This window comes from Thiopseudomonas acetoxidans (assembly GCF_030362935.1).
GTDB lineage: Bacteria > Pseudomonadota > Gammaproteobacteria > Pseudomonadales > Pseudomonadaceae > Thiopseudomonas > Thiopseudomonas acetoxidans.
The window spans coordinates 113816-170794 of record NZ_JAUCDY010000005.1 but is presented as its reverse complement, the minus strand read 5'-3'; the positions used below and the strand labels follow the sequence as shown (position 1 = coordinate 170794).

At 50.0% G+C, this 56979-nt stretch carries 52 protein-coding genes (2 of these 52 only partly in view); 31 read left to right on the top strand and 21 right to left on the bottom strand.

The annotated features are described in order from the left end of the window. The 8 genes from prfB to QEZ41_RS06085 all read left to right on the top strand — a co-directional run. Positions 1–845, top strand: a protein-coding gene (prfB, locus tag QEZ41_RS06120; protein WP_289410514.1) for a peptide chain release factor 2 (it extends 251 nt beyond the left edge of the window). Within the gene, positions 1–845 belong to an annotated coding region that runs on past the window's edge; the region does not span the whole gene. A 106-nt stretch (positions 846–951) separates the two neighbouring features. Beyond that, the gene (lysS, locus tag QEZ41_RS06115) at positions 952–2454 is read left to right on the top strand and encodes a lysine--tRNA ligase (RefSeq protein WP_289410513.1); all 1503 of its coding nucleotides are present in this window, start codon (positions 952–954) and stop codon (positions 2452–2454) included. Between the two features lie 56 nt (positions 2455–2510). Further along, positions 2511–2810: a PA3694 family proteiin gene (locus QEZ41_RS06110; RefSeq protein ID WP_289410512.1), complete on the top strand. Its 300-nt coding sequence runs from the start codon at positions 2511–2513 to the stop codon at positions 2808–2810. Positions 2811–2837: 27 nt separating this feature from the next. Next, positions 2838–5474: a phosphoenolpyruvate carboxylase gene (gene ppc, locus QEZ41_RS06105; protein ID WP_289410511.1), complete on the top strand. Its 2637-nt coding sequence runs from the start codon at positions 2838–2840 to the stop codon at positions 5472–5474. Positions 5475–5932: 458 nt separating this feature from the next. Further along, entirely contained in the window at positions 5933–6583 is a 651-nt protein-coding gene (gene adk / locus QEZ41_RS06100; protein ID WP_289410510.1) for an adenylate kinase, read from the top strand. An 11-nt stretch (positions 6584–6594) separates the two neighbouring features. Further along, positions 6595–7269, top strand: a complete 675-nt coding sequence (tsaB, locus tag QEZ41_RS06095; protein ID WP_289410509.1) for a tRNA (adenosine(37)-N6)-threonylcarbamoyltransferase complex dimerization subunit type 1 TsaB — start codon at positions 6595–6597, stop codon at positions 7267–7269. A 60-nt stretch (positions 7270–7329) separates the two neighbouring features. Then, entirely contained in the window at positions 7330–7671 is a 342-nt protein-coding gene (locus tag QEZ41_RS06090) for a hypothetical protein (protein ID WP_289410508.1), read from the top strand. Beyond that, positions 7671–8459 (top strand): class I SAM-dependent methyltransferase, encoded by a 789-nt coding sequence (locus tag QEZ41_RS06085; protein WP_289410507.1) that lies wholly within the window; start codon positions 7671–7673, stop codon positions 8457–8459. Before QEZ41_RS06090 ends, QEZ41_RS06085 begins: the two co-directional genes overlap by 1 nt. Here the strand turns inward: QEZ41_RS06085 and QEZ41_RS06080 are convergent. The 5 genes from QEZ41_RS06080 to ahpC form a co-directional block, all read right to left on the bottom strand. Then, positions 8446–8823: a gamma-butyrobetaine hydroxylase family protein gene (locus QEZ41_RS06080; RefSeq protein ID WP_289410506.1), complete on the bottom strand. Its 378-nt coding sequence runs from the start codon at positions 8821–8823 to the stop codon at positions 8446–8448. The two genes, QEZ41_RS06085 and QEZ41_RS06080, sit on opposite strands and share 14 nt — an antisense overlap. A gap of 6 nt (positions 8824–8829) precedes the next feature. Next, entirely contained in the window at positions 8830–10170 is a 1341-nt protein-coding gene (gene hslU / locus QEZ41_RS06075; RefSeq protein ID WP_289410505.1) for an ATP-dependent protease ATPase subunit HslU, read from the bottom strand. A 48-nt stretch (positions 10171–10218) separates the two neighbouring features. Continuing rightward, positions 10219–10749, bottom strand: a complete 531-nt coding sequence (gene hslV / locus QEZ41_RS06070) for an ATP-dependent protease subunit HslV (RefSeq protein ID WP_289410504.1) — start codon at positions 10747–10749, stop codon at positions 10219–10221. Positions 10750–10899: 150 nt separating this feature from the next. Continuing rightward, positions 10900–12456 carry an alkyl hydroperoxide reductase subunit F gene (ahpF, locus tag QEZ41_RS06065; RefSeq protein WP_289410503.1) on the bottom strand — a complete coding sequence of 519 codons (1557 nt, stop codon included), beginning with the start codon at positions 12454–12456 and terminating at the stop codon, positions 10900–10902. 128 nt (positions 12457–12584) lie between these two features. After that, positions 12585–13148: an alkyl hydroperoxide reductase subunit C gene (gene ahpC, locus QEZ41_RS06060; RefSeq protein ID WP_289410502.1), complete on the bottom strand. Its 564-nt coding sequence runs from the start codon at positions 13146–13148 to the stop codon at positions 12585–12587. 317 nt (positions 13149–13465) lie between these two features. Here ahpC and QEZ41_RS06055 point away from each other — a divergent pair, with 317 nt between their 5' ends. The 5 genes from QEZ41_RS06055 (at position 13466) to QEZ41_RS06035 (ending at position 18886) form a co-directional block, all read left to right on the top strand. Continuing rightward, positions 13466–14689, top strand: a complete 1224-nt coding sequence (locus QEZ41_RS06055) for a multifunctional CCA addition/repair protein (protein ID WP_289410501.1) — start codon at positions 13466–13468, stop codon at positions 14687–14689. Between the two features lie 147 nt (positions 14690–14836). After that, positions 14837–15706 (top strand): MBL fold metallo-hydrolase, encoded by an 870-nt coding sequence (locus tag QEZ41_RS06050; RefSeq protein WP_289410500.1) that lies wholly within the window; start codon positions 14837–14839, stop codon positions 15704–15706. A 149-nt stretch (positions 15707–15855) separates the two neighbouring features. Next, on the top strand, positions 15856–17748 hold the full coding sequence (locus QEZ41_RS06045) for an ATP-binding cassette domain-containing protein (protein WP_289410499.1): 1893 nt from the start codon (positions 15856–15858) through the stop codon (positions 17746–17748). Positions 17749–17820: 72 nt separating this feature from the next. Beyond that, positions 17821–18420 carry a mechanosensitive ion channel domain-containing protein gene (locus QEZ41_RS06040; RefSeq protein ID WP_289410498.1) on the top strand — a complete coding sequence of 200 codons (600 nt, stop codon included), beginning with the start codon at positions 17821–17823 and terminating at the stop codon, positions 18418–18420. A 4-nt stretch (positions 18421–18424) separates the two neighbouring features. Next, complete coding sequence (locus QEZ41_RS06035) at positions 18425–18886, top strand: YaiI/YqxD family protein (protein WP_289410497.1); 462 nt, start codon at positions 18425–18427, stop codon at positions 18884–18886. A gap of 25 nt (positions 18887–18911) precedes the next feature. Here QEZ41_RS06035 and hemH read toward each other — a convergent pair whose 3' ends face one another. The 3 genes from hemH to QEZ41_RS06020 all read right to left on the bottom strand — a co-directional run bounded on the left by hemH (position 18912) and on the right by QEZ41_RS06020 (position 21239). Continuing rightward, positions 18912–19925, bottom strand: a complete 1014-nt coding sequence (gene hemH, locus QEZ41_RS06030; protein ID WP_289410496.1) for a ferrochelatase — start codon at positions 19923–19925, stop codon at positions 18912–18914. 70 nt (positions 19926–19995) lie between these two features. Beyond that, the gene (locus QEZ41_RS06025) at positions 19996–20802 is read right to left on the bottom strand and encodes a Crp/Fnr family transcriptional regulator (protein ID WP_289410495.1); all 807 of its coding nucleotides are present in this window, start codon (positions 20800–20802) and stop codon (positions 19996–19998) included. 95 nt (positions 20803–20897) lie between these two features. After that, positions 20898–21239, bottom strand: coding sequence for a pentapeptide repeat-containing protein (locus QEZ41_RS06020; protein WP_289410494.1), 342 nt, complete (start codon positions 21237–21239; stop codon positions 20898–20900). A 256-nt stretch (positions 21240–21495) separates the two neighbouring features. Here QEZ41_RS06020 and cpdA point away from each other — a divergent pair, with 256 nt between their 5' ends. From cpdA to QEZ41_RS05985, 7 genes are all read left to right on the top strand, one after another. Beyond that, on the top strand, positions 21496–22308 hold the full coding sequence (gene cpdA / locus QEZ41_RS06015) for a 3',5'-cyclic-AMP phosphodiesterase (protein WP_434556796.1): 813 nt from the start codon (positions 21496–21498) through the stop codon (positions 22306–22308). Between the two features lie 134 nt (positions 22309–22442). Further along, complete coding sequence (gene parE, locus QEZ41_RS06010) at positions 22443–24338, top strand: DNA topoisomerase IV subunit B (RefSeq protein ID WP_289410493.1); 1896 nt, start codon at positions 22443–22445, stop codon at positions 24336–24338. A 71-nt stretch (positions 24339–24409) separates the two neighbouring features. After that, entirely contained in the window at positions 24410–26665 is a 2256-nt protein-coding gene (parC, locus tag QEZ41_RS06005; protein WP_289410492.1) for a DNA topoisomerase IV subunit A, read from the top strand. A 7-nt stretch (positions 26666–26672) separates the two neighbouring features. Then, positions 26673–27791, top strand: a complete 1119-nt coding sequence (locus QEZ41_RS06000; protein WP_289410491.1) for an ABC transporter permease — start codon at positions 26673–26675, stop codon at positions 27789–27791. Between the two features lie 2 nt (positions 27792–27793). Continuing rightward, positions 27794–28564 carry an ABC transporter ATP-binding protein gene (locus QEZ41_RS05995; RefSeq protein WP_289410490.1) on the top strand — a complete coding sequence of 257 codons (771 nt, stop codon included), beginning with the start codon at positions 27794–27796 and terminating at the stop codon, positions 28562–28564. After that, positions 28561–29517 carry an MlaD family protein gene (locus QEZ41_RS05990; RefSeq protein ID WP_289410489.1) on the top strand — a complete coding sequence of 319 codons (957 nt, stop codon included), beginning with the start codon at positions 28561–28563 and terminating at the stop codon, positions 29515–29517. The genes QEZ41_RS05995 and QEZ41_RS05990 overlap by 4 nt, the downstream gene beginning before the upstream one ends. Positions 29518–29522: 5 nt before the next feature. After that, entirely contained in the window at positions 29523–30224 is a 702-nt protein-coding gene (locus tag QEZ41_RS05985) for a PqiC family protein (RefSeq protein WP_289410488.1), read from the top strand. Positions 30225–30230: 6 nt separating this feature from the next. Here the strand turns inward: QEZ41_RS05985 and QEZ41_RS05980 are convergent, their stop codons facing one another. Then, positions 30231–31565, bottom strand: coding sequence for a histidine kinase (locus QEZ41_RS05980; protein WP_289410487.1), 1335 nt, complete (start codon positions 31563–31565; stop codon positions 30231–30233). Positions 31566–31706: 141 nt separating this feature from the next. On the opposite strand from QEZ41_RS05980, the gene serB reads away from it, so the two are divergent. The 8 genes from serB to QEZ41_RS05940 all read left to right on the top strand — a co-directional run bounded on the left by serB (position 31707) and on the right by QEZ41_RS05940 (position 41722). Further along, on the top strand, positions 31707–32924 hold the full coding sequence (serB, locus tag QEZ41_RS05975; RefSeq protein WP_289410486.1) for a phosphoserine phosphatase SerB: 1218 nt from the start codon (positions 31707–31709) through the stop codon (positions 32922–32924). 132 nt (positions 32925–33056) lie between these two features. Further along, complete coding sequence (gene purE, locus QEZ41_RS05970; protein ID WP_289410485.1) at positions 33057–33548, top strand: 5-(carboxyamino)imidazole ribonucleotide mutase; 492 nt, start codon at positions 33057–33059, stop codon at positions 33546–33548. Positions 33549–33551: 3 nt separating this feature from the next. Further along, complete coding sequence (locus QEZ41_RS05965) at positions 33552–34637, top strand: 5-(carboxyamino)imidazole ribonucleotide synthase (RefSeq protein ID WP_289410484.1); 1086 nt, start codon at positions 33552–33554, stop codon at positions 34635–34637. A 133-nt stretch (positions 34638–34770) separates the two neighbouring features. After that, on the top strand, positions 34771–35973 hold the full coding sequence (locus QEZ41_RS05960) for a cyclic di-GMP phosphodiesterase (protein ID WP_289410483.1): 1203 nt from the start codon (positions 34771–34773) through the stop codon (positions 35971–35973). A gap of 87 nt (positions 35974–36060) precedes the next feature. Continuing rightward, a complete protein-coding gene (gene rpe, locus QEZ41_RS05955; protein WP_289410482.1) occupies positions 36061–36735 on the top strand; it encodes a ribulose-phosphate 3-epimerase in 675 nt (224 codons plus the stop codon). Next, on the top strand, positions 36732–37415 hold the full coding sequence (locus tag QEZ41_RS05950) for a phosphoglycolate phosphatase (protein WP_289410481.1): 684 nt from the start codon (positions 36732–36734) through the stop codon (positions 37413–37415). The genes rpe and QEZ41_RS05950 overlap by 4 nt, the downstream gene beginning before the upstream one ends. A gap of 139 nt (positions 37416–37554) precedes the next feature. Further along, positions 37555–38649, top strand: coding sequence for an efflux RND transporter periplasmic adaptor subunit (locus QEZ41_RS05945; RefSeq protein WP_289410480.1), 1095 nt, complete (start codon positions 37555–37557; stop codon positions 38647–38649). Positions 38650–38653: 4 nt separating this feature from the next. Continuing rightward, the gene (locus tag QEZ41_RS05940; protein ID WP_289410479.1) at positions 38654–41722 is read left to right on the top strand and encodes an efflux RND transporter permease subunit; all 3069 of its coding nucleotides are present in this window, start codon (positions 38654–38656) and stop codon (positions 41720–41722) included. A 12-nt stretch (positions 41723–41734) separates the two neighbouring features. On the opposite strand, the gene yjgA is transcribed toward QEZ41_RS05940, so the two are convergent. Next, positions 41735–42259 carry a ribosome biogenesis factor YjgA gene (gene yjgA, locus QEZ41_RS05935; protein WP_289410478.1) on the bottom strand — a complete coding sequence of 175 codons (525 nt, stop codon included), beginning with the start codon at positions 42257–42259 and terminating at the stop codon, positions 41735–41737. Positions 42260–42420: 161 nt separating this feature from the next. On the opposite strand from yjgA, the gene pmbA reads away from it, so the two are divergent. Then, positions 42421–43767, top strand: a complete 1347-nt coding sequence (pmbA, locus tag QEZ41_RS05930) for a metalloprotease PmbA (protein WP_289410477.1) — start codon at positions 42421–42423, stop codon at positions 43765–43767. A gap of 4 nt (positions 43768–43771) precedes the next feature. On the opposite strand, the gene QEZ41_RS05925 is transcribed toward pmbA, so the two are convergent. The 3 genes from QEZ41_RS05925 to QEZ41_RS05915 are packed head-to-tail and all read right to left on the bottom strand — an operon-like array spanning position 43772 to position 47055. Beyond that, on the bottom strand, positions 43772–44926 hold the full coding sequence (locus QEZ41_RS05925; protein ID WP_289410476.1) for a zinc-ribbon and DUF3426 domain-containing protein: 1155 nt from the start codon (positions 44924–44926) through the stop codon (positions 43772–43774). A gap of 30 nt (positions 44927–44956) precedes the next feature. Continuing rightward, complete coding sequence (gene prmA / locus QEZ41_RS05920) at positions 44957–45853, bottom strand: 50S ribosomal protein L11 methyltransferase (protein WP_289410475.1); 897 nt, start codon at positions 45851–45853, stop codon at positions 44957–44959. 47 nt (positions 45854–45900) lie between these two features. After that, the gene (locus QEZ41_RS05915; RefSeq protein WP_289410474.1) at positions 45901–47055 is read right to left on the bottom strand and encodes a 1-acyl-sn-glycerol-3-phosphate acyltransferase; all 1155 of its coding nucleotides are present in this window, start codon (positions 47053–47055) and stop codon (positions 45901–45903) included. An 83-nt stretch (positions 47056–47138) separates the two neighbouring features. Between QEZ41_RS05915 and QEZ41_RS05910 the strand changes: the two genes are divergently transcribed. Next, positions 47139–47414: a putative signal transducing protein gene (locus QEZ41_RS05910; protein ID WP_289410473.1), complete on the top strand. Its 276-nt coding sequence runs from the start codon at positions 47139–47141 to the stop codon at positions 47412–47414. Positions 47415–47420: 6 nt separating this feature from the next. On the opposite strand, the gene QEZ41_RS05905 is transcribed toward QEZ41_RS05910, so the two are convergent. The 7 genes from QEZ41_RS05905 to QEZ41_RS05875 all read right to left on the bottom strand — a co-directional run bounded on the left by QEZ41_RS05905 (position 47421) and on the right by QEZ41_RS05875 (position 54100). Then, the gene (locus tag QEZ41_RS05905; RefSeq protein ID WP_289410472.1) at positions 47421–47936 is read right to left on the bottom strand and encodes a disulfide bond formation protein B; all 516 of its coding nucleotides are present in this window, start codon (positions 47934–47936) and stop codon (positions 47421–47423) included. A gap of 42 nt (positions 47937–47978) precedes the next feature. Further along, positions 47979–49181 (bottom strand): heme biosynthesis HemY N-terminal domain-containing protein, encoded by a 1203-nt coding sequence (locus QEZ41_RS05900; protein WP_289410471.1) that lies wholly within the window; start codon positions 49179–49181, stop codon positions 47979–47981. Next, positions 49178–50464, bottom strand: coding sequence for a uroporphyrinogen-III C-methyltransferase (locus tag QEZ41_RS05895; RefSeq protein WP_289410470.1), 1287 nt, complete (start codon positions 50462–50464; stop codon positions 49178–49180). Before QEZ41_RS05895 ends, QEZ41_RS05900 begins: the two co-directional genes overlap by 4 nt. 12 nt (positions 50465–50476) lie before the next feature. Continuing rightward, positions 50477–51247 carry a uroporphyrinogen-III synthase gene (locus tag QEZ41_RS05890; protein ID WP_289410469.1) on the bottom strand — a complete coding sequence of 257 codons (771 nt, stop codon included), beginning with the start codon at positions 51245–51247 and terminating at the stop codon, positions 50477–50479. 2 nt (positions 51248–51249) lie between these two features. Further along, positions 51250–52185, bottom strand: a complete 936-nt coding sequence (gene hemC, locus QEZ41_RS05885) for a hydroxymethylbilane synthase (protein ID WP_289410468.1) — start codon at positions 52183–52185, stop codon at positions 51250–51252. Between the two features lie 105 nt (positions 52186–52290). Beyond that, positions 52291–53028, bottom strand: a complete 738-nt coding sequence (locus QEZ41_RS05880) for a LytR/AlgR family response regulator transcription factor (RefSeq protein WP_289410467.1) — start codon at positions 53026–53028, stop codon at positions 52291–52293. Beyond that, positions 53009–54100 (bottom strand): sensor histidine kinase, encoded by a 1092-nt coding sequence (locus tag QEZ41_RS05875; RefSeq protein WP_289410466.1) that lies wholly within the window; start codon positions 54098–54100, stop codon positions 53009–53011. Before QEZ41_RS05875 ends, QEZ41_RS05880 begins: the two co-directional genes overlap by 20 nt. A gap of 261 nt (positions 54101–54361) precedes the next feature. Between QEZ41_RS05875 and QEZ41_RS05870 the strand changes: the two genes are divergently transcribed. Continuing rightward, a complete protein-coding gene (locus tag QEZ41_RS05870; RefSeq protein WP_289410465.1) occupies positions 54362–55807 on the top strand; it encodes a catalase in 1446 nt (481 codons plus the stop codon). Positions 55808–55885: 78 nt separating this feature from the next. Here the strand turns inward: QEZ41_RS05870 and uvrA are convergent, their stop codons facing one another. Then, on the bottom strand, positions 55886–56979 hold the 3' portion of the coding sequence (uvrA, locus tag QEZ41_RS05865) for an excinuclease ABC subunit UvrA (protein WP_289410464.1). It continues 1732 nt past the right edge of the window; only the last 1094 of its 2826 coding nucleotides appear in the window; the start codon falls outside the window, past its right edge; its stop codon occupies positions 55886–55888.

Below are 56979 nucleotides of genomic sequence, written 5' to 3'. Positions count from 1 at the left end.
AAATGGCCGTTGAAGAGAACGATGAAGCAGCCGTAGAGGATGTGCGCCTAGAGGTGGCACGTCTGGAAGACATTCTGAGCAAACTTGAATTTCGCCGTATGTTTAGCGGAGAAATGGATGCCAACAATGCCTATCTGGATATCCAAGCCGGATCGGGCGGTACAGAAGCGCAAGACTGGGCAAATATTCTGTTGCGTATGTATTTGCGCTGGGCGGATCACAACGGTTTCGAGGCCACCATTATGGAGCTATCTGCCGGTGAAGTGGCTGGCATTAAAGGTGCGACCCTGCATATCAAGGGTGAGTACGCCTTTGGTTGGCTGCGTACCGAAACTGGTGTGCATCGACTGGTACGTAAAAGCCCGTTTGACTCAGGTAACCGACGCCATACCTCATTTACCGCGGTGTTTGTCTCCCCAGAAATTGATGACAATATTGAGATTGAGATCAACCCCGCTGATTTGCGTATTGATACGTATCGCTCATCAGGTGCGGGTGGGCAGCACGTTAACACCACAGATTCTGCTGTGCGTATTACTCACGTACCAACCAATACCGTGGTCTCCTGTCAGAACGAGCGTTCACAGCATGCTAACCGTGACCAAGCGATGAAAATGCTGCGCGCCAAGCTGTATGAGTTGGAGTTGCAAAAGCGTAATGCGGCTTCACAGGCCTTAGAGGACAGCAAGTCGGATATAGGCTGGGGGCATCAGATTCGTTCTTACGTACTGGATCAGTCACGCATTAAAGATCTGCGTACCAATGTGGAAAACAGTAACTGCGACGCCGTGCTGGATGGCGATATCAATGAGTTTTTAGAGGCGAGCTTAAAGCAGGGGCTTTAAAAAGAACACCACCTGTAGCAGCTGCCGCGAATACCTGGATTAGCGGCTATACAGAACAGAGTTGCACCCAAGCTTGCCACACCAAACAAATAAAACTGGAAAAATTATGAGCGAACAACCGCAAACCCAAGAAGAACTCCACGAAGAAGAAAACCGCCTGATTGCCCTGCGCAAAGCAAAGCTCGCCGCGCAGCGTGCTAAAGGCAATGCTTTCCCTAATGATTTTCGCCCAGAACACGCCTGCGCTGATATCCAGCGTGACTACGCCGAGGCGAGTAAAGATGAGCTGGAAGAAAAGCAAATCCCGGTCAAAATTGCGGGGCGCATTATGCTCAACCGTGGCCCCTTTATGGTGCTGCAGGACAGCAGTGGTCGTTTACAGGTCTATGTCGATCGTAAAGGCCTGCCAGAAGAGGTTCTTGCGGATATTAAAACCTGGGACTTGGGCGATATCATCGGTGCGCAAGGCACACTGGCGCGCTCAGGTAAAGGCGATCTCTATGTACATATGAGCGCGGTGCAGCTGCTGACCAAAGCCTTGCGTCCATTGCCGGACAAACACCATGGTCTGACAGATACAGAGCAGCGTTATCGTCAGCGCTATGTGGACCTGATTGTGAACGATGAGGTACGCAATACTTTCCGCGTGCGCTCGCAAGTGATTAGCTATATTCGTAACTTTCTAACCGAGCGTGGGTTTTTGGAAGTCGAAACGCCCATGCTGCAAACCATTCCTGGCGGCGCGGCAGCTAAGCCGTTTGAAACGCACCACAACGCTTTGGATTTACCCATGTATTTGCGTATCGCGCCTGAGCTGTACTTGAAACGTTTGGTGGTCGGTGGCTTTGAAAAAGTGTTCGAGATTAACCGTAATTTCCGTAACGAAGGGGTCTCGACGCGTCACAACCCAGAATTTACCATGCTCGAGTTTTACCAGGCCTATGCGGACTACAAAGACAACATGGATCTCACCGAGGAGTTGTTTCGTGGTTTAGCGCAAACCGTGTTAGGCAGCACCGATGTGCCGTATCAGGGCAAAGTATTTCATTTTGGTGAGCCCTTTATTCGTTTGAGCCTGTTTGACTCGATCCTTAAGTACAATCCAGAGATTAGCGCAGAGGATTTGCAAGATATCGACAAGGCGCGCGCGTTGGCGAAAAAGCACGGCGCACCGGTATTGGGCTTTGAGGGCTTAGGTAAGCTGCAAACAATGATTTTTGAAGAAACTGTCGAGCACCTGCTTGAGCAGCCAACTTTTATCACCCAATACCCTTTTGAAGTGTCACCGCTGGCGCGTCGTAACGATGACAATCCTAACGTCACCGACCGTTTTGAGTTGTTTATTGGTGGCCGTGAAATTGCCAATGCGTACTCGGAGCTTAATGACGCTGAAGATCAGGCCGAGCGCTTCTTAGCGCAAATGGCGGATAAAGAAGCTGGCGATGACGAAGCCATGCACTACGATGCTGACTTTGTCCGCGCGCTGGAGTACGGCATGCCGCCGACTGCGGGCGAGGGGATTGGTATCGATCGTTTAGTTATGTTGCTAACGGATTCAGCCTCGATTCGCGATGTGATTTTATTTCCGCATATGCGCCCAGAGCATTAATTACCAGCTAAACAAAGGCGGGCTAGACTCGCCTTTTTGTTGTTTAAGGAGTTGAAATGGAAAAAGTAAACCCACTACATTTAATCGCTACAGCTATAGGCACGCTGCTAGTAACAGTCTTTACTCTCAGTCACTATGGTTATTTACATGTATCCAAACCGGAAGACGCCTTATTGCTGGCTGAGTACACCATGCTAAAAACGATTGAAGGTGAAGACTATCGCTTAACGCTAAAACCAGCCGAGCAAACGGCACACTGTATCGAAGGTTTCTTGGTGTTATTCGACAATAACAAGCAGGGTTTAACCGGTGTGTTGGTCGACGACAAAAAGCGTGTAGTGCGCTGTCAGTTGTAAACAAAGTATGAACTGCGGAGAAAAGTCATGACACAAATTGATCAGCGTTTGCGCGATAATGTTAACCTGCTGGGTACTTTGCTGGGTAACACCATGGCAGAGCAGCGGGGTAGCGAATTTTTAGAGAAGATCGAGCTGATTCGTACCGGTGCCAAGGCCGCTAGACGTGGCTCGCAAGAAGGACGGCAGCAGCTTGAAGCGACCCTGGAAAACTTGGCCGAAGACGAGCTCTTGCCAGTTGCCCGTGGGTTTAGCCAGTTTCTAAATTTGGCCAACATTGCTGATCAATACCATCTGATGCGTCGCCGCCGTGACGATGAAACACCGGCTTTTGAAAATCAAATGCTGGCGCAGGTGTTGGAGCGTTTAAAGGCGCAGGGTGAGTCGCCGCAGGCCTTAGCCAAGGCCGTGGCTGAGCTGGATGTGGAGTTGGTACTGACCGCACACCCAACCGAAGTGTCGCGCCGCACGCTGATTATGAAGTATGACTACATTGCACAGCAGTTAGGCAAACTGGATCACCAAGACTTAAGCCAAACCGAACGCGATACCATCGTCAACAAGTTGCGTACGCTGATTACTGAGGTGTGGTACACCAACGAGATTCGTAGCAGCCAGCCGGTGCCGCAGGACGAAGCGCGCTGGGGTTTTGCTGTGATTGAACGCTCACTCTGGTACGCCATTCCCAATGTGTTGCGTCATGTCGACAACACCTTGCGCGAGGCGGGCGCAGATCCGCTGCCGCTGACAGCTACCCCGATACGTTTTGCCTCGTGGATGGGCGGTGACCGTGATGGCAATCCGAATGTGACCGCTAAAGTAACCAGTCACGTGTTGCGACTGGCGCGCTGGATTGCCGCTGACTTGTATTTGCGCGATATCTCCAAGCTCACGTCTGAATTATCCATGCAAAACGCCAGCGCCGAATTGTTAGCCGTTGCTGGCGCAAGTGACGAGCCTTATCGTGTGGTGTTAAAAAAATTACGGGCGCGCTTGCGTTATACTCGTGCTGAGTTGTTAGACGCCATTACCAATAACCTGCCTTTACCGGCCAACATTATTCACGACCAAAACGAGCTGTTAGAGCCGCTGCTGCTGTGCCATCGCTCTTTGCATGACAGCGGTATGGGCAATGTGGCAGATGGTGATTTGCTCGACTGCATCCGTCGCGTGACCACCTTTGGTTTGTCGTTGGTGCGCATGGATATTCGTCAAGATGCCGCACGGCACACCTCGGCGATGGACGAAATTACTCAGTGGCTGGGTTTAGGTGCTTATCAAGAATGGACGGAAGCGCAACGCCAAGCGTTTTTACTCAAAGAGTTAAATAACAAGCGGCCATTGTTGTCCGCGGACTTTGCGCCCAGTGCCGACACCCAAGAAGTGCTGGACACCTGTAAAGTGATAGCCCGTGCGCCGATGGCCTCCATGGGTACCTATGTGATTTCCATGGCGTCCAATCCTTCCGATGTGTTGGCGGTCAAACTGTTATTAAAAGAAGCGGGTGTACGCCGCACCATGCGTATTGCGCCTTTGTTTGAAACCCTAGATGACTTGGATAACGCCGCTGAAGCTATTCGCCAGTTGTTAAGCCTTGATGACTACCGCCAGCGCTTAGTAGGGCCGCAGGAAGTGATGATTGGTTACTCGGACTCAGCCAAAGACGCCGGCACCACCGCAGCGGCTTGGGCGCAATATCGCGCGCAGGAAGAGCTGGTTAAGGTCTGTGCTGAACAGGGCGTCGAACTGCTGTTGTTCCATGGCCGTGGCGGTACAGTTGGGCGTGGTGGCGGTCCAGCGCATGAAGCGATTTTGTCGCAGCCGCCTGGCTCGGTCGCAGGACGTTTCCGTACTACCGAGCAGGGCGAGGTCATCCGCTTTAAATACGGTATGCCAGATGTGGCTGTGCAAAACATTAATCTGTATCTGGCAGCGGTGCTGGAAGCAACTTACCTGCCACCGGTAGCGCCTAAACCCGAGTGGCGTGCGGTGATGGATCGCATGGCTGCCGACGGATTACAGGGCTATCGCCAAGTAGTGCGTGACGAGCCGCAGTTTGTGGATTATTTCCGTCAAGCGACTCCTGAGCAAGAGTTAGGGCGTTTGCCGTTAGGCAGTCGCCCAGCGCGCCGCCGTACTGGAGGCATTGAAAGCCTGCGTGCGATTCCTTGGATTTTCGCGTGGACACAAACCCGTTTGATGTTGCCCGCTTGGTTAGGCTGGGAAACCGCGCTGACTAATGCCCGAGCACGGGGTGAAGGAGAACTGCTCAACCAAATGCGTGATCAGTGGCCGTTCTTCCGTGCGCGTATCGATATGTTGGAGATGGTACTGCTCAAAGCGGACTCAGGCATTGCCCGTTTGTATGACGAGCGCTTAGTTGAGCCAAAACTACGCCCGTTAGGTGAAAAACTTTACGCGCATTTGCAGCAGGCTGTAGAACAAGTACTGACGTTGACCGGCGAAGCGCACTTGCTGGAGCGCCATCCAATAGTGCGTGCTTCGATCAGTGTGCGCGATACCTACCTGGATCCCTTGCACTTGCTGCAAGTCGAACTGCTAGAGCGCTCGCGTAAACTGGGCGATCAACAGGGTGCGGCTATTGAGCGTGCCATGCTGGTTACCGTGGCGGGTATCGCCGCTGGCTTACGTAATACAGGCTAAGCTGAACCAACAGCGCTAACCCTGCTGAGTAATCAGTGGGGTTAGCGTCTTTCTTTTGACCATCAGTTTTTTGTGGAAATAACGCAAAAAGCCATTTAAACCTTGTGCGACTAAAGGCTAGTGTGTACATTGGTATCTTTTTTTGGCAGCCCAGCGCCGCCATGAGGGTAAGGTTCGGTGACAATAGAGCCGCACTTTACTAAATGAGCCGCTGAATAACGTTACCGAGGACGCTAGCGCAAGGCAAAAGCGTACGTAAAAAGCGCAGTTTACATTGAGTAAATAAGCATTTTGAGTATGTTTTTAACGCAGTGATAGCTACGTAGGTAGTTATTCAGAGGTTTCTAAAGCAAGCTTTGAATAGGCCAGTGATTTTTTAAGCTTTCTGCGTGTTCGCATGGCGACTTATTCACAGACTTACAACAATTAAAGCTATTCATAATAGAGGAGCACATTCAATGCGCGTGATCTTGCTGGGAGCGCCCGGGGCCGGTAAAGGTACTCAGGCTGGCTTCATAACCAAACAGTTCGGTATTCCACAAATTTCTACAGGCGATATGCTGCGTGCAGCCGTTAAGGCGGGTAGCCCGCTGGGTCTGAAAGTGAAAAACGTTATGGAGACTGGTGGTTTAGTGTCGGATGAAATTATCATCGACCTGATTAAAGAGCGTATTCAAGCTGAAGATTGCGCCAATGGTTTCTTGTTTGACGGTTTTCCGCGCACCATTGTGCAGGCTGAAGCCTTGCGTGAAGCTGGAGTGGACATTGATCATGTAGTTGAGATAGCGGTAGATGACGAAGAAATTATCAAGCGCATGTCAGGTCGTCGTACTCATGCTGCTTCAGGTCGTACGTATCACGTCATCTATAACCCGCCTAAAGTAGCGGATAAAGACGATGTAACCGGTGAAGAACTGGTTCAGCGTGATGACGATAAAGAAGAAACCGTACGCCATCGTCTAGAGGTATATCACACACAAACCAAGCCTTTGATAGATTTTTATCAGCAGATGTCAGCAGCTAACAAGGGTACGCCTAAGTACAGCGCCATTGCTGGTGTTGGTTCGGTCGATGAGATTACCGCTAAAGTCATGAGCGCGCTGGCGTAATCTGCCTCACCATGACGACTTTGCTTGCCCTAGATACCGCCACAGAAGCCTGTTCTGTGGCGCTTTTGCATAACGGCGAAATCACTAGCGACTATGCGGTGATTCCGCGTATGCATGCCCAGCGGATACTGCCAATGATGCATGAGCTACTCAGTGCGTCCTCAGTCGCTTTGGTCGATATTGATGCGATTGCCTTTGGCCGTGGCCCCGGAGCATTTACGGGTTTGCGTATTGCCGTGGGTGTGGTGCAGGGCTTGGCCTTTGCATTAGAGCGTCCTGTGTTGCCGGTATCCAATCTGGCCGCTATTGCGCAGCGTGCTTGGCGAGAGCAGGGCGCACAGCAGGTTGCTGCGGCGATAGATGCGCGCATGGATGAAGTGTATTGGGGGTGTTATCAGTTGCAGGATAATTGTATGCAGCTGCAAGGCGTAGAGCGAGTGTGCGCGCCTGAAGCGGCACAGTTACCGCGTACGGCTAGTGGTGAGTGGGTAGGGGCGGGTACTGGCTGGCAGGCTTACGCAGAACGCCTTAATGTGCCTGTAAAGCGTACTGTTGTGGATATGCTGCCCCATGCTGAGGATATTTTGACTTTGGCGTTAGCGGATTGGCAGCACGGACGCGCAATAGCGGCGGCTCAAGCGCAGCCCATTTATTTGCGCGATCAAGTGGCCACTCCTAAGGCATAGCGCTATTGCGCTTATGTGCTGTACTGTTTAAAGTGTAAACATCTTTTTGAGGCTTGCAGCATGCGCATTGATGGTTTTTCTCCGGCCTATGTGCCTAATCGAACGACCCGGCCTGATGTCAGTGAAGTGTATGACTTCACCCAACGTCAGCAGGAAGCGCGTGCCCGTGAACAACAGCCCGAAGGAATTTCCAGTAGCGTACGCACGGACAGCGATAAGGCTGTGCTACAAATCTCTAATGAATCGATGCTGCAGCAATACCAACAGCGCGATGCTATGCAGCAACACAACCTCCCACATCAAGTTAATAAAGCCTTGGCGAGTTATAATCAGACAGCGAGTTTTAGCACTGACTATACTAACGACGCGAACCAAGTCTTGGGGCTTGACCTTTACGCCTGATGTCTGCGACCTATTCCATTCGTATTGATGCACTAACAGAAACCTTTGCTGCGCAAGCCGATGCCATGGCAGTACAGCTGTGTCTGCCGCGCGCAGGTGAGGCTGATTTTGCACTACAGCTAGGTGAGCAGGGCTGGCAGCTGCAAGAGTTGGCCGAGCAAGCCGCTGGGCCTGTACGGGTGGATTTTGTGGGTGGTGCTTTGGCGCATCGACGCCAATTTGGCGGCGGCGCGGGACAAATGATAGCTAAGGCCGTTGGTATTCTAGGTGCTATTCGTCCGCGTATTTTAGATGCTACAGCAGGTCTTGGGCGGGATGCCTTTGTTTTAGCCTGCTTGGGCTGTGAAGTGCAGATGATTGAACGTCATCCGCTGGTTGCACTCTTGTTGCGTGATGGTTTAGCACGGGCGTTACAGGATGCGCAGACGGCGGCTATTGCCGCACGCATGCCACTCATGGAAGGAGACGCTATTGAGCTTATGCGTCACTGGCAAGGCGAGCCACCGCAAGTAATTTACTTAGATCCCATGTTTCCCCAGCGCGAGAAAAGCGCTTTGGTAAAAAAAGAAATGCGCCTGTTCAAACCCTTGGTGGGTGGCGATCTGGATGCCGCGCACTTACTCGAGGCTGCATTTGAATTGGCTAGCCATAGAGTCGTGGTGAAACGCCCGCGCAAAGCCCCGACCATTTCTGCGCAAGCGCCCAGTTATCAACTGCTGGGCAAAGCCAATCGTTTTGATGTTTATACCAAGCAAAGCCTTAAGCAGCAGGAGCTTACAGCCCCATAAGTTTGACGGTGGATTGGTTGGGGTCGCGGAATTTCCCTGCTTGAGCGAGCAGCTCCAGATAATCAGCCCACATCTGCGCCTGGTTTTTTCCTAGCTGATGCAGGTAACTCCAGGTATAGAGCCCACTATCATGACCGTCATCAAAGGTGAGCTTAAGCGCGTAATTGCCGGCTGCTTCAACTTTGGTTAAGCGAACAAACTCTTTGCCGTGCTGCAAAATCGGATGGCCGTGCCCCTGTACCTCAGCTGAAGGCGAATGCACGCGCAAAAACTCGGCGGGTAACTGGTAGGTTTCGCCGTTGGCATAGCTCAGCTGTAGTTGCTGCTGAGCGGTGTCCAGTTTGATTTTTTTAGGTATGTGCATAGTTGATCACAAAATATAGCGGGATAGATCTTCATCTTCAGCCAGCTCAGCAAGATGTTTATCTACATAGGCAGTATCAATTTGCAGCGGCGCATTTGCGTGTTGTCCAGCAAGGTCACCCGCGGCAAAAGAAATTTCTTCGAGCAAGCGCTCCAGTAGAGTATGCAGGCGTCGCGCACCTATGTTTTCAGTTTTTTCATTCACCTGCCAAGCAATCTGCGCGATGCGTTCAATACCATCGCTGGTAAAAGCGATATTGAGTCCTTCAGTTGCCAGTAGGGCAATGTATTGCTCTGTTAGGGAAGCTTGCGGCTCGCTTAGAATACGTCTGAAATCCTCTGGGGTGAGGGCTTTTAGCTCAACGCGTATAGGCAGGCGGCCTTGGAGTTCGGGTGCGAGATCGCTGGGTTTGCTCATGTGGAAGGCCCCTGAGGCAATAAACAAAATATGGTCGGTTTTAACCATACCCAGTTTGGTATTAACAGTGCAGCCTTCAATGAGCGGCAGCAAATCACGCTGTACTCCTTCGCGGGAAACATCGGCGCCACTGGTGTTGCCACGTTTGGCGATTTTGTCTATTTCATCAATAAAAACAATACCGTTTTGCTCAACGGCTTCCAGTGCGCGTGCTTTGAGGTCGTCTTCATTGACCAAGCGCGCGGCTTCTTCGTCACGAATTTGCTTGAGCGCATCTTCAACGCGCATTTTTTTAGTTTTACTGCGGTTTTTTTGCAGACCTGAGAACAGGTTCTGCAACTGGCTAGTCATGTCTTCCATGCCAGGTGGACCCATAATTTCAACATTGGTCGGCAATTCAGAAACTTCTATGTGAATTTCTTTGTCATTGAGCTGGCCTTCACGTAAACGTTTGCGAAACAGTTGGCGAGTGGCGCTGTCTTCACCGCGCTGTGGGCTGTCATCAAAACCCTCGCGCGCCGCAGGTAATAACGCATCAAGAATGCGTTCTTCGGCGGCATCTTCAGCGCGATGCTGCATTTTTTGTATTTCTTGCTCACGCAGCATTTTTACTGAAGCGTCAGCTAGATCACGGATAATTGACTCAACATCGCGACCGACATAACCCACTTCAGTGAACTTGGTGGCTTCTACCTTAATAAAAGGTGCATTGGCCAGTTTGGCTAAGCGGCGCGCAATTTCAGTTTTACCTACGCCGGTAGGGCCAATCATTAAAATATTTTTTGGCGTCACTTCGACTCTGAGCTCGGCGGGCAACTGCATGCGCCGCCAGCGGTTACGCAGTGCGATGGCTACCGCACGCTTGGCTTCGTTTTGGCCAATAATATGGCGATCAAGTTCGTGAACGATTTCACGCGGGGTCATGGACATGGTGAACTCCGATAGCTTTGCATGTTTATTGGGAGCAAAGCCTAAAATTTAGTGTGCGCAGTCTTGCTGCTCGATCGTTAAGGTCTGATTGGTGAATACGCAGATAGTGCCGGCTATTTTTAGTGCTTTTTCCGTAATCTCATAAGCGCTCAGATCGGTGTTTTCTAATAAAGCCAATGCGGCGGCCTGTGCGTAACCGCCACCGGAACCCATGGCGATTAGGCCATGCTCAGGCTCTACTACATCACCATTACCGGTAATAATCAGCGAAGCATCTTTATTAGCCACCGCCAGCATGGCTTCAAGGCGGCTTAGGCTGCGATCGGTGCGCCAATCTTTGGCCAGTTCAACGGCAGCGCGAACCAGATGCCCTTGGTGTTTTTCCAGTTGGCTTTCAAAACGTTCAAAAAGAGTAAAAGCGTCAGCCGTGGCACCAGCAAAGCCTGCCAACACTTCGCCTTTATACAGGCGACGTACTTTTTTTGCGTTGCTTTTCATGACGGTATTGCCTAGTGAAACTTGGCCATCGCCGCCCATAGCGACTTTGCCGTTGCGGCGGATAGATACAATAGTGGTCAAGGCGGTGTCTCCAAATTTTTAGCAATACCAGTACAGGTGGGGGCATAGGTTTTCAGTTTCAAGGGGGCAACTGATTTTCACAGCCTATGCTGTTCAATAATAAAAAAGGAAGCCCGCAGGCTTCCTTTGAGTTGATCAGCAGCAAATCGCTTATGAGGTGCGAATAATATGGTCAAAGGCGCTCAGCGAGGCTTTAGCACCTTCACCCATTGCAATGATGATTTGCTTGTAAGGGACATTGGTTACGTCGCCGCAAGCAAAGATGCCGGGGATGTTGGTAGCGCACTGAGCGTTTATTTCAATCTCGCCACGATCTGATAGGGCAACGGTGTCTTTTAGCCATTCGCTGTTAGGCAACAAGCCTATCTGAACAAAAATGCCTTCCAGCTCAAGCTCGTGCAGCTCTTCGGTGGCACGGTCTTGGTACACTAACGCAGTCACTTTACTGCCGTCGCCTTTTACTTCGGTGGTGAGCGCGTTTTTGATGACTGTAACGTTCGGCAGGCTATTGAGTTTGGCTTGCAGCACCTCATCGGCACGTAGCTTGGTATCGAACTCAAGCAGAGTGACGCTGGCGACAATCCCGGCCAGATCAATAGCTGCTTCCACACCAGAGTTACCACCACCAATTACGGCTACACGCTTGCCTTTAAACAGTGGTCCATCACAGTGTGGGCAGTAAGCAACGCCGCGGGTGCGGTATTCTTGCTCACCGGGAACATTCATTTCTCTCCAGCGCGCGCCGGTGGCCATAATGACGGTTTTGGCTGACAGTTTGCCGCCAGACTCAAATTCTACGCTGTGTAAACCACCTTTTTTGCTAGCGGGCACTAAACGGCTGGCGCGCTGTAGGTTCATAATATCCACGCCGTACTCACGTACATGTTCTTCCATGGCGCGGACTAATTTGGGGCCCTCGGTTTCTTTGACCGAAATAAAGTTTTCAATCGACAGGGTGTCCATTACTTGGCCGCCAAAACGCTCAGCAGCGATACCTGTGCGAATACCCTTACGAGCGGCATAAATTGCCGCTGCTGCGCCGGCTGGACCACCACCAATCACCAGCACCTCGAAGGGTTCTTTTTCATTCATTTGTTCAGCGGCGCGATCGGCAGAGCCGGTATCTAGCTTGGAGAGAATTTCTTCAACGCCCATGCGGCCTTGACCAAACATTTCGCCGTTGAGAAACACCATCGGCACTGACATCACCTGACGCTGCTCCACTTCTTCTTGGAATAAAGCGCCATCAATCGCCACGTGACGGATATTCGGATTAAGCACCGCCATTAGGTTCAGTGCTTGCACCACGTCAGGACAGTTCTGGCATGACAGGGAGAAGTAGGTTTCAAACTCGTAACGGCCCTCTAACTGTGCAATTTGTTCAATCATTTCTTGCGCTAGCTTAGAGGGGTGGCCGCCAACCTGCAGCAATGCTAGCACCAAAGAGGTGAACTCATGGCCGAGCGGAATGCCGGCAAAGCGTAGGCTCATATCCGCGCCGATACGATTTAAAGAAAAGGATGGCTTGCGCGCATCGGTGCCGTCTAAACGCAGTGTAATTTTGTTGCTTAAACTGCTGATTTCTTCCAGCAAGCTTTTCAATTCGGTGGACTTAGCACTGTTATCAAGGGACGCAACGATCTCGAAAGGCTGCGTCACCTTTTCTAGGTAGGCTTGAAGCTGAGTTTTTAAATTAGCGTCCAACATGATTTGTGGCTCTCCAATATGTATTTTTGATAATAAAACGCCTGGACGGATTGCGCCCAGGCGTTGGAAGCTTACCGGGTTGGTACACAACTGAGTAAGCAATAGATAAGGGCTAAGGGCCGGGCAGCTTAGATCTTACCTACTAGGTCTAGAGAAGGAGCTAGAGTTGCATCACCTTCTTTCCACTTCGCAGGGCACACTTCGCCTGGGTGGGCTGCAACGTACTGAGCCGCTTTTACTTTGCGCAGTAACTCTTGTGCATCACGACCAATACCGCCAGCGTTGATTTCAACGATTTGAATCTTGCCTTCGGTATCGATAACGAAGGTACCGCGGTCAGCTAGACCTGCTTCTTCAATCATCACGCCAAAGTTGCGAGTGATAGCGCCCGTTGGGTCGCCAATCATTGGGTAGTTGATTTTGCCGATCTCTGGTGAAGTATCGTGCCACGCTTTGTGGGTGAAGTGTGTGTCAGTCGAGACTGCGTAGATTTCTACGCCGAGCTTTTGGAACTCTGCATAGTTGTCTGCAAGGTCGCCTAACTCAGTCGGGCAAACAAAGGTGAAGTCCGCAGGGTAGAAGAAAACGACAGACCACTTACCTTTCAAGTCGGCTTCGGTAACTTCAACAAACTCACCGTTGTGGAATGCGGTTGCTTTAAAAGGTTTTACTTCGCTATTGATATAGGACATTGCATAAACTCCATTGGGTTAAGAACTTTACACTGCACATAATAAGCAAAAACATCGGTTAGGCATAATTGATTGATAAAATACCTCTGATAGTTTTTCTTAATCGTAGCCTCTCATTAGGTTAGCAGCTTAAGCGTAAACTTATACTAATACGGGCGCGCTTTTAATAACCAAGTACAAAAAGCGCACAATGTTTCTATATGGGTTTTTTGTGAAAAATCAAGTCTTGCGCTTAATTCGGGCTTAAGCATGCAACAACACAGATAACCTGCTTTGCTGCTAAACTTGACCTACTTTTTTTAGTGATACACGAGCTTATGCAAATTTACAAAGTAGGTGGAGCTGTGCGGGATCAGTTGCTCGGACGCCCCGTTGTCGACACGGATTGGGTGGTGGTGGGAGCTACGCCTGAGCAGATGCTGGCCGAGGGATATCGCCTTGTGGGTGAAGACTTCCCCGTGTTCTTACATCCGCAAACCGGAGAAGAGTACGCACTTGCGCGCACCGAGCGTAAAACTGGCCATGGTTATGCTGGCTTTACCTTTTATGCCGCACCTACGGTTAGTTTAGAAGAAGACTTGATGCGTCGTGATTTGACCGTGAATGCGATGGCGCAGGGCGGTGATGGTCAGTTGATTGACCCCTACGGCGGACAGCAAGACTTGGCGGCGCGCGTGCTGCGCCATGTTTCTCCAGCATTTGCAGAGGACCCTTTGCGGGTGCTGCGGGTAGCTCGTTTTGCGGCGCGTTATGCTGAATTAGGATTTTCTATCGCCGCTGAAACCCAGGCTTTAATGCGGCAGCTGGCTGAATCAGGCGAGCTACAACACCTCACGGCTGAGCGAGTTTGGCACGAGTGCGCCCGTGCATTGATGGAGCCGCACCCCGAGGTGTTTATCCAAGTGCTGCACGATACAGGCGCATTAGCTGTGTTATTGCCGGAAGTGGAGGCTTTGTTTGGTGTGCCGCAGCGGGCTGAATACCACCCGGAAATTGATACAGGTTTGCATGTACTCTGCGTGCTGCAGCAGTGTGCGCTGCATCAGCAAAACCTCAGCGTACGCTGGGCGTGCTTGCTGCACGATGTCGGCAAAGGTTTAACGCCAGCAGAAGTATTGCCGCGACATCTTGGGCATGAGGCGCGGGGGGTAGGGCTAATTAAGAAAATTAATCGACGTTTGCGAGTGCCTAAAGATATAGCCGAGCTGGCGCTGTTAGTGGGCGAGTACCATACGCACTGTCATAGAGTGTTCGAATTAAAGCCCAGTACATTATTAAAGTTATTAATGCGCTTAGATTGTATACGTCGCCCGCAGCGCCTTGAAGATTTTGCCAATGCGTGCAGCATGGATGCTAAAGGGCGCTATGGTTTTGAGCAGAGTGCTTATCCGCAGGCGGACTATGTGCGTGCGGCTGCCCAAACACTGCGTGACATTTCCATTAAACCTTTACTTGAGCAGGGATTGCGTGGCGCAGAGCTGGGTCAGGCGCTAGAGCTACTGCGTTTGCGCGCGCTTAAAGCATTTAAGAGTGCGCAGTAAATAGGTTGTCGAAGCGTAACTCGGGCGCGATCAGGTGCGTGTCTGTGCAGGTAGATTAGTTAGCTTGCGCACGACTAAAAGCGCATATAAAAGCCGTTTTCCTATTGTTATAAACGACGACAATTCATAACAAAAAAGGAGCTACCCATGCGTAGCATCACGACTCTCAATGGTAACAGTCAAAAACTAGATGGCGGTGCCATGTTTGGTAATGCGCCCAAAGCACTGTGGCAGCGTTGGATACAGCCTGATGAGCTTAATCGTATTGAGCTAGGTTGCCGTGCTGTGCTGGTGCAAGAGCCCGGACGTAATGTGTTGATAGAAGCAGGCGTGGGTGCGTTTTTCTCACCGGATATGAAAGAGCGTTACGGCGTGCAGGAAGCTGAGCATGTGCTGCTTGATGAGCTGGCCAAGCAGGGTTTAAGTGAGCAGGATATTGATATTGTCGTGCTGACACACTTGCATTTTGACCATGCTGGCGGCTTGTTATCTGCCTGGTCTGCTGAGCAAGAACCTCAGCTGTTATTTCCTAATGCCACCTATATTGTTGGTGCAGAACAATGGCAACGCGCTAATAATCCCCATGCACGTGATCGCGCCTCCTACATTCCTGAGTTGCATCGCTTGCTGGAGCAGTCTGGTCGTTTGCAACTGGTTGAAACCGGTGCTACCGAACACGAGCTGCTTGGCGAAGGTTGGCGTTTGCACTGGAGCAATGGTCATACGCCGGGCTTGATGCTGCCGGAAGTAAGCTTGCAAGACGGCCCTGTGGTGTATGCCAGTGATTTGATTCCCGGTGCACCCTGGGTGCATTTGCCGATTACCATGGGCTATGACCGCTTTGCCGAGGCGCTGATTGAAGAAAAGCAGGAGTTGCTCAGCGACTTGGTGGCGCGCAATGGACGTATTGTTTTTACCCATGATGCCAAGGTTGCTATAGGCAACGTGGTGCGCGATGAAAAAGGGCGTTATTCGGTCAATAACCAACTCGAAAACGTAATTAAACTAACCCGCTGACAAACAAAGTGTGCGCAGCCTGCAAAGGAATGCAGTCGGTGCGCTGGGTTATAAATGCTGCCAGGGCGGTTTCCCAAAGTTTAGGGAATCAAACAAACTACGCTATAATCCGCGGCTGATTTTCTATTGCCAAGGTTAGCTCTTTATCTATGATTCGCTTAATCAATCTCTGCCTTCAACGTGGTCCGCAGCGACTCTTAGACCAAGTAGAGCTAACGGTTCATCCCGGACAAAAAATGGGCTTGGTCGGTGCTAATGGCGCTGGCAAGTCGAGTTTGTTTGCCTTATTGCAAGGACAGTTGCAGGCCGATACCGGTGAGTGCCAAATTCCCAGTAGTTGGCGCATTGCGCATATGCAGCAGGAAATTGTCGCATTGCAGCGCAGCGCACTGGATTATGTTCTGGATGGCCACACTGAGTTGCGTCGGCTACAGCAGCAGCTAGAGCACACGCAGGAAGGCACTGCAGTGGGGTTGCTGCATGCACAACTGGATGCGATTGACGGCTACACCGCGGATACTCGCGCACGTAAGTTGTTGGCTGGATTAGGCTTTAGTGCCGCAGAGATGGACCAGCAGGTGCAATCATTTTCGGGTGGTTGGCGCATGCGCTTAAATCTTGCGCAAACACTTATGTGTCCCTCAGACCTGTTGTTACTGGATGAGCCCACCAACCACTTAGATTTAGATGCGATTTTGTGGCTGGAAGGCTGGTTGCAAAGCTATCCGGGCACTTTGCTGTTGATTTCCCACGACCGCGATTTTATGGATGCGGTAGTTGATCATATTGTGCATTTTGAGCGGCAAAAGCTGGTGCTGTACCGCGGCGGTTATAGTGCCTTTGAGCGTGCGCGTGCAGAACGCATGTTACAGCAGCAACAAGCCTTCGAAAAACAGCAAGCAGAACGCGCGCATATGCAAGACTTTATTCGCCGCTTTAAGGCCAAAGCCAGTAAAGCACGACAGGCACAAAGCCGCGTGAAAGCATTAGAGCGCATGCAAGAGCTAGCCCCAGCGCACTTTGATTCGCCTTTTAATTTTAGCTTCCGTGAGGCGGATAAAATTTCAACACCTTTGTTGAGTTTGCGCGATGCTAGTTTAGGTCATGGTGAACAGGCCATACTTAAGCATGTGAGTTTGCAGCTTATGCCGGGTGCGCGCATTGCTTTGTTGGGTCCTAACGGTGCAGGGAAATCGACCTTGATTAAAACCCTTGCGCAAGAGCTAAACCTGTTGGCGGGCGAGCAAAATCGTGGTGAAAACCTTGCAATTGGTTATTTTGCCCAGCATCAGTTGGATGCACTGGATATTCAAGCCAGCCCCTTACTGCATCTACAGCGCATCGCACCAACTGAGCGGGAACAAAAGTTACGGGATTTCCTCGGCGGTTTTGATTTCCGTGGCGATCGCTGTGATGAGCCGGTAGAGAATTTTTCTGGCGGCGAAAAAGCGCGGTTAGCTTTAGCCTTGATAGCTTGGCAAAAGCCCAACTTGTTACTGATGGACGAGCCCACCAACCACTTGGATTTAGAGATGCGTCATGCTTTAACTCAAGCATTGCAGCATTTTAGTGGGGCGGTATTGCTGGTCTCGCACGACCGGCATTTGTTAAAAAACACGGTCGATGATTTTTACTTAGTCGCCAATGGTGAACTGACCGAATTTGATGCCGAGCTGGATGAATACAGTCGTTGGCTGCAAGAGTATCGCGCCAGCAGCTCCAGTAGCGATGAAGCTGAGCCCGTGAACGTCGGCGACAAGGTTGATCGTAAAGCACAGCGTCAAGCTGAAGCAGAGGTGCGCAAACAGCTAGCACCTTATCGTAAACAGGTAGAAAAGCTAGAAAAAGAACTCAGTCATGTACAGCAACAGTTAGCTGAGATCGAGCTGCAATTAGCGGATAACGAGTTCTACAGTAGCGAGCAGCGTGATGCCTTAAAACAGCTGTTGGCCAAGCAGGTCAAGCTCAAGCAGCAGGCCGATGACATTGAAAATCAATGGTTAGAATCGATGGAACAACTCGAACAGCTGCAGTTACACTAATCAGCTAATACAGACTGTCCAGCGCACAGTTTTTTGGATGCGCTGTGAATGATCAATAAGTGGAGGTAGCGCATGGACGAAAGTTGGCTGCAGGAATGGACTGCTGAGTGGGTGGATTTTCTAATTCCCGGCGGGCGTATTTTATTAATTGTTTTTTTAGCTTGGCTGGCGCAACGGCTGTTGAGTCAAGCGGTTACCCGTGTTGCCGAACGCTATCACATGCCGCCAAGCATGCTGTTTCCGTTACGTGGTGCCTTGCGCTGGTTGATTCTTGGCAGTGCGTTTTTGCTTATTTTAGAACGACTGGGAGTGTCAGCTAACGCTTTATGGACGGCGATTACGGGGTTTACGGCGGTTGCTGCAATAGCGTTTTTTGCGGCTTGGAGTGTGTTGTCGAACTTGTTTTGCGCCACGCTTATTATTACGGTCGGACCTTTTCGTATCGGTGATACCGTTGAGGTGCTGGAAAGTGCGGATAAACTAGGTGTACGTGGACGAGTTGTAGCAATCAATATGCTCTACACCACGCTGGAGGATGTCACTGTAGAAAACCAAGGTGCTTTGCTGCAGATACCCAATAGTTTGTTTTTTCAAAAAGTCGTACGTCGCTGGCGAGGTGCGAGTGGTCCTTTACCGCCGCCGTTGCCGCCTACGCCCGATACTGAGGAATAGTTTGATGCGTGTTTGGATTGATGCCGATGCTTGCCCACGTTTGGCGCGGGACTTGGTGGTTAAGTTTGCTCTTAAGCGTAATCTTGCAGTGCTGATGGTGGCAGGGCAAGCGCAAGCTAAGCCGCCTTTTGCCTGTGTGCAATTGATAGTCGTGCCCAGTGGTCCAGATGCAGCCGATGATTATATTGTGGAACATGCTCAGCCCAGTGAGCTGGTGATCTGCAGTGATATCCCTTTGGCTGACCGACTGGTAAAAAACTCAGTGGCGGTGCTGGACCCACGCGGCAATGAGTTTAGTGATAAGAATATGGGTGAGCGCCTAGCGTTACGTAATTTGTTTACCGATTTACGTGATACAGGACAGATGACCGGTGGTCCGCGCGGTTATTCCGAGCAGGACAAACAGGCGTTTGCAAATTCGCTCGATCGTATTATTACGCGTTTACAGCGAGAAAAAAGAGCCTAGCGAGCTGTGGTAGCTGAGCAGCGTATTAAAGCGCTTCGCACAGCTGCACCAGCGCTTGCGCCCAGACGGGCTCGTCATTTAAACAGGGAACTAGTTCCAAGGACTCACCGCCTGCAGCTATAAATTGTTCGCGCCCGCGGATGGCTAATTCTTCTAAGGTTTCTACACAGTCAGCGACAAAAGCAGGTGACATCACTAGCAGCCTCTTGACGCCTTGTTGTGCCAGCTCATCCAGATGGGTTTCGGTGTAAGGCTCAATCCATTTAGCGCGCCCTAAGCGGGACTGAAAAGAGACCGACCATTGCGCAGGTTTAAGCCCCGCTTGCTCGGCAAATAACTCTGCACTACGGATACATTGAGCACGGTAACAGGTGTCTAGCACTTCTTGTGGCGCGGTTTTGCAGCAGTCTGGGCCAGATAAGCAATGCGATTTGGTTGGATCAAGTTTGCGTAAATGGCGTTCTGGCAGACCATGGAAACTTAATAATAGATGATCAAAGTCTTGCGCCAAACTGGGTTGTGTCGTGGACAGCAGCGCATCAAGGTAGGGCTGGTCAGCGTAGAAGGCAGGCAAGATTTTTAGCTTAATATTCAAGCTGTGCTTAGCAATAATACGCTGAGTTTCCTCAATCGCTGTTGTGGTGGTGCTGTCGGCAAAGTGCGGATACAGCGGTGCCAAAACAATGCTTTTTGCCCCTTGTTCCACCAGTGCTAACAGTGCTTTTTCAATTGAAGGTTCAGCGTAGCGCATGCCCAGCTCAACTGGGCCATGCGACCATAATTCACGCACTTTATCGCACAAGCGTTGGCTGATGACGACTAGTGGCGAACCTTCTGGCCACCAAATAGATGCATAGGCCTGAGCAGACTCAGGCGGGCGTTTGCTAAGAATGAGAGAAACGAGTAAGCGGCGTATAGGCCAAGGCAGATCGATTACATAAGGATCCATCAGAAACTGGTTTAAATATGTTTTAACGTCAGCCACTGAGGTGGACTTAGGCGAGCCTAAATTAACTAAGAGCAAACCCTGCTTGGACATAATTATCTCTAACAATTGCAATAAATAAAGGGGCTATTGTATAGCCCCCTGTATTTGATTGCATGCTGTTTTATGCTGGAGCGGTTTCTGCCTGAGCACGCAACATGGTGATTTCTTTGTTCATCAGATCAATGCGGCGTGCCATGCTCTCGATGAGGCTGTTAGCGATGCGTGGGTTACTTTGCATCAGCGAGAGAAACTGATCTTTAGGGATGACCATTACGGTACAGGGTTCAGTTGCGATTACCGTTGCCGTGCGCGACTCTTGGGTAAACACGGCCATGGCACCAAAGATTTCATCTTTGCTAACATCGCCTACCTTTTGCCCGTCTACCCAGGCTTCGGCATGCCCTTCGATAATAATAAAGACGTGCTCGGCGATTTCGCCTTGGCGAATAAGCTCTTCGCCGGGAGCAAAGTGCTGGAAGCCGGTGGATGGGTGGATGTCAGGCTGCTTGAGGCGCGCTAGAGCATCTACAGCCAGTGTGGACTGGCCTAGGATATATAGGTTGTATAGTTCTTGGCGTTCTTCGCAGGAGTAGACGTGCTTGAACACGGCGCGGCGGTCATAGGGAATCAGGCTGATTGGGTCTTCGTGTTTGTAGTGCCATCGAGGTAGATCCAGTCCTTGGCGTAAGCCAATGAAGTCGCCTTCTTTTAGATAAAATAGCGGACGCTGATCAACCAGTGTGTGTACCACACCGGTTTTGATTACATACAGCTGGTTGTCAGCCAGTACGTGGGATAAGTCTTCGTTGTGCTCAAAGACTAACGCAGCACCACAAGGCTCTAGGCCTTGTAGTAACTGTTGTGGAACTCCTTGGAGTCGACGAATTAATGTTTCGGCATAGGCCGACTGTTCGCCCAGTAAGTACATAGAGGGTTTTCCTGCCTAATATATATAGGTGCGTAATGATAATGCACCACGCAGGCTTTTGCGTGATTTGTTGCGCAATATACATAATTGTTTTGTTAAACACAGCGCCTTAAGCGTGTTCCTGCCGTAATGGACATCAGAATTTCTTCGGCGGACAGGTGCTTAGCAAAATAGCAGCCTGATATTTGCGCTTTGTTTAGGCTAGCGCCCTCTAGCAAAGCTTCTCTAAAATCAATGCCGCGCAGATCGCAACTGCGCAGATAGGCGTCTCTGAAATCAATGCCCTGTGCATTTAGTCCACGTAAGTTTAATCCGCGAAAATCGCCGCCGCGAAAGTCGATACTTTCGTAGTTGCTGCACAGGTTGTTGAAGCCCTGCACGTCTTCGTTCACAAGTAACTCATACAGGGGATGTGTAAGTTTTTGCGGTCTGGCCATGGTAAACCTCCACTGAAGTTGGATGTGCACACATAGTTTGTTAATAACATAATGCAAGTAACTTCAAATTTGGAATGCAATACATTGATTTTTTATTGTATTTGTTCATACCATCCTGTGACTTAGTATAGGCGAGGTTGTTGTTAATACGCAAAAAACATTCAGCGACGTTAGTGTGAACTGGGTAGCTTTTAAAATTTGCGCTTTAATCCGATGCTTTGCATAATCCGTGCACGTTTAAATTAGGAGTAATCCTGTGGTGGTAGTGCCAAATAATTCAAATAAAAGCACCACTATTGTGCAGATAACTGACAGCCATCTTTTTCAAGAAAAGGACGGTTGTTTGCTTGGCATATCTACCTATTCCAGTTTGCGGGCTGTGATTGATAAAGTATTAAGCGAACAGCCAGATGTGCATTTAGTACTAGGAACGGGCGATATTTCCCAAGATGGCACAGCCAGCTCGTATCGGCATTTTATTGAGCAAGTCAGTAGAATCGATGCGCCCTTGCGCTGGATGGCAGGTAATCATGACGTCAACAGTGTGTTGCACAGCTCTAGCGCGGCGACCCAATGGCTGCAGCCCATTTATGATCTAGATGCTTGGCGGATTATCTTGCTGGACTCCTCTGTGGACGGCTCTGTATTTGGCTATTTGACGCCTGAGCAGCTGCAACTGCTTGAACAAGCGTTGGATACTGCTGAAGAACGGCATGTGCTAATAGCCTTGCATCATCACCCCGTGCCGATAGGCTGTGCGTGGCTGAACAATTTGGGCTTGCGTAATGCCGATGAGTTTTTGGCCATCACTGATCGTTATAGCAGTGTCAAAGGTGTTATTTGGGGACATATTCATCAAGAGTTTGAGTCGCTGCGCAACGATGTGCACTTGCTGTCAGCGCCCTCTACCTGTGTGCAGTTTAAACCCCAGAGTATTGATTTTGCGGTAGACGATTGCGCGCCTGGTTATCGTTGGCTAAAGCTGTTTAATGATGGTCGCTTTAGCACAGGTGTTTCACGCGTTGCTGCCGACCTGTTTCATCCGGATATGGATGTTACCGGGTATTAAGCATATTCTGCGGTGTCAACTCTAGGTGTATAATTCTGCTAGAATGCCGCCTCCTATAATGGCGAATTCTGGCCATTTCTCTGTACCATCAACACTGATTTTCACTATTCATCTTCATTCAAAAAGAATCCTGCATGACCAACACTACCTACACCGCTGATGCCATTGAAGTTCTATCAGGTTTGGACCCGGTGCGTAAACGCCCGGGCATGTATACCGATACCACCCGCCCCAATCATTTAGCCCAGGAAGTTATCGATAACAGTGTGGATGAGGCGCTGGCTGGACATGCACGCAGTATTCAGCTGGTGTTGCATGAAGACCAGTCTTTAGAGGTGATTGACGACGGTCGCGGTATGCCGGTGGACATTCATGCGGAAGAAGGTATCTCTGGGGTTGAACTGATTTTTACCCGTTTACATGCCGGCGGTAAGTTTTCCAATAAAAACTATGAGTACTCAGGCGGCTTACATGGCGTGGGCATATCCGTGGTTAACGCACTGTCGACCCAGCTTGAGGTGCGAGTGCGCCGTGACGGGCAAGAATATCAGATGAGTTTCCGCGATGGCTTTAAAGCCAGTGAGCTGGAAGTGATTGGCGCAGTGGGTCGGCGTAATACGGGCACCAGTGTGCGGTTTTGGCCCGATGGCAGTTACTTTGATAGCGCACGGTTTTCTATCAGTCGTTTAAAGCATGTGCTGAAGGCTAAAGCAGTATTGTGCCCGGGATTAACCATTAGCTTTCATGATAAAAACACCGATGAGAAAATAGAGTGGTTCTATGAGGATGGTTTGCGTACGTATTTGGCTGATGCGGTAGCGCAATGGCCACGTCTGCCAGAGGCGCCTTTTTGTGGCGAGTTGGTGGGGACGGGTGAGCGTGTCGAGTGGGCGTTACTTTGGTTGCCCGAAGGTGGTGACAGTATCCAGGAAAGTTACGTTAACCTGATACCTACAGCGCAGGGTGGCACCCACGTAAACGGTTTACGTCAAGGGTTATTAGATGCGCTGCGTGAGTTTTGTGATTTTCGTAGCCTGTTACCACGCGGCGTTAAGCTGGCCCCAGAGGATATTTGGGAGCGTATCAGTTTTGTTTTATCACTAAAAATGCAAGAGCCGCAGTTTTCTGGACAAACTAAGGAGCGTCTCTCTTCACGCACGGCGGCTGGTTTTGTCACCGGTGCGGTAAAGGATGCCTTTAGTCTCTGGCTTAACACTCACTCCGAACTCGGCTTGCAGTTGGCGGACATGGTGATTGAGCAAGCAGGTCGGCGATTAAAATCAGCGCGAAAAGTAGAGCGCAAACGGGTCACTCAAGGCCCAGCATTACCCGGCAAGCTAGCGGATTGTGCAGGGCAAGATCCAAGTCGCAGTGAATTGTTTTTGGTAGAGGGTGATTCTGCAGGCGGCAGTGCCAAGCAGGCGCGTGATAAAGAATACCAAGCGATTTTGCCTTTGCGCGGCAAAATTTTGAATACCTGGGAAGTGGATGGCAGCGTGGTGCTGGGCTCACAGGAGGTCCATAACATTGCTGTCGCTATAGGTGTTGATCCCGGCGCAGAAGATTTAAGCCAGTTACGTTACGGAAAAATTTGTATTTTGGCGGATGCCGACTCAGATGGTTTGCATATTGCGACCTTGCTGTGTGCGCTATTTGTCCGCCACTTTAGAGCCTTGGTTGATGCTGGGCATGTGTATGTAGCCATGCCGCCTTTGTATCGCGTTGACTTGGGAAAAGAGGTGTTTTACGCGCTGGATGATGAAGAGAGGGATGCCATCTTGGCGCGTATTGAAGCTGAGAAAAAGCGCGGCAAGCCACAGGTGACACGCTTTAAAGGCTTGGGTGAAATGAACCCGCCGCAGCTTAGGGAGACTACTATGGATCCCAATACGCGCCGCTTGGTGCAGCTAACTATGCATGACGGTAGCGCTGCAGAAGAAATGTTGGATATGTTGCTGGCCAAGAAACGCGCCGCCGACCGCAAAAGCTGGTTGGAAAGTAAAGGCGATCTGGCTGAGGTCAGCGTGTAAACCGCTGTGTGGGCGTGAATGTTTTCGTTGTCTCAGAAGTATAAAATCAATCAATCTTTGCGAAGCCTATTATGACTGATGGTGTTGAATTAAGTTTAGATGGAGTAGAGCGTCGCTCGCTGGCGGATTTTAGCGAGCAAGCGTATTTGAACTACTCCATGTATGTAATTATGGATCGCGCTCTGCCGCATATTGGCGATGGGTTAAAACCCGTGCAGCGGCGTATTGTTTACGCCATGGGTGAGCTTGGATTGGATGCGGATTCAAAGCATAAAAAATCAGCGCGTACCGTGGGTGACGTATTAGGTAAGTATCACCCCCACGGTGATAGTGCCTGTTATGAGGCCATGGTGCTCATGGCGCAGCCCTTTAGTTATCGCTATCCGCTGGTGGATGGTCAGGGTAACTGGGGTGCTCCCGATGATCCAAAATCCTTTGCCGCCATGCGCTATACCGAGGCGCGTTTGGCACGCTATACCGAGGTGTTACTCAGCGAGTTAGGGCAGGGTACGGTTAATTGGGTGCCCAACTTTGATGGCACCATGGATGAGCCGGATGTGTTGCCAGCGCGTTTGCCGAACCTGCTGCTTAACGGTACGACAGGGATTGCCGTGGGTATGGCCACCGATGTGCCGCCGCATAACCTTAGAGAAGTGGCGGCCGCCTGTGTTCATCTGCTGGATCACCCAGACGCGACAGTAACTGAATTGTGCGAACATATTCCCGGGCCGGATTACCCAACCGATGCAGAAATTATTACGCCACGCGATGAGCTGTTAAAGCTTTATGAGCAAGGTCGTGGCTCAGTACGCATGCGTGCTGTGTATCACGAAGAAGACTCTGAACTGGTTGTTACCGCATTGCCGCATCAAGTATCGGGTGCGAAAGTAATTGAACAAATTGCTGCACAAATGCAGGAAAAAAAGCTGCCCATGGTGGTGGACCTGCGTGATGAATCAGACCATGAAAACCCCTGCCGTATTGTAATTGTGCCGCGCTCGAATCGGGTGGATACACAAGAATTAATGCGGCACTTGTTTGCCACGACACATTTAGAGTCAAGCTATCGCGTCAACATGAACGTGATTGGCTTGGATGGCCGACCCCAGGTAAAAGATCTGCGTACCCTACTGACCGAGTGGTTGGTGTTTCGTGTGGAAACGGTACGTAAACGTCTGCAATTTCGTTTAGACCGAGTAGAAAAGCGTCTGCATTTATTAGAGGGGCTGTTAATCGCCTTTTTAAATCTGGACGAAGTGATTGAAATCATCCGTAACGAAGAACATCCCAAAGCGGTGTTGATGGAGCGTTTTGGCATCACGCAGGTACAGGCCGATTACATCCTTGATACCCGTTTGCGTCAATTAGCTCGTTTGGAAGAAATGAAAATCCGTGGCGAGCAAGACGAGCTCAGTAAAGAACGTGAACGCTTGCTGAGCCTGCTGGGAAGTGAAGCTAAACTGAAAAAGCTGGTGCGTAAAGAACTGGTAGACGATGCACAAACCTACGGCGATGACAGACGTTCGCCCATGGTTGCGCGTGGTGAAGCGCGTGCGCTCTCTGAAGCAGATCTAACACCTGCTGAACCGGTAACCGTGGTGGTTTCTGCCCAAGGTTGGGTACGCAGTGCGCGTGGACATGATATCGATCCTGCAGGTTTAGCCTATAGAACAGGTGATGCGTTTAAGTCCGCGGCATTAGGACGTTCTAATCAACATGCAGTGTTTCTTGATAGCAGTGGGCGCAGTTACTCATTATTGGCGCACACTTTACCATCGGCACGTGGACATGGTGAGCCGCTATCGGGTCACTTAAGCCCCCCAGCTGGCGCGACCTTTGAGCATGTACTGCTACCTAACGAGCAGGACCTATATGTGTTAGCGTCTGATGCAGGCTATGGCTTTATTATTAAGGGCGAAGAAATGCTGGCCAAAAATAAAGCCGGCAAAGCGTTAATCAGTCTGCCTAAAGCAGCCAAGGTGTTAACGCCTAAACGGCTACGCACGCAAGAAAATGTGCAGATTGCTGTGGTTACTACGGACGGTCGATTGTTGCTGTTCCCCGTAACGGACTTGCCACAACTTAGCAAAGGCAAGGGCAACAAACTCATTGGTATTCCTAGCGAGCGTGCCGCGAAGCGTGAAGAGTTGGTGGTGGATTTTGCTCTAGTGCCAGAGGGCGCTAACTTGCTTGTCGAATCGGGCAAGCGCACATTAACCCTGAAAAGCACCGATTTGCAGCATTATTGTGGTGAGCGTGGCAGGCGTGGTAACAAGTTGCCGCGCGGCTTCCAGCGTGTTGACGGAATCAGCGTTCCAAAGGAGTAAGGTGTCTATGCAAACCAGTGCAGAGCTGACATGGCAGCAAGATGAGCAGACGTCCTGTTTGCTGGTGGCTGGGCATTGGACATTACATACGCGCAAACCTGAGGTGATCGAAGTTTGGCGGCAAGCAGGACGATTACCCAAGCAGGTTCGGTTGCAGATTGAAGTGGCAGAGTGGGATTCAAGTCTGCTGGCGCTGATTCGCCGGGTGCAGCGGCTGGCTGAGCAAGAACAAGTCGGCTTGGATATTCAAGGTTTGACTGAAGGCATGCAGCGTCTATTAGAGATGGCCGCAACCCCTTCAACTCAGGTGCAAGTTGAAACAACCCCTGACTATAGCTGGCTGACCCGTTTGGGGCTTGGAGCGTTTGCATTAGCTGCCATGCTAGAGCGCAGCGCTACCTTTTTAGGTGAAGTGGCGCTAAGTGCTTTACGCGTGCCCTTTGGTCGAGCACGGATACGCAAAACGGATTTCTGGCATGCGTTTCAACAGTGTGGTCCGGGCGCATTGCCTATCGTGGCATTGATCGCGGTCTTGGTGGGTTTGATTTTGGCCTTTGTCGGCGCTGTACAGTTGGAAGCTTTTGGCGCGCAAATATACATTGCCAACATGGTGGCGATAGGCATGACTCGTGAAATGGGTGCGCTGATGACCGCGGTAATTATGGCCGGTCGAACCGGTGCTTCCTATGCCGCCGAGTTAGGCAGTATGCAGGCCAATGAGGAAGTTGATGCGCTGAAAACCTTTGGTTTTCCACCGTTAGAGTTTTTAGTCTTGCCCAGAGTGTTAGCGCTGCTGGTGAGCATGCCGATTTTAACCTGCTTTGCTGATGCCTTAGGGATTCTGGGCGGCTTTATTATTGGTTATGGTTTATACGATATTTCGGCGATTCAATACCTTAATCAAAGTCTGCAAATGGTTTCTACCACCGATTTTTTTATTGGGCTATTTAAGAGCGTTATTTTTGCAATGCTGATCGGCTTGATTGGTTGTTACTACGGGTTAAACAGTGGTCGCAATGCTCAAGCAGTAGGACAGGCGACCACTAAAGCGGTTGTGAGCATTATTGTGGCATTGGTCGTGAGTGATGCACTGATTACGATTATTTGCACTAGGCTGGGGATCTAAGCATGACGGATGTGGTGTTGCAGGCCAAAGATCTAAGTGCAGGGTACGGCGAACTTGTCATTCAGCGCGATCTCAACTTTAGCATTCGCAAAGGCGAAGTCTTTGTGGTGATGGGTGGCAGCGGTTGTGGAAAAAGTACGTTGCTACGCCATTTAATCGGTTTGCAAGCGCCGCTGGCAGGACAGATTTTATTTCAAGGGCGTGATTACTGGGCGCAAACTGAGGATAAGCGTGCTGAGTCACAGCAACACTTTGGTGTGCTGTATCAAAATGCTGCCCTATGGGGGGCAATGACTCTAGAAGAAAATATTTGCCTGCCGCTAGAAACGTGGCGGCCTAACCTGAGTCAGGCTGAACGAAGTGAGCTGGCGACCATTAAATTGTCATTAGTGGGTTTGGCAGGTTGTGAGCAGCTGTATCCGGCTGAGCTGTCTGGTGGCATGCGTAAGCGCGCCGCGCTGGCGCGTGCGTTGGCATTGGACCCGCAAGTGTTGTTTTTTGATGAGCCATCTGCTGGGCTGGATCCGCTAAGCTCTATGGCTTTGGATGAGCTTATCTTACAATTGCGTGACACACTGGGCGCCAGTATTGTGCTGGTTACCCATGAGTTGCCCAGTATTTACCGAGTCGCGGATACCTGTTTGTTTTTAGACAATCAAACCCGCACCCAGATTGCTTTGGGTACGCTCGATGAGCTGCTAAATGATGGGCCGGACGTGGTTCAGCGATTCTTAAAGCGCACAGAGCAAATTGAAAAGAGAGACTCACAATGAGCCAACCTAGAAAACCTTTTTTAATTGGTGTGTTTATTTTTTCTGGCATAGCGCTATTTGTTGCTGGGCTATTAATCATGGCACGTGACAATGTGTTTAGCCGTCCCGTGGAATATGTGGTGTATTTTACTGGTGCTTTGGATGGGCTGGATGTGGGAGCTGACGTCACCTATCGCGGGGTAAAGGTAGGGAGTGTGCAGGATATTCGCCTGTCCTATGACCCCAAATTAAAAGACGTCATCATGCCTGTGGTCATTCGTATCACTACCGATCACGGTCGAAAAAAACATACCGGCGCGCAACTCAATAGCTCCATTACTCAGCTTATTGAGCGTGGTTTACGGGCGCAGCTGCAGACGCCTAGCTTTTTAACGGGCAAAGCCATAGTGGCGTTAGATATTTTCCCTGATCAGGTAGGTTACGTGCGCGATCCTAGCGTTGTTGATTTACCTGTAATTCCTACCGTGCCCTCAAAGATTGATCAAGCGGCTGACTTGTTGCGCGATTTGGTTGCAGGTCTCAAAGAAGTGCCAGTTAAAGAAACCTTGCTTGCCGTGAACCAAACGTTAGCCAGTGTGGATAAGCTAGTAAACTCGCCGGATTTGCAGTCAGGTCTGGCAGGGTTTAGTCAGACAGTGCAAAATTTCGCCCAAATTAGTAGCGAGCTACAGAAAGTGTTGCCCAGTATGTTAGACAATGTGCAGGATGGCAGCGATGAGCTTAAAGCAGCTTTGACGGATATGCGTATGGCAGCGCACAGTGCTAAGCAGGCATTAGAAGCTATGGATGAATTGGTTGTGGAAGGTAAGCGTAGTATCGGGCCGCAGTCAGAGCTGCAGTACGAGGTGCTGCAGGCCTTACAAAATGTCGCCCAAGCTAGCAAGGCATTGCAGCGCACGGCAGAAACTATAGAGCAGCAACCACAGTCGTTGCTTTTTGGAAAAAAACGGTGATTTTGATGAAGTTTGGGCGTGGTTTTTTAAGCGCAGTATTGGTAGCTTTTTTTACTTTAAGTGCTGGCTGTAGTTTTGCGCCGGTTGAGTTTTATCAGCTGCAGCGTGATACACAGACTATGAACACTGCGATTGAGGGGCCGGCAGTATTGATAGGACCGGTTAAACTTGCTGATTATTTGCAACGTGAGCATATCCTACAACGTCAGCCAGATGGGCGTTTATTGTATAGCCGTGAAGGTCGTTGGGCGGGCGACTTGCAAGAAGAAATAGGTTTGTTGTTATTGCGTTATATTGCACAGCAAACGGGCAACAGCCATATCGCGCTGTACCCCGATCGGGTAGGTGTAGAGCAACAGGCGCAGATAGTTTTAAATATCAGCAGGCTTGACTCAGGCCCGCAACAGCCGGTAGTGCTGGAAGCACAGTGGCGTTTATTGGACGCGCAGGGGCTTACGCGTGACAGTAATGTTGTGCGTTTTGAAGAACCCCACGACGGTGATTTAGCAGCACAAATAAAAGTACAGAGTGAGCTGTTACAACGTTTAGCCGATCAGCTAGCCGTTAAGGTCAAAGCGTTTTTACAGCCCAAAAAAGCTGCTACCTCTACGACACGTAATAAAGCCAAGCAAACAGAGGATAAAACGGTTAACAGTCCAGCAAGCATCACGGATGTTGTCGCTGAACCCCAGGTGTACCGTTTCTAATATTTTTTACTGCATCAGTATCTGCAGCTGTTTGTCGAGTTGAGCGGGATAGGGTGCCAGCAGTCGCTCAACACAGTTCGCACCCTCAGGCCGAGCAATGCTGCGAATGCGAGCACAGGCCTGAGCGCGGCTATCAACAGCTAACTCGTTACTAACCAGTAGTAGATTGCGACTAAATCGGCTTAGCTCCAATGCACTCTTTACGCTGGGTTGGTTCAGTAGTGATGCTGGAGTTAAATCGCTAATCACTTCGCCATAACTAATGCCTAGTTGCAAGCCGACGGTGATACCGCTGTCGGCAATGTCAACTTGCAGGCTATGACCAAACTCGCGCAGTAATTCGCCGCAGCACAACGAATAACGCACAAAATGCTCGTTTGAATCATCAAAAAACAACAGTGTGCGCCCGTCATCCAGCTGGATAAGCTGCGCGCTGTACAGCTCTGCTGTTTTGATTAATGCATGATGATAGGTATCAAAGAGCTGGGTGAGCCGTTGGCTGGATAAATGCTCTTGTTTTTTACTCAGGCTAAGCTGCACAGCGAGAACAATGGTGGCTGTCTTGGCTTTTTCGGCATCAGCGGTTGCGTGGTTGCAGGTATCCAGCACGCCGCTAGGCAGTTGCATGACATCCAGATGCTGGTTGGAGGCCCTTTGTTTGTCCGGTTCAGAGTTTGTCTGTTCAGCCGCCAACAAATCATGCAAAACGGGCGGTGCCAGCAATGCATCTAGCGCCTGTGCCAAGTGACCGATTTCATCGTTGCGTTCTGTGTGCGGAGCAGCGGTGACTGGATTTTGTGCCCAGTATTTGAGCGTTTGCATCGGTTTGCGAATACTAACTGCAAGGCGATGAACCAAATACATGGCGACGGCTAAAATGAGCAGCGCCAACAACGCCATGCTTTGCAAACTTTTATACATGGGCTGCTGTAAGCGTTTAACATCGATGCTAATTTGTAACGTGCCAGCCAGTACACGCTGAAAGGTCAGTTGGTGGCTGTACAGGTTGCTGTTAGCCGCAGGGCGCTTGCCCACTTCAACTAGGGTGCTGTTGTCAGGACTGTAGAGCGCAGCATGGCTTACATAAGGATTATTAATCAGTTCGCGTAGCAGAATGTTAAGGCCTAGGGTATCTTCGGCGGCTAAAGAAATCATCGCCTCTTTGGCCGTTTGGCTGATGAGAGTCTCGCCCAGTGCATCCGCCTGCTGCTGAGTGGACGATTGCCATTGAGCGTAAACCATCCAACCAAACAGCAAAATAGAAAACAGCAAGATAGCTGTGCACGATAAAACAAGTTTTTGACTGATAGTCAGATCGCGTAACAGCTTGGGCATTTGCATGAAGAGAACTCAGTTAAGGCGTTAGAGGGTAGGCAATTCTAACAAAACCGCCGTGGGAACACAGCAGCATAACTACTGCAGCTTTTTGTGATACAGGCTAAAATGCCTTTTGTTTAATGATTTAGTGCGGAGTGTAGCGCCTTGCGAGAAATTGTATTGATCAATATAACGGGTGAAGACCGTCCGGGCTTAACCGCTGCCATTATGAGCGTGCTGTCGCAAACGGGGGTGAATGTCCTTGATATAGGCCAAGCGGTGATTCATGACACCCTATCTTTTGGCATCTTAGTTGAGATTCCGCATGATAAGCAGGCGGCAGATACACTAAAAGACGTGCTGTTTACCGGCTACAAAATGGATCAACAGGTACGTTTTACGCCTGTATCTGAGCAAGACTACCAGCACTGGGTGTCAGGTAAGGGCAAGTCGCGCTATATAGTGACTTTGCTCACCCGTAAGGTAACAGCAGAGCAATTGCACCGTGTTAGTGCCATTACCGCCAGCAATGGTTTGAACATTGATCATATTGATCGCCTTTCAGGACGCATGCCGTTAGATATGCCAGCGGATCAAAGTAAAGGCTGCATTGAGTTTTCCGTGCGCGGTGAACCTAAAGATGTCGATGCGTTGCGTGCTGAGTTTTTAAGCGTGGCGCAAGAACTAAACGTGGATATTGCCTTTCAGCGTGATACGGTGTTCCGCCGCAACCGCCGTTTAGCCGTGTTTGATATGGACTCCACTCTAATTGAAGCAGAAGTGATTGACGAGCTGGCCAAAGCCGCTGGAGTGGGTGAGCAAGTGGCAGCCATTACTGAACGTGCCATGCACGGTGAATTGGACTTTAAAGCCAGTTTCCGCGAGCGTTTAGCTTTGTTGGAAGGCTTGTCAGAAGGGGTCCTGCAAAGTATTGGCGACTCGCTGCGCTTAACCGAAGGGGCAGAAACCCTGTTTGCTGAACTGAAACGCCTCGGTTATAAAACGGCGATTTTATCCGGCGGTTTTACCTACTTTGCTAAACAGCTGCAAGCCAAGCTGGGTATAGATTATGTGTATGCCAATGAACTGGAAATCATCGATGGCAAGCTGACCGGTCGCGCCATTGAGCCTATTGTTGATGCGCAGCGTAAAGCAGACTTGCTCAAAGAGTTGGCTAAAAAAGAAGGTTTGCGTTTAGAGCAGACCATTGCTGTGGGCGATGGAGCTAATGATTTGCCGATGCTTGGTTTAGCTGGTTTGGGTGTGGCATTTCGGGCGAAGCCCATGGTGAAGAAAAGTGCGCGCCAAGCGATATCAACGCTGGGCTTGGATGGCATTTTGTATTTGCTAGGGTACCGTGATCGTGATGGGCAGGAAAACTAAGGAGAGGGGGTATTGTGCATTCAATAATGCCGGGCCCTGAGTTATAATTAGTCCATTAGATAAACCACGCCGTATAGCGTGGTTTATTATTTGTGTACTATAAAAACTTATTTGCATACAGAGGCGAAACACATGAACGCATTGGTCGGTGTAATTATGGGGTCCAAATCGGACTGGTCCACCATGAGTCATAGTATTGATATGCTGGAAACGCTTGGCATAGCTTACGAAGTGCAGGTGGTTTCTGCGCACCGTACCCCTGACTTACTCTTTAGCTATGCCGAGCAGGCGCATGAGCGTGGTATCCAAGTTATTATCGCCGGTGCTGGCGGCGCGGCGCATTTGCCAGGCATGTGTGCGGCAAAAACCCATTTGCCAGTGCTGGGAGTGCCAGTGCAGTCGTCCATGCTCTCTGGTGTGGATTCATTGCTCTCTATTGTGCAAATGCCTGCTGGCGTACCTGTAGCTACGCTGTCGATTGGTAAGGCGGGGGCGATCAACGCCGCTTTGTTAGCAGCCAGTATTCTCTCGCATCAACACCCACAGATTTTGCAAACGCTGCACCAGTACCGTGAGCGGCAGACCCAAGCCGTCTTGGCTAACCCAGACCCACGTGAGGCTTAACCCATGAAAGTAGGCGTGATAGGCGGTGGCCAGTTAGGTCGCATGCTAGCGTTGGCGGGTACACCGCTAGGTATGCAGTTCTCATTTTTAGATCCTGCCGCAGATGCCTGTGCCGCAGCACTGGGCGAGCACTTGCTGGGTGACTATGATTCGCAACAGCATCTTAAGCAGCTGGCGCAATCAGTAGATGTGGTTACCTTTGAATTCGAAAACGTTCCCGCAGAAACCGTGGCGTATTTATCCCAGTTTGTGCCGGTTTATCCCAATGCTGAATCCTTGCGTATTGCACGGGATCGATTAAACGAAAAAATGCTGTTTGAAAAACTAGGTATACCCGTCACTAAGTTTGCCGATGTGTTATCGCAGGAAGGTTTAGAGCAGGGCGTAGCAAAGGTGGGTTTACCTGCTATTTTGAAAACTCGCACCATGGGCTATGACGGCAAAGGACAAAAAGTCTTACGCAGTACGGCTGACGTTCAAGGCGCTTTTTCTGAGCTAGGCAATGTGCCCTGTTTGTTGGAAGGCTTTGTTGATTTTTCCAGCGAAGTGTCGGTCATTGCTGTGCGTGCTCGTGATGGCGAAGTTCGCTGTTATCCGCTGGCGCACAATACTCATCATGATGGAATTTTGCATTTATCGATTGCCAGCCAAGCGCACCCGTTGCAGTCGCTCGCCGAAGACTATGCCAGCCGCGTGCTCAATGAATTGGAGTATGTCGGTACGCTGGGTTTTGAGTTTTTCGTGGTGGACGACGGTTTAATGGCCAATGAAATCGCCCCACGGGTGCATAACTCTGGGCATTGGACCACCGAGGGCGCGCAATGCAGTCAATTTGAAAATCATCTGCGCGCTATTGCGGGCTTACCGTTGGGCAGCACCGCTACGTTAGAGCATAGCGCTATGCTTAACTGCGTAGGGCGCATGCCAACAGCGCAGCAAATACTGCAAATCGCAGATACACATGTACATGATTACAACAAAGCGGAAAAGCCGGGGCGCAAGGTGGGACATATCACTGTACGCTGTCAGAGCGAAGAGCAATTAAAGCAGCGCGTAAGTCAGGTTGAGCAATTGTTGCAAAGTCTTTAGTGCTCGTAGTGCGTCACAGATAAGCGGGATACATGATTGCAGCGGTGTAAATTAAGAAAAAGTATGTGCGTTGCTTTCTGAGGTGCATTAATCTATTAAGCTATAATTTGACTTGAGTGTTCGTGAGCTTGCCATGTTAAAGCAAATACCTGTTTCCAGTGTGGTGTTAGGCATGTACATCCATGAGTTATGCGGCTCATGGATGGATCACCCGTTTTGGAAAACAGGTTTTTTACTGGATAACCCAACTGATTTGCAGCGTTTACGTCAAAGCTCAGTCACTGAAGTATGGATTGATGTCAGCAAGGGATTGGACGCGCAGGAAGGCGTAACCCAAGAGCAGGCAAATCAGCGTGCACAAAGTATTTTAGCCGCAGCCAACAAACAAACAGAACAAAGTGATCTGGTTAGCGAATTACAGCGAGCGGCCAATATATGCGAGCGCTCGCGTGATGCTGTAGTTAGTATGTTTAGCGACGTACGCATGGGTAAAGCAGTCGATATCCAGCAGGTGGAAACCGCTCTAAATGAAATGACCGAATCAGTCATGCGTCATCCCGGCGCGTTAATAAGCTTAGCGCGACTAAAGCAGGTGGATGAATATACCTATATGCATTCGGTCGCAGTCAGCGCACTGATGATGGCTTTAGCGCGGCAAATGCAGTTTGATGAAGAGCAGATGCGTGAGGCGGGCTTAGCCGGCTTGTTGCATGATTTGGGGAAGATGGCGATCCCTGAGTCGATTTTGAATAAGCCAACCAGCCTTACCGATACCGAGTTTGAGCGTATTCGTATGCATCCGCTGTACGGTGCGCGCTATTTAAAAAGAGGCATTTCTTCAGTAAGCCCTGAGGTGCAAGATGCCTGCCTGCATCATCACGAAAAAATTGATGGCAGCGGCTATCCACATAAACTTACGCATGAAGAAATTGGCTTGTTATCACGCATGACGGCTGTGTGCGATGTGTATGACGCAGTTACCTCCGACAGGCCGTATAAAAAAGGTTGGGGACCCTCAGAGGCAATTCAGCGTATGGCGCAGTGGCATGGTCATTTTGATCCGCAAATATTCCAAGCTTTTGTTCGTACAGTAGGAATTTATCCCATTGGCTCGCTGGTGCGTTTAGCCAGTGGTCGTTTGGGTGTGGTGATTGAACAAGATCAGAACTCTTTGTTAAAGCCCAAAGTTAAGGTGTTTTTTTCGAGCAAGTCGAAAGTGCCGGTTGAACAAGAAATTATCGATTTAGCCGGTGCGCGCTGTAATGAAGAGATTGTGGCGCGTGAGCGGGTGGAAGACTGGGGTTTTAAAAACTTTGACCAGCTGTGGATGGAGTAAGGGTGCAAAAAGCCGCTGATTTGCTTTAATATGGCTCTTCAATTTACCCCTCAGCTCGATGCTGTCCACACAGTGATAGAGAACTTCATGCAGCCTTATTTTATAGCTCCCTCCATTTTATCCGCCGACTTTGCCCGCTTGGGTGAAGACGTTGACAAAGTCCTTGCTGCCGGTGCGGATGTGGTCCATTTTGATGTGATGGACAACCACTATGTACCTAATCTCACCATCGGCCCTATGGTCTGTAGTGCATTAAGAAAATACGGCGTTACGGCTCCCATTGATGTGCATCTGATGGTGCAGCCAGTGGACCGTATTATTGGTGATTTTATCGAAGCTGGAGCCAGCTATATCACCTTCCATCCAGAAGCCTCAGCGCATGTTGATCGCTCATTGCAGTTAATTAAAGATGGCGGCTGTAAAGCGGGTTTGGTTTTTAACCCAGCTACATCTTTAGATGCGCTTAAGTACGTGATGGATAAAGTCGATATGATTTTATTGATGAGCGTTAATCCGGGTTTTGGTGGGCAAAAATTTATTCCCAGCACGTTGGACAAACTACGTGAAGCGCGCGCACTGATTAGCGCCAGTGGTCGAGATATTCGCTTAGAAGTTGATGGCGGTGTTAATTTGCACAACATTCGTGCCATTGCCGAAGCGGGTGCAGACACCTTTGTTGCGGGGTCGGCCATTTTTAATGCGCCTGATTACGCAGAAGTGATTGCGCAAATGCGTGCTGAGTTGGCGCAGGTGCAAAAGTGAGTCAGCTCGCACGCCTTTTTGCGGGTGAATTACCCCAGCTAGTAATGTTTGATCTGGACGGTACTTTGTTGGACTCGGTACCTGACCTAGCGGCGGCAGTGGACAGTATGCTGGCGCAGCTTGGGCGACCTCCGGCCGATATTGAACAGGTGCGCCAGTGGGTAGGCAACGGCGCATTGGTGTTAGTGCAGCGCGCATTGGCGGGTAAGTTTGATTACTCAAGTATCAGTGCCGCTGAAGCAGAGCCGGCGTTGCAGATTTTTTTACAAGCCTATGCACAGCAAAGCTCGCGCAGCCATTTGTATCCTGGGGTCTTGGATACTTTGACGGCTTTAAAAAGCAAGGATATTAAACTGGCCATTATCACCAATAAACCAGAGCAGTTTTTGCCCGATTTGTGGCGTAGCCATGGTCTAACGGGTTTGTTTGATTGGGTGGTAGGTGGCGATACGTTAGCCAAGCAAAAGCCCGATCCCATGGGGCTGCTCTGGGTGATGCAACAAGCCGGCGTTACTGCGGAGCAAAGCCTGTTTGTGGGTGATTCAAAAAATGATATTCAAGCCGCCAAAGCTGCACAGGTGCGCTGTGTTGCGCTCAGTTATGGCTACAATCATGGGCAACCCATCGAGCTGGAGCAGCCCGATTTAGTGATTGATAACCTTAACCAGCTGCTGCAGTAAGCAGGCCAGTGTGTAGGCTTTGTTGCAAACTCGTTTAAATCAAACTTAAGTGTTTTCAAAAATGCTAGGATGGTTGCTGACTGGTTTGTAATAATTAGTCACGAACGGTTGGGCGTCTGATAACTCTTGGGATTTAAACATGCCGCAGTTTCTTTTAGTTTTAAGCCTTTTGGCGACGCTTGTCTTAACGGGCTGTAGCCAAGAAGAGCCGCAAACACTCGGCGTGCGACCCGTTATGGTTGCGCAGCCTCTGCTAACAGGTACGGCTATCGAGGCGTTTGCGGGTGAGGTGCGTGCGCGTTTAGAGCCAGAGTTAGCGTTTCGTATCAGTGGTAAAGTGACTGCGCGCAGGGTAGAGACGGGCAGCCGAGTGCAAGCAGAGCAGATTTTAGCTGAGCTTGATCCGCAGGACGTGGGCTTGCACTTACAAGCCATGCAGGCACAGGTAGCAGCGGCACAAGCCAATCTAGAATTGGTGCGTGCAGAGCGCGATAGATATCAGCAACTACTCGACAAGCAGATGGTAAGCCGCTCGCACTTTGATAGTGCACACAATCAATTTAAAAACGGCCAAGCCCGTTTAAAGCAAGCTCAGGCTGAGCTTGAAGCGGCAAAAAATCAAACCCAATATGCTCAGTTGCGTGCGCCCTATGCTGGGGTGATCACGCGCGCTAACGTGGAAGCCGGTCAAGTGGTAGCGGCAGGGCAAACAGTGTTTGTATTGGCGGTGGACGGTGAGCGAGAAGTTTCTTTTAGTATTCCAGAGCACATCATTGACCGTTTTGTGCTTGGACAGCCGGTTGAAGTGGAGCTGTGGTCACAGCCCAACCAGCGCCTAACCGGTGAAGTCCGTGAGTTAGCACCTGCCGCTGATCCGCGTTCACGCACCTATGCGGCACGCGTGGCGCTGCACAATTCAGTCAGTGCAGCAGAGTTGGGCCAAAGTGCGCGGGTGTATGTCAGTGCGGACACTTTGGCACAGCTCGCAGTTCCTTTGTCTGCTGTGAACGCAGAACACAATCAAGCCTATGTTTGGGTAGTGGACCTGGCGACGCAAACAGTAGTCCGTCGTGCTGTGCAAACAGGAGCTTATACCCAAACCACAGTGCCGATAATCTCAGGGTTGCAGGCCGATGACTGGATTGTGGTGGCTGGTGTGCATTTGCTGCAAGAAGGCCAGCAGGTACGCGCGGTAGATAGAGATAATCGCCCCGTCAGTCAGGCGCGGGAGTAGCTGCATGCATTTTAATCTGTCGGCGTGGGCCTTAAATAATCGTCCGCTGGTGCTCTTTGTCATGCTGATGGCCAGTATTGTCGGTTTTATGGCCTATGGACAGCTAGGGCAAAGTGAAGATCCACCGTTCACCTTTAAAGCCATGGTTATTAATACCCAGTGGCCTGGCGCAACGGCTGAAGAAGTGTCGCGTCAGGTGACCGAGCGTATCGAAAAAAAGCTGATGGAAACCGGCCTGTTTGAGAAAATAGTGTCTTTTTCCCGTCCTGGTGAATCGCAAGTAACCTTTGTTGCGCGTGATGATCTGTCGTCAAAGGATGTGCCAGAGCTGTGGTATCAGATACGTAAGAAAATAGCAGATATTCGCCACACCTTACCCAGAGAAATACGCGGTCCTTTCTTTAATGACGAGTTTGGTACGACCTTTGGCAATATCTATGCGCTAACCGGGCAGGGTTATGATTATGCCGTGCTTAAAGACTACGCTGAGCGCGTGCAGTTACAGCTGCAGCGCGTCGCCGATGTGGGCAAGGTTGAGCTAGTCGGTTTGCAGGAAGAAAAAATTTGGATTGAAGTTTCTAATACCCGCTTAGCCAATCTGGGCGTGTCCTTGCAAGCCATTCAGCAAGCCTTGGAAGCACAGAATACGGTGTCGGCCACAGGTTTTTTTGAGACGGATACGGACCGTATTCAGCTCAGAGTGAGTGGCCGTTTTACAGCAGTGAAAGAGATTTGTGATTTCCCTATTCGTGTCGGCGACCGTACCTTTCGTTTAGCGGATGTGGCTGAGGTGCAGCGGGGCTTTAATGATCCTGCCGCACCAAGAATGCGCTTTATGGGTGAAGATGCATTGGGTTTAGCCGTGTCTATGCAGGACGGTGGCGATATTTTGGTGCTAGGCAACGCGCTGGAAAAGGAATTTTCTCGTTTGCAGGAAGGACTGCCAATCGGCATGGAGTTGCGCAAAGTATCAGATCAACCCGCAGCCGTTAAAACCAGTGTTGGCGAGTTTATGCAGGTGCTTATTGAGGCGCTGGTTATTGTTCTACTGGTCAGTTTCTTTTCGTTGGGTTTTCGTACCGGATTGGTGGTGGCATTTTCCATTCCTATCGTGCTGGCCATCACTTTTGCTCTAATGCATTACTTCAATATAGGGCTGCATAAGATATCTCTTGGCGCGTTAGTGCTGGCTCTGGCTTTGATGGTGGACGATGCCATTATCGCGGTAGAAATGATGGCCATTAAGATGGAGCAAGGCTTTGAACGGGTTAAAGCGGCCAGTTTTGCTTGGACCAGTACCGCATTTCCGATGTTGACAGGCACCCTTATTACCGCAGCAGGTTTTTTACCAATCGCCACAGCAGAGTCCACAGTGGGCGAGTACACGCGCTCTATTTTCCAAGTGGTGGGAATTGCGCTGATGGTGTCCTGGTTTGCTGCGGTGCTTTTTGTACCCTATTTGGGTGACAAGCTACTGCCGGATTTGGCGCGGATTAAAGCGGCCAAACACGGCAATAAAGAAGGCGAGCACGATCCCTATGCCACGCCGTTCTATCAGCGTTTTCGTGCTTTAGTCAGTTGGTGTGTGGATTACCGTAAAACGGTTATTGCTGTGACCTTGGCGTTATTTGTCGCCGCCTTGGCTGCATTTCCGTTAGTGCCTAAGCAGTTTTTTGCTGATTCTAATCGGTTGGAATTACTCTTAGATATCAAGCTTGCAGAAGGCGCCTCGCTTAAAGCCACGCAGCAGAAAGTAGAACGTATTGAGCAGCGATTAAAAGAGCGTGAAGGTATCGTCAACTATGTGGTTTACATAGGTGCAGGTTCGCCACGTTTTTATCTGCCGCTGGATCAACAGTTACCCACGACCAGTTTTGCCCAATTTGTGTTGCTCACAGAAGATTTAGAGCAGCGCGAAGAGATACGTGCGTGGCTGATTGAGTTGATGCATACAGAGTTTGCTGATATGCGTTCACGCATCACCCGTTTGGAAAATGGACCGCCAGTGGGTTATCCAATTCAGTTTCGCGTATCAGGTGAGCATATTGAACAAGTGCGTGATTATGCACGCCAAGTGGCTGGTAAGGTGCGGGATAATCCGCATGTAGCCAACGTGCATCTGGATTGGGAAGAACCCAGCAAGATCGTACATTTAACCATAGATCAAGACCGTGCCCGCGCCTTGGGTGTTAGCAGTGCAGGACTGGCGCATTTTTTACAGAGCGCCTTATCCGGCACTTCTGTAAGCCAGTATCGTGAAGGTAATGAGCTAATCGAAATCTTGCTGAGAGGGACTGAGCAGGATCGTACGGATCTGGCATCACTGGCTAGCCTGTCAGTGCCTACGGAGCTGGGTACGCATGTTTCTTTAGCGCAGGTGGTCAGTTTAGATTATGGCTTTGAAGAGGGTGTGATTTGGCATCGCAATCGTTTGCCAACTGTGACGGTTAGAGCAGATATTTATGGTAGCCAGCAAGCGGTGGATGTGACCGCACAAATTATGCCCACGCTAAAAGACATCCAAACGAATTTGCCTGCAGGTTATTTGCTGGAGGTGGGCGGTACGGTAGAGGATTCAACACGTGGACAGCAGTCTGTCGTTGCCGGTGTGCCGTTATTTTTGGTGGTAGTGCTTAGTTTGCTGATGATTCAGCTGCGCAGCTTCTCACGCTCAGTGATGGTGCTGTTAACTGCGCCTTTGGGGCTAATAGGAGTGGTGGTCTTTTTGCTGCTGCTCAACAAGCCTTTTGGCTTTGTCGCCATGCTTGGCACTATTGCTCTATCAGGCATGATTATGCGTAATGCAGTGATTTTAGTTGATCAAATAGAGACGGATATTCATGCCGGTCACAGCCAATGGCAGGCGGTTATTGATGCTACTGTGCGCCGCTTTAGACCTATTGTGCTAACAGCTATGGCCGCTGTGCTGGCGATGATTCCTTTGTCGCGCAGTGTGTTTTTTGGGCCGATGGCGGTGGCGATTATGGGTGGCTTAGTCTTTGCTACAGCGCTGACACTGTTATTTTTGCCCGCGCTGTATGCCACTTGGTTTCGAGTAAAGAAGCCTGATTAGCGTGCAGCTTGGCTAGCCCTGCTCAAACATTTTCGCATCGTCGAGTTCGCGCAGATAACGAAATATTTTGCGCGCCGTGGTGGGCGGTTTTTCCTGCGCGCGTTCCTGCTGAGCTTGGCGAATCAATCCGCGCAGGTGCTGACTGTCGGTTTCTGGGTAGGCCTGCATAAAGGCTTGTAGCGCCTCATCCCCTTCAACAATCAAACGTTCACGCCAGCGCTCTAACGCATGAAAACGGTCGTTGTGTTGACGGCTGCTGCTGTCCATTAAATCCAAGACGCTATGAATGGTAGTAAGATCCTGTCCGCGCAGTAATTTGCCTAAAAACTGGTTATGGCGTTTACGCGCAATGTGTTTGGTGTGTTTTTTACTTTCGGCCAAGGCTTTGAGCAGCTCATCGCTGAGCTGCATTTGCTGGAGAATGTCTGGTTTAAGTTCAGCAAGGCGGGCGCCAAGGTCTTGTAGGGCAAGCATGTCACGCTTAATCTGTGATTTACTTTTTTCTTCGTTGAGCTCTAAATCTGTAGTATCGGTCATGGAGTTTTCCTTGCTGCGTGCTGATTATTCTAGCAGATGTCCGTAGGGCTAGGTAGCAGCTAGCGTGGCAACATAATCAGTGCCAGTTAAACATCAAGACGAATACACTGGCATGGTGTAGCATGATGCAGTTTTTTGTATGTTTGTAATGGGAGTCATGTATGAGCCGAATTCAACAGCTTGGGCCAGAAACTTTGCCAGAGTTAGAACTGCAGGTAGAACATATTCTTGCTGAGGCAAAACGCCAGGGAGCTAGTGCCTGTGAGGTGGCTGTGAGTACCCAGCAGGGCTTAAGTGTGGGTGTGCGTGAGCGTGACGTTGAGTCGGTTGAGTTCACCCAAGACCAAGGCTTTTCCATTACCGTTTATGCAGGGCAGCGTAAAGGTTCTGCCAGCACGACTGTTGCCGGTACTGAGGCGATTCGTGAAACCGTAGCTGCTGCTTTGGCCATAGCCAAACACACCTCCGAAGATGAATGTGCCGGTTTGGCCAATGCTGAGTTGATGGCCAAAGAGTTGCCTGAGCTGGATATTTGGTATCCATGGGATATAACACCCGAGCAAGCCATAGAGCTAGCGCTTGAGTGTGAGGCTGCAGCCTTTGCCGCTGATACGCGTATCAGCAAAGCCGATGGCACCAGCCTAAATACGGATAATGGCTGTACAGTGTATGGCAATAGCCATGGCTTTATAGGTGGTTACGCCGGTACGCGGCACAGTCTTAGCTGCGTGATGATTGCAGGTCAGGACGACAAAATGCAGCGCAACTATTGGTATGACTATGCGCGCAGTGCAAACAACTTGGCCAGCGTGCAAAGCATAGGGCAGCGTGCTGCTGAGCGTACGGTAAGTCGCTTAGGTGCGCGCTCGGTGCCTACTTGTGAGGTGCCGGTGGTTTTCTCTGCCGAAGTAGCAGGTGGTTTTTTAGGACACTTACTGGGAGCCATTGCTGGTGGTAGCCTGTATCGCAAAACGACCTTTTTAGTGGATGCTTTGGGTGAGCAGTTGTTTCCCGACTGGTTTACCTTGGATGAACGCCCACTGCTTAAAGGCGGTTTGGACAGCAGTGCGTTTGATGGCGATGGGCTGGCGACCTATGCCAAGCCTTTTGTTGAGCAGGGTCGTTTGGTGAGTTACATGCTGAGCACCTATTCAGGACGCAAGCTGGGCATGCCCAGTACAGCGAATGCCGGCGGCGCGCGTAACCTCTTCGTCACCCATGGCGAACATGACCAAGCTGCGCTATTAAAACAAATGGGTCGCGGCTTGTTGGTGACTGAGCTAATGGGGCAGGGTTTAAATCTGGTGACAGGTGACTATTCCCGTGGTGCCGGTGGCTACTGGGTAGAGAACGGCGAAATACAGTATCCCGTGCAGGAAGTAACTATTGCAGGAAACCTGCGTGATCTGTACCGCAATATACAGGCGATAGGTAATGACCTTGACATGCGTAGCAGCATTCGTAGCGGTTCAATACTGCTTGAAAAAATGACTGTAGCAGGGCAGTGAGTTGTTATTCGGGTGAAAGGAACTCAAGACTGTAGTGTTCTGCCAGTTTGGTTGGGATCAGCACTTCAAAAGAAATACGAATAGGAATCTGTGCTGGCATTTGTTGGCTGCCAGCCAGTTCACCGCCTAGGTATTCAGCTGGACTGAACGAGCGACTTGCCAAAGTGGTTTTTTCGCCATCTAAAAAATTAAGTTTAATGAGTGGATAAGCTTGCACGTATGACGCGCGGTTATAGATTACGGCGTCAATCAGTAACGCATCCTTAAACTCGGGATGTTTACGCACCATCAGGTTACTGCTTTTTATAAGATCGACATTGACCCGGCTTGGCATCGAGCAGCCAATAACAGGGCAGAGGCGCTGTATCCACACTCGGCTGTTTTCGTTGCGCGCTAAGTCATCAAAATTAAAGTAGATGTATTGCGCGATAAAGGCGCAGAGGGTGAAAACTGTTAGTCCACCCCAAATAAGGCGACCTTTCCATGGGTTTGGTTTTGGCTTCCAAGTCAGCGCTAAAGGCTCAACATCCAGTTCGGTGAATTCTTCGCGGATGCGCGGCTCTTTTCTTGTACTCGTTTGTTCTGTAGCTGTGTTTTCCGGTTCTGTTGGTGTTGGCTCGGGTGTGAAACGTGTCGTAGTGGCTGAGTCGGCAGGCTGGCTATCAGGCTCGGCTTTAGTTTCTGATGCCAGGCTTGGCTCAGCGAGAGTAAATAGGTCGCCCGCTTCAGGCTCGACGCCTACCTCGGCTAAAAGAGCAGCAGCCCAGGCTTCTTCATCATAAGGAGCTTCGGTAACCTGTGTGGCTTGATAAAAATCAGCGGAAGGCTTGTCGGTATGTTTGATTCCCGGAGTAGTGGTTGGAGAGGTTTGGCTTTCTCGGCTGAAAACCGCCTCTGTAACGAACTGCTCCTGCTGCGCAAGGCGTGCTAATTCCTGTTCGAATTCAGGAGAATCAATATTAATATCCAGATCGTCGTGGATTAAAAAATCTTCTTTTGCTGGTTTTTCGTGTGTGCCCGTTTGCAGTCGCTCTATCGCATTAAATACTTGACGGCAGGAACCACAGCGTACCATGCCGTGCGCCGCTTCTAATTGAGCGGGCAGTAAGCGGAATTTAGTATCGCAATGCGAGCATTGGGTGGTGAATGTGTTAGTCATAAACGAAAATTGGGTCGGGCCTGATTAAAGTCATGCACGATGCATTTTGCGCGTGCCGGCAATGCATACCCACTCGTCTTTAATTTGCGTGGGTTCTAAGTCAAAATCATTAGTATAAGCAGCGCGAACTTCCTCGGCCTGTTCCAGTAAAATGCCTGATAAAACAAGTTGCCCACCGGGGCGTGTATGCTGGGTCAGTTGCGCTGCTAACTGTACCAGAGGGCCGGCTAAAATATTTGCCAACACCACATCAAATCTAGTTTTTTCTGGCATGTTTTGCGCTAAATAGAGGCTAAAGCGTGATGCGTCAATGTTATTGCGCTGTGCATTATCCGCCGTGGCTTCTAAAGCTTGCGGATCGATATCGGTGCAAGTAGCGTGTTGTGCGCCCAGCAATAAACTGGCAATGGCAAGGATTCCTGAGCCACAGCCAAAATCGAGCACCTTTACGCCTTCGCGCAGGTTTTTGTCTAACCATGCAAGGCACAGAGCTGTGGTTTGATGGGTACCCGTGCCGAAGGCCAAGCCTGGGTCGAGTAACAAGTTGACCGCTTCAGGCTCGGGTGCTGCGTGCCAGCTAGGCACTACCCACAAACGCTGACCAAAGCACATCGGCTGAAAGTTATCCATCCAGCTGCGTTCCCAGTCTTGCTCGGGTAACTGCTCAATTTGATACTGCAGCGCGTCTTTTGCGCAACGCTCTGCCAGCTGCTGCTCTAGTGAGGCTTGATTATGGTCTTGCTGATCAAACAAGGCCAGTAAATGGGTTTTGCTCCACAAGGGCGTGGTACCCAGATCAGGTTCATAAATAGGCTGATCCTCGCCGTCCATATAGGTCACTGAAATAGCGCCCAAGGCTAATAATGTATCTTCCCAATATGTAGCTTGCTCTGGAGTAATAGCAAGACGAACCTGCAGCCATGACATAGTAAAACCTTATGCGGTAATTGAAGTTAAACAGAGGCGGTCGTTATTTATTGTGCTTGACTGCGGTATTGGTTTTGCAACGGATTAGCGTACTGCATGATTAAAAAGGGTCGTTGCTCGGTGGGGCAATCAGCAAGTTTTTTCTGCCAAACGCTTTGTGCCAGAGCCACTTCTTTTTCAGTAAACAATTCGCGCGCAGCTGGGACGAGCAAAGCCTGATCGCGCTCACTCCAAGCATGCCAAGCCAGATAATTGATGGGAAACAGGCGGTAGTCCCGCCAAACGATCTGGTCAATCTGCTGTGCTAACTCACGGGCATCAGTAAAGTCATTGCCTATCGGCTCAGAGAAATGCACATGTACCCGGCCTTTGTAACCGGTAATGCCTAACACGATGCTGGCGTCATCCTCACCGGGCTGTTTGGTGTATTTGCCTGTTGTGGCTTTGATGTAAAGCTCTCTGGCTTTGGCGAGATCACAGGGGTCATACTCATAGCTAATGACCACAGGAGTGAGGCTTAGTTGTCTAATGGCCTGATTAAACTCCAACTCGCGCTGTGACATATGCAGCATTTTTAAGATGGCGCTGTCGGTACGGTCATTACCGTCTTTGGCGCGGCCTTCCGCTTGAGCGATCCAAACGGACTGCTGCTCTTGCAAAATTGAATGGTTGATATAACTGGAGAGCTGCATAAAAGCGTCGATTTTTTCACGTCGCCCGCTAACTGAACGCTGCACGATAAAGCTCTTATTAAGACGCATCAAATCGCTGACAAAAGGGCGCTGCAATAAGTTATCGCCAATGGCTAAACGTGGCGTGTTTATCTGGCTTTGATACAGTGCGTAGTTTACATAGGCCGGATCCATCACAATGTCACGGTGATTGCTGAGGAACAGGTGGGGTTGATTGCCGGTTAGGTGCTCAATCCCTGAAAAGCTGATGCCGTCTGTGGCGCGTTTAACCGAGTTTTCAACATAAAAGGCAATGCGTGCTTGCAAATCTGCCACAGAGTTAATATCAGCCAGCTCTTTGCGTAAAGAGTAGCTAATTAAAGGGCGAACTAGCCAGCAGAAATGCTTGGCTAATCTTGGGAAGCGGTATTTTGCAATGGTGTTGAGAAACTCAGGATTAACCGCCAAGCGTTGCAAGACTTCAGCAACTTCATGGTCATGGTAGGGGCGAATGCTGTCAAATTGACCCATGGATATGTTTTCACCAAGAATTGATAATGGAATAAAATGCTATTATACGCTTAAAGCAATTTTAGGTGCAGAGGAACTCATGCATGCAACGAATATACGAACCCGAAGATCTACTACAAGCCAATCTGCTTATCAACATGCTTGCTAATGAAGGGGTTCAAGCGCATTTGCAGGGTGCTGATTTAGTGGGCGGCATGGGTGAACTTCCAGCGCTAGGATTGCTGGCGATTTGGACTCAGGATGAGGATGTGCAGAAGGCTGTAGACTTGATTCAGGGCTATGAGCAAGCACAACCCTGTGCTGAGGAGTTTGCCGAGGCGACGGGCGAGCATAAAACACAGGGCACGCTCTGGTGCTAAAGGGTTTTATCTAAAAATAGATTTGCGCGTAAAACGTTTCAACAACAGCATCAAGCTCCAGAGCAGCATCATAATAAACCCCAGCATACTGAGCTCAGCAATACTGAAGCCAAAGAATGTCCAAGTGACTTCCGCGCAGTCTGAGCTGCCGTGCAGCATCTTGGCTATTACTTCCTGTAGCGGAAAAGCTTCCAGCATAAACTCTAAAGAAGGCAGGCAAGCTGGCAGCTGATCTTTGGGCAGCTGTTGTAGCCAAATTTGTCGACCTGCGGCTGCTATGCCACTACTGGCAACCAGAATCAACAAAAAAGCATATATCTTACGACCCACTGTGGCTGGGTTATGCAGCGCAGCGAGCAGGCTAATCACGCCAAAGGCGATGACGATAACGCGTTGTACATAACACAAAGGGCAGGGCTCAAGCCCCATAAAATACTGCAAATAAAACGCAACCCCCATCAACAGCAAACAGCCCAAAAAGCCAAGACCGAACAGTGTGCGGGACTGAGAGAACAACTGCATATGTAACTCCAAGAGTTATTGCTATTTAGGGTTTTAGTTTGCTCAGTCACTCTTGGTGCTGGCGCGTCTGTCTTGCATATTAATGCTGGCAGTGAGCAGCTGAATACTGCGTTTGTGATCACCCATTTGATTCAACAAACGCGCAAGCTCGGCGTAGACCTTAGGCTGCGGACGCTTTTGCAGACTGGCTTGCAAATAGTCGCGCGCCTTACCCCAAAGCTCGGCTTGCAGACAGAGCTTACCAAGCGCATACAGAGCGATAGGATCCTCAGGTGCTTGCTCTAACCAGCGCTCGGCTGATTGCACCGCCAAACTAGGCTGTGCATGCGGGATTTGTGCGTAGGCTTGCAGTAGTTGCACATCAAACTGCTGATTTAACTGATGACGCAATAATTGTTCAGCTTGCTCGACTTGCTTAAAGATAATGTGCTGTGAGCAAAAAGCCATAAGCAGCGTAGGGTTTTTGTGTAACGCTTTGGGCATGGCATTCCAAATATTATTAACCTGCTCAAACGTGTCAGCTGGCTGGCTGATGCGTCCTTGCCAAGCCTGCTGCTCCAACACATCCAGTTGTTGCGCTTCGACTCGTTTGGTTTTGCGCAATGCTGGGATTATTTTCAACAGTTGTCCCCAGTCTTGCTGTTGCTGGGCAAGCTGGCTGATGCGCAGTAACAACTCTGGATGCTGTGCATATTTTTTATATGATATCAGCAGGCTGTCTTGTGCTTTGCTGAGCTCTCCGCGTGCTGTGTAAATGTCAGCTTGGCACAGAGCAATGGCAGGGCTTTGCTTGGGCTCTTTGGCTTGTGCTTGTAGCAACAGCTTATCGGCGGTTTCGGCTTGATTAAGGTGTTGTGCTGAGCGTGCTGCGGCTAGTAAATAAGGTGCTGGCTGTGGACTGACCTTGCCGGCATACGTCAGTTGCTGCAACGCATCTTGCCAGTTGCCTTGGGCATAATGCAGCATGCCTTTATCAATGGCCGACTGTAAACGCTTTTGCTTATTGGTGCTGGACCAAGGGTTGACCCAACCTGCAGAGCTCAGCAGTGCGCTGAGTATGAGTCGTATGACATAGAGAACGACAAAGAGAATGACAAGGCAGAGTAAAAACACCCAAAGGGTGGCTTCAAAGCGGATGTTTTTCCAGCTAATTAGCACATAGCCTTGGTGTTCAACGACCAGTGTGCCTAAGCCCACTGTCGCCAGCATGACAACGACCAACAGTAAAAAAGTGCGCTTTTTCATTGCTGTACCTCGCTGCGGGTACGGTATTCCAGTGTGCGGTCTTGGATGTAAGCCTGTAGTGCCAGCAAGGCAGGCTTGATGTCAGGCATGCTTTGGCTAACCGGTTGGCCGACTAACTCGTTTAGCAGAGCGGTTAGCGCCTGTGCGGTTTGGTTGTCGCTGGAGAAGTAATACTTCAATAAATCCAACCCCTGTTGAATTGCTTGATCATAGGTTTGCTGTTGACCGTTAAGCGCACCCCATTGTGCTTGCTCAACCGCTAGGCTAATGGCGAGGCGAATGTGGGTAATTTCTTGACTGGACAGCAGCGGCTGAATGTCATCAGGGCTGTTAAAGTCCAAACGCACATAGCTGGACAGTTGGTCCAACCACTGACGCCAAAAGGCGCTATCTGTAACCGTTTCCAGTGTGTTTTCTGTCAGATCGAAACTCGGCATGAGTTGATCAAGCTGACTGATTTGTCGTTGTAGCGCGCCTAGGCGCATAAACAAACCGGCGCGGTCTAGTTTTGGCATGGCTTTAATATCAGCTAACGCTTGGGCGATGGCGTCGCGTGCAGGGTAAGCAGCGATATCGTCTTGCTCAAAGAGGATTTGGTCAGCGCCTTCTACCAGATGCAGAGCGCTGTTGAGATCCTGCATAGCACTGAGGCGTAAAATCGCCATGCGCAGTAAATGCTCGGCTTCAGCCAGGCGCCAGTCTTGACGGGTATTACCAAAGGCAGACTCGAAACGTGTGGTAAAGGCTTGGTGTGCGGATTGCATTTGTTTCAGCGCGCGTTGTTGCGTGGCAAAGTTGTCGCTGCTAGGAAGCTCGGCAAGCTGTAGCCTGAGCTGATCAATCTGTTTGGTTTGGTTGTTGAGCTGTTCTTGCAGCTGGGTTAGCTGGGCTGCTTGCTCTTCATTATTGACTGTTTGCACTGTCGTGGTTTCGTCTTTATTGCCGCCTTGCTGAGTGTAATGCCAGGCTGAAAAAGCCAAGCTGGCCGCAGCGATGAGTAATGCAAACACAGCCACACCATTGCCGGATTTTTTCTCTGTTTGAGTGACGGGCTTGGTTGCAGCAGGCTCTTGTTTTTTAGTGTCCGCGTCGGTTTTATTCGTTTGCTTGTCTGCGCTGTTTTGCGGCTCAGTTGTAGTGGTTTTTTCTTGTGCTACAGGCTGCGTGGGTTCGCTGGCTGGCTTGGTATCTTCTGCAACGGGTTCTGCACTGGGCTTAGTAACCTCTGGTGTGGCGGTTACTTGCTCTTCGTCTTGAGCTTTGCTTTTGCTTTCTTTGGTCATGCTGAAGTCCTTCTATGACTGTAGTGGGCGGTGCTGTTGCAGTGCTTTAATTAAAGCATCATTGCTTGCACCCTGACAGTCAATCACATAGGTTGCGCCTAGGTCTCTAGCTGTTTGCGCCACTCTAGGGCTGGGGGTAAACAGCGGTAACCGAGCAAGTTTAGACCAGTCTATATCAGCAAGCTCAAGCAGATGTTTGAGACCTTGCTCGCTACTAACAACTAGTCCGTTTAATTGGTTTTGTTGGATTGATTCTAGCAGTAAATTCGTTGGATATTCAGGTAAAAAACGTTCGTACAGGGGTAAGAAATCGACAGGCACGCCTTTATCGAGAATTTGCTGCGACAAAAAATCGCGCCCCACATCTGCGCGCATAATCAAAGCGCGCGGATTGGGTTGCCTAAGCGAATCTTGGAATGCAGCAAGAGCTAATAACGCTTCACTGTTATCGCCCTGTTCCGGCCAGCTTACAGGCAAGCCATATTCCTTGAGTATTTGCCCTGTGGCGGCGCCCACACTGAACCATTGCGGACGAGAGGGCGGTTGTGGCCAGTAGGTATCTAGTCGTTCCAGCGCGTAGCGCGCTGCAGGCTTACTGACCACTACGATACTGCTGTAGCGATCTAAATTAAGCATGAGAGTGCGCTGTGCTGGTGTTTCTTCCAGTGCGCGCATGTCCAGCAATGGCAAGCCAAAACTAAAGATTCCCAGTTGCTGGAGTTGCGCCGCCAATAGTTGGTTGTCGGCGGCTGGGCGCGTAATTAATAAACGCCAAGTATTCACGGTTAATTGGATTCAGCGTAAATTTTCGCCAAAATTTCACCTGCGCCTTGGGCAAGCAGATCTTTGGCTACGGAAATTCCAAGAGCTTCAGCATCCGCACGCGGTGCGCGGGCTTCGGCTCTAAGTATGACGGTGCCGTCAGGCTGACCCACCAAGCCGCGCAACCAGAGCTGGTCGCCTTCTAGCACAGCGTAGCAGGCGATAGGTACTTGGCAGCCGCCATTGAGGTGACGATTTAGTGCGCGCTCAGCAAGGATGCGATCAGCGCTGTTTTGTTCGTGTAGAGGCTGTAGCAGTTGGTGTAGCTCGGTATCGTTGGTGCGGCACTCAATACCGACCGCGCCTTGACCACCTGCTGGCAGGCATTCTGTATCGCTTAAGCTGTAGCGGATGCGGTCGTGAAAACCTAAACGCATTAAACCGGCAGCCGCTAAAATAATAGCGTCGTAATCGCCTGCGTCCAGCTTAGCTAGGCGTGTGTTTACGTTGCCGCGTAAAAAGCGTATTTCTAGGTCTGGGCGCAAATTTAGTAGCTGTGCTTGGCGTCTTAAGCTGGATGTACCAACCACGCTACCATGGGGCAGCTCGTCGAGATTGGCGTAATTATTGGAAACAAAGGCGTCGCGTGGGTCTTCACGCTCACAGATGCAGTACAGCCCCAAGCCCTCCGGGAACTCCATAGGTACATCTTTCATGGAATGCACGGCAATGTCAGCTTCGTCATTCAGCAGTGCGGTTTCTAGCTCTTTAACGAACAGGCCTTTGCCGCCAATTTTGGCCAGCGGCGAGTCGAGCAGTTGGTCACCGCGACTCACCATGGGGACTAGACTGACTTTTAGGCCGGGGTGGGCTTGTTCAAGACGGGCTTTAACGTGTTCAGCTTGCCATAAAGCTAAAGCACTTTTGCGAGTGGCAATACGGATATGACGGGTGGACATAGTGGAATCTACTTTTATTTAGAATGATTTGATGGCTAGTGCTTGCCTAGCAAAGTTGCACAGATGATAGCAGCCTGACTAAGCGAGTGCTATATGTGAGCAGGGCTACAGCTTTTCCATGAGCGCTCTTACTGAGCTGACATGGCGACGGCTGACGCTTAGTGGTTGTTCGATGTTTTTTAGGTGAAGTTCGTAATGCCCGTCATCGGTGCGTAGCAGGCGCTCGATATAGTTAATGTTGACCAGAGTACTGCGATGGATGCGGGCGAAACAATGACCAAACTCATGTTCAAGGGACTTTAGCGACTCATCGATCAACGTCTCACCGGTACAGTGATGGACGGTGACATACTTCTGATCGGCAAAGAAATAATAAATATCCGGCAGCGCAATCAGCTCGATACCCTTGTGGGTTTTGGCGCTAATATGACTACGGATATTATCGCCTTCAATATCGTCGGAAATAGCCGCTATCTGCCCCTGACTTAAGCGCGCTGCTTGGCGCAATGCTTGAGCTAAAGGCTCTAAGCGTATCGGTTTAACCAAATAGCCGATGGCATTCACCTGAAAAGCCTCTAAAGCAAATTCATCATGGGCGGTACAGAAAATAATAGCGGGTGCATCGGCTTGCTTAGAAAGTTTTGCCGCGACCTGCAAACCATCCAGTATGGGCATGCGAATATCTAACAGTAAAACATCGGGTTTAAGTGCTTCGCATAGTTCTAGAGCCTGCTGACCGTTGCTGGCTTGCTGGGCTAGCAGCTGGCAATTGGGCAGTTTTTCAATCAGGCGCGCTAAACGTTCGCGCGCTAGAGGTTCATCATCAGCGATTAAGATTTTCATGGTCTTGATCTGCTTCTGTCGGGGTGAGAGAGCAAGGGTAGCTGATATGGGCAATAAATACAGCGCCCTGGCGTGTAGTAATTAGTTTGGCGGTAGGGCCAAAGTGGCTCACTAGGCGGGCTTGAATGTTGTCCAATGCTAAACGCATGCCTTTGTGTGGGCTGACTTGCTCGGGGATGGGGTTGCTGACTTTTAGTTGGAGGCTGTTGTGTTGGTAACTAGCCTGAACGCTAATAGTGCCACCCGCAACGCTGGGCTGAATGCCGTGCAAGACGGCGTTTTCCAGCAAGGGTTGTAAAGTTAAATGAGGGATAGGCAACTGAGGTGGCACGTTTTCTATCTGCCAATCCAATTGCATGCGCTCGCCAAAGCGGTGGTTTTCAATGGATAAATACTGTTGCGCTAGGTTGACTTCTTGCTGCCAAGTGGAGAGTCCGTTGTGGTTGGCTAGTGATGCGCGCAGTAGATCCGACAGGTCTAAAATTGCCAGTTCCGCTTTATCTACATCTATGGCAACCAAGCTGGCGATGCTATTGAGTGTGTTAAATAAAAAATGTGGCTGAATACGAGCCTGCAATGCTTCCAAGCGCGCCTGCAGCTGTGCTTGTTGCTGGCGCTTGGACTCGCTTTGTAAATAAAAAAACCGCAACACAATCGCTGACATGATCAGGCTAATGAGTAGGTTGCGCAGATAGAAAACGCCCAAGCTCTCGCCGCGCAAATAAATACCCAGATATTCGGCGTTGAAATACTGTGTGGCCCAGCTGCATAAAAAAGTCAGCAGCATGACGATTAGGCAGGTTATCAGGCTGGCTGGCACGGCTTTAAGATGGGCGAGCCAAGGCCGTAGCACGCAAAGTAAGGCTGCAGTGAGCAAGACTACCCACTGCACAAATAATGAGGTGAGTGCCAAGCGTGACCAATCAAAACCTTGGTTGATGGGCTCAGCCAGCACGAGTACCAACACCAAAAGCTCGGCGAGTAAAACCAAGCCAAGCAAGGCTTCTGCTTGGCAGAGCTCCGGCAGGAAAAAGTTAGCTTGACTAGGCTTAGAAGTGCTTTTTTTATGCATGGGTAAAAGTGTCACCTGTGCGGGTTCGAATGGCAAGAGCAAACCAAGTTGAACTGTGCATTAGTGCGCCAAACAAGAGTTTTACTGTCGGAAGTCGGGTTGGTTGGGTGGCAAGGCGTTGCTGTGTTAATAGTAATAAGTTTCTGCAAAGTGATAGCTACTGGCTATTGGGGTGGTAATTAATAATTACTATCCTATTTTTATGCAGAGGCTTATAGTCAGTGTGCAGTACCTAATTTATATCGTGCGAGGTAATAAGAAATGACCAGCAAACCCAAGCTAACATCCGTTTCCGGCTGCCCAATCGCTAATAATCAAGACAGCTTAACCGCAGGTGCGCGTGGCCCCATGCTCCTGCAAGATGTCTGGTTTTTAGAAAAACTAGCCCACTTTGATAGAGAAGTCATTCCAGAGCGGCGTATGCACGCCAAAGGCTCAGGTGCTTTCGGTAGCTTTACCGTTACTCACGATATTACCCAATACACTAAAGCCTCTCTATTTGCTGAAGTCGGCAAACAAACCGAGATGTTTGTACGCTTTTCTACCGTTGCGGGTGAGCGCGGTGCCGCCGATGCTGAACGTGATATTCGTGGCTTTGCGATGCGTTTTTATACCGAGCAAGGTAATTGGGATTTAGTCGGTAACAATACGCCCGTTTTCTTCTTTCGTGATCCTTTGAAGTTTCCCGACCTTAACCATGCGGTTAAACGTGACCCACGCACCAATATGCGTAGCCCCACTAACAACTGGGATTTCTGGACAGGCTTGCCTGAAGCTTTGCACCAAGTCACTATTTTAATGAGTGATCGTGGTATTCCTGCGTCCTATCGCCATATGCACGGCTTTGGTTCCCACACTTTTAGCTTTATTAATGCAGATAACGAACGCTTTTGGGTGAAGTTCCATTTCAAAACCCAGCAGGGCATTAAAAACCTGACCGATCAAGAAGCCGCTGAGTTAGTAGGTAAAGACCGCGAAAGCTCGCAGCGTGATTTATATGAAGCGATTGAGCGCAAGGAATTTCCACGCTGGACTATGTATGTACAAATTATGCCTGAAGCCGATGCAGGTAAAGTGCCTTACCACCCCTTTGATTTAACCAAGGTTTGGCCTAAGGGCGATTATCCACTTATAGAAGTAGGGTATTTTGAGCTAAATAAAAACCCTGAAAACTACTTTGCTGATGTAGAGCAAGCGGCATTTAACCCAGCGCATATCGTACCGGGCATTGGCTTTTCACCTGATCGTATGTTGCAAGGTCGTTTGTTCTCTTATGGTGATGCACAGCGCTACCGCTTAGGTGTGAACCACTACCAGATACCAGTGAATACACCGCGCTGCCCAATGCATAGCTTTCACCGCGATGGCGCAATGCGTGTGGATGGTAACCAAGGCAGTCGCTTGCATTACGAGCCTAACAGTCAACAAGAATGGCAAGAACAACCTGATTTTTCAGAGCCGCCGCTTGCACTTGAAGGTATGGCAGATCGTTTTGATTACTGGGAAACTGAACCAGATTATTTCACCCAGCCGGGTAACTTGTTTCGCTTGTTAAGCCCAGCAGAACAACAAGTATTGTTTGAAAATACTGCCCGCAATATGACGGGTGTACCAGAAGAAATTAAGCGCCGTCATATTGAGCACTGTAGCAAGGCGGACCCTGCCTATGGTGAGGGAGTTGCTAAGGCTATGGGTTTAACTCAGTAGCAATAACCTAGCGACAACTAAAAAGCCCGATGCACTGCGTCGGGCTTTTTAGTTGGGCTAAGAGCGAGCTAGTAGTATTTAGCGCTGCAGAGTTTGTTTAAGGAAACGTCCTGTATGGGATACGCTTTGTTCGGTTATCTGCTCTGGTGTACCGGTAGCGATGATTTGTCCACCACGGAAACCGCCCTCAGGACCGAGATCAACAATCCAGTCGGCGGTTTTAATCACATCCAGATTATGTTCGATCACCACCACGGTATTGCCACGGTCGCGTAGGCGATGCAGTACATCTAGAAGCTGTTGGATATCGGCAAAATGCAGGCCAGTGGTGGGTTCATCAAGAATATACAGCGTTTGCCCGGTATCGCGCTTGGATAGCTCGCGTGACAGCTTCACCCGTTGCGCTTCACCGCCTGACAGCGTGGTAGCGCTTTGGCCGAGACGAATATAGGACAGTCCTACATCAATTAGGGTTTGCATGCGCCGTGCTAAGGCGGGAATGGCATCGAAAAACTCTCGTGCGTCTTCCACGGTTAGTTGCAGTACTTCATCAATGGATTTGCCTTTGTAGCGAATATCCAAGGTTTCGCGGTTATAGCGTTTGCCTTTGCAGATATCGCAGGGCACATAGATGTCGGGCAAAAAGTGCATTTCTACTTTAATCACGCCATCGCCCTGACAGGCTTCGCAGCGCCCGCCCTTGACGTTAAACGAAAACCGCCCCGGGGTGTAACCGCGTGCGCGAGCTTCAGGTACGCCAGCAAAAAGCTCGCGAATTGGGGTGAAGATGCCGGTGTAGGTGGCTGGGTTAGAGCGCGGGGTGCGGCCAATGGGGCTTTGATCAATGTCGACCACTTTATCGAGCAGTTCTAAGCCTTCAATGCGCTCGTAGGCTGCTACTTCCAGTGTGGTTGCACCATTTAACGCCGTAGCGGCAAGCGGGTAGAGCGTGCCGTTAATCAGCGTGGATTTACCTGAGCCAGACACCCCAGTAATACAGGTAAGCAAACCAATGGGGATTTCTAAATTAACGTTTTGCAGGTTGTGCCCTTTGGCGCCAATGAGTCGTAGCATCTTGCTGGGGTCGACGGGGGTGCGTTGCTCTGGGTAGGTGATTTTTTTCTTGCCAGAAAGGTACTGGCCTGTTAAAGAGTCGGGGTTATCCATCAGTT

Excerpts from the sequence above, each read along its gene's own strand:
- lysS (WP_289410513.1), top strand. The coding sequence starts at position 952 with ATGAGCGAACAACCGCAAACCCAAGAAGAACTCCACGAAGAAGAAAAC.
- QEZ41_RS06110 (WP_289410512.1), top strand. The coding sequence starts at position 2,511 with ATGGAAAAAGTAAACCCACTACATTTAATCGCTACAGCTATAGGCACG.
- QEZ41_RS05985 (WP_289410488.1), top strand. The coding sequence starts at position 29,523 with ATGAAGTTTGGGCGTGGTTTTTTAAGCGCAGTATTGGTAGCTTTTTTT.
- QEZ41_RS05945 (WP_289410480.1), top strand. The coding sequence starts at position 37,555 with ATGCCGCAGTTTCTTTTAGTTTTAAGCCTTTTGGCGACGCTTGTCTTA.
- QEZ41_RS05925 (WP_289410476.1), bottom strand. The coding sequence starts at position 44,926 with ATGACTAACACATTCACCACCCAATGCTCGCATTGCGATACTAAATTC.
- QEZ41_RS06000 (WP_289410491.1), top strand. The coding sequence starts at position 26,673 with ATGCAAACCAGTGCAGAGCTGACATGGCAGCAAGATGAGCAGACGTCC.
- QEZ41_RS05940 (WP_289410479.1), top strand. The coding sequence starts at position 38,654 with ATGCATTTTAATCTGTCGGCGTGGGCCTTAAATAATCGTCCGCTGGTG.
- QEZ41_RS05915 (WP_289410474.1), bottom strand. The coding sequence starts at position 47,055 with ATGGGTCAATTTGACAGCATTCGCCCCTACCATGACCATGAAGTTGCT.
- tsaB (WP_289410509.1), top strand. The coding sequence starts at position 6,595 with ATGACGACTTTGCTTGCCCTAGATACCGCCACAGAAGCCTGTTCTGTG.
- yjgA (WP_289410478.1), bottom strand. The coding sequence starts at position 42,259 with ATGACCGATACTACAGATTTAGAGCTCAACGAAGAAAAAAGTAAATCA.
- parC (WP_289410492.1), top strand. The coding sequence starts at position 24,410 with ATGACTGATGGTGTTGAATTAAGTTTAGATGGAGTAGAGCGTCGCTCG.
- ahpC (WP_289410502.1), bottom strand. The coding sequence starts at position 13,148 with ATGTCCTATATCAATAGCGAAGTAAAACCTTTTAAAGCAACCGCATTC.
- QEZ41_RS05980 (WP_289410487.1), bottom strand. The coding sequence starts at position 31,565 with ATGCAAATGCCCAAGCTGTTACGCGATCTGACTATCAGTCAAAAACTT.
- QEZ41_RS06040 (WP_289410498.1), top strand. The coding sequence starts at position 17,821 with ATGGACGAAAGTTGGCTGCAGGAATGGACTGCTGAGTGGGTGGATTTT.
- ppc (WP_289410511.1), top strand. The coding sequence starts at position 2,838 with ATGACACAAATTGATCAGCGTTTGCGCGATAATGTTAACCTGCTGGGT.
- QEZ41_RS06050 (WP_289410500.1), top strand. The coding sequence starts at position 14,837 with ATGCGTAGCATCACGACTCTCAATGGTAACAGTCAAAAACTAGATGGC.
- rpe (WP_289410482.1), top strand. The coding sequence starts at position 36,061 with ATGCAGCCTTATTTTATAGCTCCCTCCATTTTATCCGCCGACTTTGCC.
- adk (WP_289410510.1), top strand. The coding sequence starts at position 5,933 with ATGCGCGTGATCTTGCTGGGAGCGCCCGGGGCCGGTAAAGGTACTCAG.
- QEZ41_RS05990 (WP_289410489.1), top strand. The coding sequence starts at position 28,561 with ATGAGCCAACCTAGAAAACCTTTTTTAATTGGTGTGTTTATTTTTTCT.
- prmA (WP_289410475.1), bottom strand. The coding sequence starts at position 45,853 with ATGTCATGGCTGCAGGTTCGTCTTGCTATTACTCCAGAGCAAGCTACA.
- QEZ41_RS05880 (WP_289410467.1), bottom strand. The coding sequence starts at position 53,028 with ATGAAAATCTTAATCGCTGATGATGAACCTCTAGCGCGCGAACGTTTA.
- QEZ41_RS06025 (WP_289410495.1), bottom strand. The coding sequence starts at position 20,802 with ATGTACTTACTGGGCGAACAGTCGGCCTATGCCGAAACATTAATTCGT.
- QEZ41_RS06045 (WP_289410499.1), top strand. The coding sequence starts at position 15,856 with ATGATTCGCTTAATCAATCTCTGCCTTCAACGTGGTCCGCAGCGACTC.
- QEZ41_RS06035 (WP_289410497.1), top strand. The coding sequence starts at position 18,425 with ATGCGTGTTTGGATTGATGCCGATGCTTGCCCACGTTTGGCGCGGGAC.
- parE (WP_289410493.1), top strand. The coding sequence starts at position 22,443 with ATGACCAACACTACCTACACCGCTGATGCCATTGAAGTTCTATCAGGT.
- hemC (WP_289410468.1), bottom strand. The coding sequence starts at position 52,185 with ATGTCCACCCGTCATATCCGTATTGCCACTCGCAAAAGTGCTTTAGCT.
- QEZ41_RS06080 (WP_289410506.1), bottom strand. The coding sequence starts at position 8,823 with ATGCACATACCTAAAAAAATCAAACTGGACACCGCTCAGCAGCAACTA.
- QEZ41_RS05960 (WP_289410483.1), top strand. The coding sequence starts at position 34,771 with ATGTTAAAGCAAATACCTGTTTCCAGTGTGGTGTTAGGCATGTACATC.
- QEZ41_RS05875 (WP_289410466.1), bottom strand. The coding sequence starts at position 54,100 with ATGCATAAAAAAAGCACTTCTAAGCCTAGTCAAGCTAACTTTTTCCTG.
- hemH (WP_289410496.1), bottom strand. The coding sequence starts at position 19,925 with ATGTCCAAGCAGGGTTTGCTCTTAGTTAATTTAGGCTCGCCTAAGTCC.
- QEZ41_RS05905 (WP_289410472.1), bottom strand. The coding sequence starts at position 47,936 with ATGCAGTTGTTCTCTCAGTCCCGCACACTGTTCGGTCTTGGCTTTTTG.
- pmbA (WP_289410477.1), top strand. The coding sequence starts at position 42,421 with ATGAGCCGAATTCAACAGCTTGGGCCAGAAACTTTGCCAGAGTTAGAA.
- QEZ41_RS05900 (WP_289410471.1), bottom strand. The coding sequence starts at position 49,181 with ATGAAAAAGCGCACTTTTTTACTGTTGGTCGTTGTCATGCTGGCGACA.
- QEZ41_RS05895 (WP_289410470.1), bottom strand. The coding sequence starts at position 50,464 with ATGACCAAAGAAAGCAAAAGCAAAGCTCAAGACGAAGAGCAAGTAACC.
- hslU (WP_289410505.1), bottom strand. The coding sequence starts at position 10,170 with ATGTCCATGACCCCGCGTGAAATCGTTCACGAACTTGATCGCCATATT.
- QEZ41_RS06090 (WP_289410508.1), top strand. The coding sequence starts at position 7,330 with ATGCGCATTGATGGTTTTTCTCCGGCCTATGTGCCTAATCGAACGACC.
- QEZ41_RS06020 (WP_289410494.1), bottom strand. The coding sequence starts at position 21,239 with ATGGCCAGACCGCAAAAACTTACACATCCCCTGTATGAGTTACTTGTG.
- ahpF (WP_289410503.1), bottom strand. The coding sequence starts at position 12,456 with ATGTTGGACGCTAATTTAAAAACTCAGCTTCAAGCCTACCTAGAAAAG.
- QEZ41_RS05965 (WP_289410484.1), top strand. The coding sequence starts at position 33,552 with ATGAAAGTAGGCGTGATAGGCGGTGGCCAGTTAGGTCGCATGCTAGCG.
- purE (WP_289410485.1), top strand. The coding sequence starts at position 33,057 with ATGAACGCATTGGTCGGTGTAATTATGGGGTCCAAATCGGACTGGTCC.
- QEZ41_RS06055 (WP_289410501.1), top strand. The coding sequence starts at position 13,466 with ATGCAAATTTACAAAGTAGGTGGAGCTGTGCGGGATCAGTTGCTCGGA.
- QEZ41_RS05870 (WP_289410465.1), top strand. The coding sequence starts at position 54,362 with ATGACCAGCAAACCCAAGCTAACATCCGTTTCCGGCTGCCCAATCGCT.
- QEZ41_RS05910 (WP_289410473.1), top strand. The coding sequence starts at position 47,139 with ATGCAACGAATATACGAACCCGAAGATCTACTACAAGCCAATCTGCTT.
- QEZ41_RS06085 (WP_289410507.1), top strand. The coding sequence starts at position 7,671 with ATGTCTGCGACCTATTCCATTCGTATTGATGCACTAACAGAAACCTTT.
- QEZ41_RS05995 (WP_289410490.1), top strand. The coding sequence starts at position 27,794 with ATGACGGATGTGGTGTTGCAGGCCAAAGATCTAAGTGCAGGGTACGGC.